We start from the raw sequence: 56877 nt of genomic DNA, 5'->3' as shown, positions 1-56877 counted from the left end.
CCCCGCCCCCGGGGCCGTTCCCGTAGCCGCGTCGGGCGCGGGCCATGCGCCCGGGCCTGGGCCCACCACCGCTTCCGTACCCCCACCCTCGCCGGACGCCCAGGCGGCGGCGCAGCCGTACGCGTTGCTCGGGGTGGCGCTCGGGTACTTCATGGTGCTGCTCGACATGACCGTGCTGTCCGTCGCCGAGCCGGACCTCGCGGGGGCGCTCGGGGGGTCGGTCGCCGGGCTGCAGTGGGCCGTGACGGGGTACACCGTCGCGTTCGGGGCGCTGCTGCTGTCCGCCGGTGCGGTCAGCGACCGCTTCGGGGCGCACCGGCTCTTCCGCGGCGGGGTCGCCGTCTTCGGGGTCGGCTCGGCAATGTGCGCAGCCGCGCCCAATGTGTGGACGCTCGTCATATTGCGGGCGGTCCTCGGGGTCGCCGCGGCGGCCTGCGTGCCCAGCTCCATGGCGCTGATCACCCGGCTGTATCCCGAGCCGGCCCGCCGGGCGCGGGCCATCGCGGTGTGGGCGGCGGTCAGCGGCGCCGCGCTCGCCGCCGGGCCGATCGCCGGCGGCCTGCTCGTCGGGCTCGCGGGCTGGCGCGCGGTGTTCCTCGTCAACGTGCCGATCGCCGCACTCACCCTCGCCCTGGTCGCCGGACGCGCAGTCCATTGCGCCGCCGACCCCGCCCGCCGTATCGACCGTACGGGTCAGGTACTGGCCTGTGCCGCGCTCGCCCTGGGCACGGACGCGCTCATCGCGCTGGGCGGCCGGCACTGGGCCCACACCGCGTGGTCCTGCGGCGCGGCCCTGGCCGCCGGGTGGGCCTTCGCGGTGCGCGAGCGGCGCAGCCCCGCACCCGTCCTGGCCCGCGCGGTGCTGCGGGCGCCCGGCATGGCCGTGATGCTGCTGGCCGGCGCGGCAGTCGGCTTCGCCCTGACCGGTGTGCTTTTCGTCCTGCCCCTGCTGCTCCAGCAGCGGCTCGGCTACAGCGCCATCGGCACCGGCCTGGCCTTCCTGCCGATGACGCTGCCCACCGCCTTCAACCCCCTGCTCACTGGCCGGATCGTCGTCCGCACCGGGCCGCGCGGACCGGTCCTGGCGGGGCTGTGCCTGCTGGCGGCGGGCGGCGCGCTCATGGCCGCCGCCGTGGGGACGGGCGCCCCGTACGCCCTGCTCGCCGCGGGCCTGGCCGGCTGCGGCTTCGGCGTCTCGTGCGCGCTGCCCGCCCTGACCACCGCGGTCGTCGGCCTCGCCCCGCAGGGCACCGCGGGAGCGGCCGGCGGGCTCTTCAACGCCGTGCGGCAGCTCGGCGCGACGGCCGGCGTCGCCGTCCTCGGCGCCTTCGCGACGGTGGCCCCGCACCACGGGGCGGGCCGCGCCGACCACCGGGTCGCGCTCGCCCTGCTGCTGGCGGGCGCGGTGTGCGCCGCGGCGGCCCTCCTCGCGGCGGCCTCCCGCCCGGACCGGCGCCCACAGGACCGTACGACCGTCGGACCGTAGAACCGTCGGACCGCGCGGGAACGTAAGACCGTACGACCGTGAGACGGTCAGACCGCCGGAAGAACGTACAACCCTCGAACCCGACCTCAGCGCCGCCCCGCGAAACCCGCCAGCGCCTCCCGTACGCCTCTGCTCATTGCCGCGCTCCCCTTGTGCCCCGCGTCCCCGACCACCGTCAGCTCCGCGTCCGCCCAGCCCTTTACCAAGTGGTACGCCGTGTCCAGCGGCGAGCTCAGGTCGAGCCGGCCGTGGAAAAGGGCGCCGGGAATGCCGGCCAGCCGCGGGGCGCCGGCGATCAGCGCGCCCTCGGGGAGCCATGCGCCCTGGGAGAAGTAATGGGTGCACAGCCGCACCATGGCCAGCTTCGCCGCGCCCGGCCGGTCGCTGTACGGGCGCGGCCCCCCGTGCGGCTCCAGCGACAGCACCGCGTCCTCCCACGCGCACCATTCCGCCGTCGCCCGCTCCCGCACGGCCGCCTCCGGATGCCCGGTCAGCGCCGCGTACGCCGCCACGACACCGCCCGGCGCGACGCCGGGACCCGCACCGGCGCGGAAGCGCTCGTACTCCTCGGGGAAGAACCGGCTGACCCCGCCGTAGAGCCAGTCCGTCTCGGCCCGCCGGGTCGTCGTCACGCCGTTGATCACGATCTCGGAGACCCGCTCGGGGTGCGCCTGCGCGTACGCGAGGATCAGCGTGGAGCCCCACGAACCGCCGATCAGCAGCCAGCGGTCGACCCCCAGGTGCTCGCGCAGCCGCTCCATGTCGGCGACCAGGTGCGCGGTGGTGTTGTGCGCCAGGTCGGTCGCCGGGTCGGCGGCGTGCGGGCGGCTCCGGCCGCAGCCGCGCTGGTCGAAGAGGACCGCCCGGTAGGCGTGCGGGTCGGCGGCGAAGATCTGCCGGTGGCCGGGCGTGCACCCGGAGCCCGGCCCGCCGTGCACCACCAGCGCGGGCTTGCCCTCGGGATTCCCGCAGGTCTCCCAGTACACGTGGTTGCCGTCCCCGACGGCGAGCATCCCCGTCTCGTACGGCTCGATGGTCATGTGCGGCTCGGTCGTCATGGCGCCCCACCCTGCCGTGCGCGCCCGGGCCCGGCGACGTATTTCCGCTCGGCGGGCCCGTAAAACTCGCTGCGCCCGCGGGGGCGGGGCACCCTTGGTAGGCAGAGGACTCCAGGCGCGGAGGGAGGGGGTGGCGGCGATGCCGGACGCGGGTCCGGGCGCGGGCCCGGGCAGTGCCGGCGCGGCTCTGGGCGCGTACGGCGACCCCTGGGTGTGGGGCGCGCTGCTGCACGGGACGTCGGCGGGCGTCGCCGTCCTGGACACCGACCTGCGCTACGTCTACGTCAACCCCGCGCTCGCCCTCATCAACGGCGTGGACGCCGACGCGCACATCGGCCGCACCATTGGCGACGTCGTACCCGGCGTGGACGCCGGGCTGGACACATTGCACCAGGTACTGGCCGACGGCGAGCCCCGCGAGATGATCTCCAGCGGGCAGACCCGCGCCGACTCCCCGCACCGGCTGCGCGTATGGCGCGGCAGTTACCACCGGCTGGAGGACACCCACGGCCGGGTGCGCGGCCTGGGCGCGGTCATCATGGAGGTCAGCGCCGACCGCGAGGCGCAGGCCGAGCTGGAGCGCACCCGCGAGCGGCTGGAGCTGCTGGACACCGCGGCGGTGCGCATCGGCCGCACCCTGGAGGTCGACCGCACCTGCCAGGAGCTGTGCGACCTGCTCGTCGAGGTCATCGCCGACGCCGCCGGCGTGGAACTGCTGGCCATGAGCGGCTCCGAGGGCCGCCGCCCGCCGCAGGACGGGGTGCTGCGGCTGCGCAGGGTCTCGCTCGCCTCCGTGTCCTCGCTGCGCGAGGCGGTGCCGCAGTTCGGGGTGCCCGGCGAGTTCGTCGACTACCAGCCGGGCTCCGCGATCCCCAGCTGCCTGGAGACCGGCAGGCCCGTCACGTACAACGTCCCCGACGACGCCGAGATGGGCCGCTCCGCGCCGAACACCGAACGCGTGGCCGCCTACCGCGCCGCCGGCATCCACTCGGCGCTCATCGTGCCGCTCGCCGCGCGCGGCGCCCGCCTGGGCACGGTCACGCTGATCAGGGCCGGCTCCTCGCCGGCGTTCGGCGACGACGACGTGGACGTGGCCGTCGCGCTCGCCGACCGGGCCGCCATCAGCATGGACAACGCCCGCCGCTACAGCCGCGAGCACGGCATCGCGGTGGAGCTCCAGCGCGCCCTGCTCGCCGCGCCCGGCATCCCGCACCCCCAGGTCGACGTCGCGACCCGCTACCTGCCCTCGGGCGCGACGGACCTGGTCGGCGGCGACTGGTTCGACACGCTCGCGCTGCCCGGCGGCGTCACGCTGCTGGCAATGGGCGACGTCATGGGCCACGGCGTCGAGGCGGCGGTGGAGATGAGCCACTACCGCTCGATGCTGCGGGTCGTCGCGGGCGACGGCGACGCCCCGGACGCCGTCCTGCGCCGCATGGACGGCCTGCTGGCCGCGGCCCGGACCGAGCGCCCGGGAACGTGCCTGCTGGCCCTCGCAGACCCCGTACGCGGCGGCTGCTGGTTCGCCAACGCCGGCCACCTGCCGCCCGCCGTCGTCGCCCCGGACGGCGTCATCACCCTGCTGGACGTCCCGCCCGGGCCGCCGCTGGGCGCGGAACTGGGCGGGCAGTACGAGGCGGTCTACGCCGACTGGCCCGCCGACCACACGCTGCTGCTCTACACCGACGGCCTGGTGGAGCGGCGGGGCGAGGACATCGACACCTCGCTGGCCCGGCTCGGCGGCCTCACGCTGCCGAACGCGCAGGGCCCGCTGGACGGGCTGCTGGCCCGCGTCGTGCACCGGCTCGCCCCGACCGCCGCCGAGGACGACGTGGCGCTGCTGGCGGCCCGCGCCCGGCCGCCGCGCGGGGCCGGGTCGTAGCCTGGGGGGTGCGCGCCGGCCTCTCGCGGGGTGCGTGCGCGTACGTACCCGGCCGGTGCGGGAGGAGCGCCGTATGACCGAACGCAAACCGCCCGGGGTCTCGTTCGAGACCTGGGCCGACAAGCAGATCCGCGAGGCCGAGCGGCGCGGGGACTTCACGTCGCTGCCGGGCGCGGGCAAGCCGCTGCCGGGGATGGACGAGCCCTACGACGAGCTGTGGTGGGTGCGGCGCAAGATGCAGCGCGAGGGCCTGTCGGGGCTGCCCGCGTCGCTGGTGCTGCGCAGGCAGGCCGAGGACGCGATGGCGGAGGTCGGCGCGGCGCGGACCGAGGCGCAGGTGCGGCGGATCGTGGAGATCGTCAACGACAAGCTGCGCGAGGCGATGCGGCGCCCGTTGGAGGGGCCGCCGCTGGGGCGCGGGCTGTACGACGTGGAGCAGGTCGTGGCGGAGTGGCGGGCGGCGCGGGCGGAGGCGGGGGCTTTGGCCGCGGCTTCGGCGGAAGAGGCGGGGTCCTCGGCGGAGGCCTCGGCGGAGGCCGGGGCTGGTGCCGGTACCCCGGAGCGCGGCGCGGAAACGGGCCGGAAGAGCGGTTTCGTACGGCTGTTCCGCCGGTCGCGGTCGGGCTGATAAGGATGGGCGGTGCGCTTCGAATCCGTCCCCATGCCGCCGTCCGTCGAGGCCAGGCCGCGTGACGCCCGCGGCTATCCCGTACCGGCGATCACGCCGTGGGAGGACGAGCAGCCGCAGTTCGCGCTGACCGACTACGAGCGCAGCGCCCATTGCGCACGCGGGCGGCTGTGCTCGGTGTGCGGCCGGCTGATGCCGCGCGGCCCGGTGTGGCGGGTGGTGGGCGCGGCGGAAAGCTCGGCAATAGGCGAAGCCGTCGCGGCGGGGCGCCCGTACCGCAACATGGCGCCGACACTGGAGGGCCCGGGGCACCGGGCGTGCATGTTGTACGCGTCCATGGTGTGCCCCTACCTCGCCCGGCCCAACGCGCGGCGCGGCACGAGCGCGTACGCCCCCGACGACATGACGGCGCATGTGGTCAGGGGCGCGGTGCGCGGGTCGATGGGCGCGGTGGTCGGCTTCGCGGACTACGAGTTCGCGATCACGCCGGACAACGTCCTCTTCCGGTTCCTCGACGTCGTGGAGTTCCTGCCGCACGACGTGTCGGACGCGCATCTGGACGAGCTGCGGGCGGAGTTGGCGGCCCGGGAGGCCGCCGGGGACTGACGGCCGGGGACTGACGGCCGGGGACCGACGGCCGGTGTGCCGCCCGGGGCCGTCAGCCGCGGAAGGCGGGCAGGCCCGTGTAGTCGGAGACCTTGACCGGCGCCGCGGAGCCGTCGGCCGGGAGCGTCACGATGCCGGCGGGGGTGCGGGCGGCGAGGGTCTTGCCGTCGGGCGAGAAGGCCGGCTCGGTGTAGTCGGTGCCGGCGTTCGGGGTCAGGTCCTTGAAGACCGGGCCGCCGTCGCCGGGCGTCTCGCGGAAGAGGTGGTCGTGGCCGCCGACGGAGCGGACGAAGACGAAACCGTCGTCCTGGCGCGGGGAGAGCGCCGGCTCGGAGCCCTTGGTGATCGGGGCGCCCTGCTGCCGCAGGTAGTCGTCGCGGATGTAGACCTGCCCGTCGCCGGTGTTGGCGTAGACGGCGTCGCCATAGGTGCCGGCGGAGTCGGGCCAGGTGTTGCCCGTCTGCGGCAGCGGCTTGGCGTTCTCGCCGGACTCGTGGTTGAGGGGCAGCACGGCGGGCGTGGCATTGTGCGCGGTCGCGGGGACACCGTACAGGCGCGTGACGCCGTCCTTGCGGGCCGCGAAGAGCAGGTTGTTCACCCCGGGCACGCCGTTCTGCGTGTCGGCGGCGCGGGTCTGCCAGGTGGGGTGCGACCAGTTCTGGCCGCCCGGGTTCTTCGCCACGACGGTACGGCCGCTGCCGTCGGGGTTGCTGACGACGAGGTCGCCGTCGCCGTCCACGAAGGCCGCCTTGCCGCCGTCGGGCGACCAGGCCAGGTCGCGGACCTCGGTGCCGAAGTCGACGCGGGTGCCGTTCATGACGACGTAGCGGGTGCCGTCGCTGATGGTGAGGCCGTTGTGGGCGGTGCCGTTGACCTTGGGCGCGGGCTTGTCCGAGGTGGAGGCCGCGGGCTGCCCGTCGGCGCCCGACCCCTGGTCCGCGCCGCCGGTGGGGGTGCTCGTGGCCGAGGTGCCGGAGCCGTCCGCGCCGGTGGCGTCCTCGGGGCCGCAGCCGGTGAGGACGAGGCCGATTCCCGCGGTGACGCTCGCGACGAGGGCGACGGTGGCGGAGCGGCGGTATCTGGCGCGAGCGGACATGACGGTTTCCCCCTGGCGGATTGCGGTGTGTGAGCCCTCTGGCGCCGGCAGCAGCGGCGTCGAGAAAAAGACTGGCGGGGCAACGTCCGTCTGGTGTCCGTCCGTTGTCACATGCCTGCAACAGCGGGCGGGGCGGTGGGACGGCGTAGTGCCGAGGACCTGACGGCGTGTCGGACGGGCCCGCTTCGACCTGCGGTTTTCGCCGCGTGGCTCGGCAATATGCGCAGCTGTGCGCAATACGCTGGGCGCTCGCGCACGAGAGGGGACGCCGCGGATGCGGTTGCCGCAGGGCAGGTCCGGCCCGATGCACGGCCAGTGGCCGGTGGTCGCCGTGGTCGCGGCCGGCGGCGCCGCGGGCGCGAGCGGGCGGTACGGCGCGCTGCTGCTGTGGCCCCAGTCGTCCGGCGCCTTCCCGTGGACGACCTTCTGGGTGAACGTCACCGGTTGCGCGGTCATCGGCGCCTTCATGGTGGTGATCACCGAGGTCTGGGCGGCGCACCGGCTGGTCAGGCCGTTCTTCGGCACCGGTGTGCTGGGCGGTTACACCACCTTCTCGACGTACGCGGTCGAGACCCGCCGGCTGATCGACGCGCACCAGGGCGGCACCGCCGCCGCGTACGCCGTCGGGACCGCCCTGGCGGCGATGGCGGCGGTGTGGGCGGCGGCGTGGGGGGTGCGGGGGTTCCTGGCGTGGCGGGAGCGGTGAGGGGGCGCACGGGCCCGTCCGCGGGTTCCGGACGGGCTCGTGGGGGTGAGCCGGCGTGCCCTGAGGGGCCGTCACTCGTTGTAAGGATCATGAACGTACGCCGAATCATCAGCAAGGCGGCGGCAGGCTCGGTCCTGCTCGCCGCAGCCAGCTCCGCGACGGCGGCGGCCCAGGCCGCCGACCTCGGCTCGACCCTCAGCGGCACCGCCGTCACCGCGCAGACGGTGGGCCAGCAGGCCACGCAGGGGATCGTCGCGCAGTCCGGCGTGGCCAAGAAGGTCACCGCCGTGAAGAAGGCCGTGCAGGCCGGCACCGACGCCGTCAACGCGGGGAACGAACTGGTCAACCAGTAGCCGCGGGCGGTCGGCGGCAATCAGGAGCGGTCAGGAGATGAGGCTGCCGACCGGGATCCGGCAGTGCGCGGCCGTGGTCAGCACTGCCGGATCGGCGGCGAAGGCCTGGAGGTCCCGCTCGGTGATCGGGCGGCGGGGCGCGGCCTGGGGCCATGGCCGGCTGGCGAGGATGACGTAGACCGTGCCGCGGGAGCGGGCGGCGGCCGTCCACTCGTCCGGCACGGGGCAGACGGCGTGCAGGTACGGCATCGTCAGGATCGCCTTGCCGCCCTCGACGAGGACCTTCACGGGGGCCTTCTGCCCCCGGCCGACGTCGAGGACCTCCCCGCCGACCGGCAGTCCCGCCTGCCTGGCGACGGCGAGCACGGCGGCCTGCGAGTCCGCGGGGCCCCCGACGCCGTCGCCGAGGGTGTAGGCCATCAGGAAGGCGGTGTCCCGGCCGTCCTCCTGGTTCTCGCCGGACCACGGGATGACCACGAGGGTCCCCAGCCGGCTCAGCATCGACGCGTCGGACGCGGTATTTGTCTGGCTCATGCGCCGGACACTAACCGCCGCGGGGGCCGGTTCCGGAATGCTTGTCACTCCAACGGCGTAATCCGATACCGAATCACCAGAACAGCGCAACTTGCGTGACCATCCGTGATCCGGATCCGTTGCCCAGTGCGCCAAAGCCGCACCATATTGCGGCGGGTTTTTCCTCTCAGTCCTCTCAGACCTCTCAGGGAGATTTCGATGTCGCGTATCGCAAAGGTTGCGGCCGTCACCGCCGCCGCCGGCGCCGTCATTGCCGGCGGTGCCGGGATGGCGGTGGCCGACGCAGGCGCCCAGGCCGCCGCGGTCGGTTCCCCTGGCGTGCTGTCCGGCAACCTGATCCAGGTTCCGGTCCACGTCCCGGTCAACCTCTGCGGCAACACCGTCGACGTGATCGGCCTGCTGAACCCGACGTTCGGCAACCAGTGCGAGAACTCCTCGCAGACCACCGTCCAGGCGCCCGTCGACAACGGCGACGACTGGTAGTCCGTCCGCGGACGCGTCACGGCCTCCCGCACCACGAGGTGCGGGAGGCCGTTTTCGCATGGACGGGCCCTGTCGCGGCGTCACGCCTCTTCGTAGGTGTAGTACCGCCGGTGGTCCAGCACCTGCGACGGCCGCACCCCGAACGGCGGCATCGGCTCGTCGAGGCTGATCGCCCGGCCGTGCTCGGGGTCGCCCTGGGCGAGCGGCTTGGCGGGCAGGTAGCCGGACGTGGGATGCAGGCGCTGCCAGCGCACCCAGATCAGGTCGATGAAGGCGTGGTGCAGCCAGAAGACCGGGTCGTTGGGCGAGGCCGCGCCCACCATGTGCCCGCCCACCCACTGGTGCACGCGGTTGTGCAGATAGCCGCCCTTGGTCTCGCTGACCGTCCACCCCTCGATCTTGTTGCGGAAGCCCTGCGTGCTGGCCGCGGAGTTCCACGGCGCGGTGTCGTACGTGGCGATGGACAGCGCGCCGTCCAGTTCCGCCTTGGTCGGCAGCGCGATGGGCCGGTCCGGCCGCCCCATGTTGCGCGTGAGGTACTTCTCGTTCGTGACGCCGTAGGTGATGGGCCAGTTGCCCGTGCTGTACGCGAACGGGCCGGTCGTCACCTGCCCGTCGCTGTCCCGCCCGTCACCGCCCATGAAGTCCGCCCCCCACAGTGCGGACGTGGTCTTGTTGTCGGCCGTCCAGTCCCAGTACGGAATGGTGACGCCGGGGTCGAGCTCGCGCAGTTCGCCCTCGAACACCAGCAGGAACTGCCGGTGCCAGGGGAAGAACGTCGGTGCCATGTGCGCCACCCGGAGCCCGGTCTCGCCGTCCGAGGCGAAGTATTCGGCGTGCAGGCGGACGTACTTGTCGTAGCGGCCGGCGCGCTTGAGCTCGATGACCGCCTCGACGAAGCGGCTGCGCTGGCTGCTGGTCAGATTCCGCTGGTTCTTGCGGGTGTACACCGGTGACGCCCCGATCGGTGGAGGTGAGCGGGTCAGTGGCGGGTCGCGTGTGGCGGGCCGGCCGGGCCGGCCGGGCGCGGGTCAGGCGTGGTGGTGTGCGAGGTCCCGGGACAGTTGCGCCTGCCCGATGACGTCGACCGCGCCGCGGGCGGTGGCCAGTGGCGTCGTGTAGGGCTGGTAGTGGTTGGCGGTGCTGATCCAGCTGCCGTCCACCCGGCGCATGACCGGCAGCGGCGTCCCGTCCACGGTGATGGCCACGCCGTCCTCGCCCGGGTCGCTGAAGCCCTGGATGCGGCGGCCCCGGTAGACCTCGTCGAAGAGCGGCTCCACGGCCGTCGTGACGGCCCCCCGGCCGTCCTGTGGGTCGCCGGGACCCACGGCGACCGCCGCGGCCCCACCGCTCTCCTGAGGGGCCGTCAGCAGCGGATAGAGGGCCGCCGCGGTCCCCGACACCGCGGCGACGGCCGTCACGCCCGACTGGAACACACGTCTGCGGGTCACGGCGCGGCGCGCGGCCGGCCGGTGGTCGTTGTCCGTGATGCCGGTTTCGCTCACGACCGACTCCTCTCGTCCGTTATGTCACCCGTCGACTGCCGGGCAATCATGTAGCTGCGGGGGGTGGGAAACGGCGGATTATCGGCAACCCCAGGCCGAAAATTCATCCGCCCGAGTGAGGGTGGGTGGGCCTTCCGTGCCTGTGCCGTGAACGCATTTGACGTCACGTCAGTGTTTTTCCGGCCCGAGCGCCGCAGGCGGGCGGCCCGGAAGGCGCCCGCGCGGCGTCTAGGCCACCGCGCGCATTTATTAATTCATACGTTATGACTTGCCATGGGCGAGGCACGTTCTTCCCGTCGTTGCAACCGACGCGCAAGGAGTGACCATGGTCGACCGACGCCGGGTGGTGGCGGGCACGGGTGTCGGCGTCGCCACGGCGGCCCTGCTCATGACCGGCCTGACGGCCACCGCCCTCGGCTCCGTCTTCGGCGGAGCGCCCGCTCCGGCCGGCTCCGCCTCTCCCGCCGGGCGCTCCGTCCCGCTGGACCTGCCGTACCTGGGCGCCTTCACCGACTCCGGCGAGCAGGGCGTGCAGGCCCTCTCGGGGCTGTCGCAGTGGCTCGGCGGCACCCCGGTGCGGGTCGGGCACACCTACCTGCCCGGCGACGACTGGGACGGTATCGAGGGCCCGCAGGACCTGCTCCAGCCGTGGGCCGACTGGCGGCGCGCCGAGCAGGACCGGCTCTTCGTGCTCAATGTGCCGATGCAGGCCCGCAACGAGGACCACCTCCCCGACCGCGAGGTCCGCGACCTCATCCGGCAGGGCGCGTCCGGCGCGTTCGACGAGCACTTCACCCGGCTCGCCGAGCACCTGGTCGAACTCGGCGTGCCGGACACGGTCGTCGTGCTCGGCTGGGAGATGAACGGCACGACCTACAGCCACCGCTGCGGGCCCGACCCCGAGGACTGGAAGGCGTACTGGAACCGCATCGTCGCCGCCATGCGCGCGGTTCCGGGCCAGCGGTTCCGCTTCGACTTCGCGCCGAGCCGCGGCACGGACGACATCCCGTGGACCGAGTGCTACCCGGGGGACGGCACCGTCGACATCATCGGCATGGACTCCTACGACCAGCCGCCCGGCGAGTCCTTCGCCCGCCAGGTCACCGAGCCCTACGGCCTCCAGGCCCAGGTCGACTTCGCCGCCCGGCACGGCAAGGCGGTGTCCTACCCGGAGTGGGGCCTGTTCCGCAACGGCGACAACCCCGACTACGTGGCGCTCATGCTGCGCTGGATGAGCGACCACGACGCGATGTACCAGACCATCACCGACTACTGCCCGCACGGCGTGTGGCAGTGCGCGGACAACCCGCGGTCGTCGAAGGTCTTCCGCACGCTGCTGTCCGGGCTCGGCGCCGCGCTGGTGACGCCGTCCGCCACGCCCACGCCCACGCTCACTGCCGAGCCGACGCCTACTGCGGAGCCGACACCTTCGGTGACGCCGACGGCGTCCGGGTCGCCGAGCCCGTCGGTGTCACCTTCGCCGACCGCGACGCCGACCGCGACCGCGACGGTCACGGCGACGTCGACGCCGAGCGCGTCGCCCAGCGGTGAACCGGCACCTCTTGCCACGCCGTCGCCCAGTGCCACGCCGAGCGGCACCACGACCGCCGCACCCACGGTGCGGCCCACCCCGAAGCTCACTCCCCAGCCCACCCCGAAGCCCGCGGTGAAGCCCAGTGCCACGCCCGCCGCCGTGCCGACCGTCCTCGCGCCGACGAAGGGCCCGGGCAGGACCGCCGCGCCGGCGCCGGGAGCCGCGCCCGTACCGCAGCCGTCGCGCAAGGCTAGGTAGCGCGCCGGGCCCGCAGTTCCCGCAGCCGGCCGCGCCAGGACCGCAGCGCGGGGAGCCGGGCCGCCGCCGTACGGGCCAGGCGGGTGCGGGCGGCGGCGAGGGCGTACCGCGCGTACAGCACAGGGGCGAGCGGGCGGCCGGCGAGCAGCAGCCGCTCGTTGACGACGTGTTCGGGCCGCCAGTGGAATTTGTGCGGCTCCGCACCCCGCAGCAGGCTCAGCACCGGCCGCCCGGCGCCCGCCGCGTGCCGTACGCCGTGCCGCATCAGCAGCGTCGTGACGTCGACCTTGGCATCGCGCAACGCCGGGTCGGCGCCGTACAGATACCCGCCGGCCAGAGCGGGCGACAGGACGGTGAAGTTCACGGCGACGACGCTGCCGTCGAGGCGGAATTCGGTGACGACCGCGTCGCCGTCCCCGACCATGGCGGTCGCCGCCCGCACCAGGTGCTCGGCGAACCGTGCCCGTACGTGCTCGGGCGTCACCCCACGGCCGCGCCATTGCATATGGTGCAGCCGCAGCATGGTCGCGACGGCGTCCGGCACCTCGTGCGGGGCCGCGTCCCGCTCCGTCACGCCGGCGGCGTCCAGCTTGCGCAGGTCGGCCCGGATGCGCTGCCCGCGCGAACTGCCCACCCGGCCGATCAGCCCGTCCATGGCCAGTCCGGGCAGCTCCAGGCACACCGAGCCGACGCCGCGCCGCTTGGGCCCGCGCCAGGCGTCGTACAGCCCCAGGACCGCCGCCCCCGGCCGCACCTCCCCCCACGTCACGACCGCCCCGCGCCCCGCCCTGCGCACTCCGCGGGCCAGCGCCTCGACGACCCCGTCAGGGGCGCGGGCGTCGACGAGGACGTCGGCGTAGTCCGTGATGCCGCCGCCGAGCGGCACGACGACCGGCCAGGGCCGGTAGGACCGCATGAGGGGCGCGGCCCCCACGAGGATCCCGTCGCGGCGGACAAGGACGACCCGGAGCCGGTCGCGGGACGTGCGGTAGGAGAGCCACCAGGAGTGCAGCCAGGCGTGCGTCTGGAAGCCGGTCGCCTGCGGGCACCTGCGGTGCAGCGCGCGCCATTCGTCGCCGAGCGCGGCGAAGGCGCCGGGGTCGCGGCAAATGGTGACGTCGAAGGCACCTGCCGGTACATGGGCGGCGTCTTCGACCCCGCCGCCCCGGCGCGGGACGGTCCCGGCAGGCGCTGTCACACCGTCTCCCGCGCCGGCAGGGACTTCGCCGGCGGCGGGACGGCCGCCGCGGACTCCTCGCGCCGCGCCGCCGGGCGGACCAGCAGCACCAGCGCGCCCAGCAGGCCGCCCGCGCTGGCGCCCACGGCCGTCGCGAGGGGCACCGAGGGGGAAGAGGGCGCGTCCGGCGCGGAGGCGGTGGAGAAGACCAGCAGGCGGACGCCCGTCGTCGCGGCGGTGCGGTTGGCGGTCGCGGTGAGGGACTGGGCCACGGCGTTGGCGTAACGGGCCGCGGCGGCACCGCCGGACGCCGTGCCGGTCACCGAGATCATCGGAGCGTCCGGCGAGGTCTGCGACTGCACATGGCCGCGCAGCCGGTCCACCGGCGCACCGGCGGCGGCCCGCGCCCCGGCCAGGACGGCGTCGCCGGTGACGACGCGCCCGTACGCCTGCGCGAAGCCCAGTGCGGTGGGGGAGTCCGCGTGCTGCGGTACGACCATCACGTAACTCGTCGCGGCATATTGCGGGGTCGCCGCGAGTCCGTAACCGAGGCCGCCGAGCAGGCCGACGCCGATGCCCAAGGGCAGCGGGAGCCAGCGGGGTGCCTTCATGGGGGTGCTCATTTCTTCCGGGCGGACGCGAGGGCCGTGGCGTACAGGTCCATGACCCGGTCCGCGGTGTGGGCGATGTGGTAGTGCCCGACCGCCGCGGGCACCGCGAGCCGTACCGGGCCCGCCGCGCGCTGCCGCCCGATCGCGGCGGCGATCTCCTCGGCGGAGCCGCCCGTACGGCACGCGCCGGGCGCGTCCTGCGGCGGCAGGTCCTCGATCGCCGGGCAGGCCGCGTAGAGGACGGGCAGCCCCGCGGCCAGGGCCTCCACCACGGCGAGCCCGAACGCCTCCTCGGCGCTCGGCGAGACGAACAGGTCGGCGGCGGCCAGCACCGCCGGCACCCCCGGCCCGCCGTCCGCGTCCCCGACGATCCGCACCCGGTCGGCCGCACCCGACTGCGCGGCGATCCGCAGCACATTGCCGCGCTCCGGGCCCGCACCGGCGAGCAGCAGATACGTGCCAGGGTTCGCGGCGACCGCCCGCACGAGCCGGTCGAACCGCTTGCCGGGCACGAGGCGGCCGACGCCGGCGACGACGTAGTCCGCCCTCCCCAGCCCCAGCCGGCGCCGGGCGGCGGCACGTACTGCCGGGTCGAAGCGGAAAGGGGCGGGGTCGATGCCGTTGGGCACCAGGTGGATGCGGTCTGCGGGCACGCCCCAGTCCCGCAGCCGCTCCGCCACGGTCGTGGACACCGCGGCGGTGCCCGCCCCCAACCGCTCCGTCGCCCGGTAGAGCGCCCGCGTCCCCGCCCCGAGGGGCCGCCCCTCGATCTGCGAGTCCCCGAGCGAATGCTCGGTGGCCACGACCGCCCGCACCCCCGCCAGCCGCGCGGCGACCCTGCCATAGACGCAGGCGCGGTAAAGGTGCGTATGCACCACGTCGAACCGCCCCGCCCGGATGAACCGCACGAGCCGCGGCACCACCCCCAGGTCCCGATTCCCCCGCATCCCCAGATCCGTGACCCCAACCCCGTCCGCCCGAATCCCCTCCGCCACTTCCCCCGCATTCGTCAACGCCACAACCTCGCACCTGACCCCCACCAACTCCCGCAACAACAACCTGAGCTGCACCTCCGCCCCGCCAACCCCCAACCCCGTAATGACATGCGCCACCTTCACCCCAACCACCCACCGCAACGGCCAAACCGCCCCCCGCCCCTCCCCGCGCGGCGAGCAGCCCCACCCACCCCGGCCCGCCCCTCCAGGGGCGCGAGGAACCGCGCGCCCAGCCGCAACGCACCGGCAGGGACGCACGCGCCGCAAGTGGCAAAACGGATTCCGCCGGGTAGGAGGTGGCGACCAGGCCCATGCGCGAGGGGCCGCCCTTCCAGGGGCGCGGGGAACTGCGCGCCCAGCCACAAGGCACCGATAGGGATGCACGCGCCGCAAGTGGCAGGGCGGATTCCGCCGGGTAGGGCGTGGCGACCAGGCCCATGCGCGAGGGGCCGCCCTTCCAGGGGCGCGGGGAACTGCGCGCCCAGCCGCAACGCACCGGCAGGGATGCACCCACCGCAAGGGGCTGGGCCGGGGGCGTAGCCCCCGGATGCTCCCCCCGCCGGGTGCGGCGCCCGAGCAGGCTCATGCGAGAGGGGCCGCCCCTTCAGGGGCGCGGGGAACTGCGCGCCCAGCCGCAACGCACCGGCAGGGATGCACTCACCGCAAGGGGCAGGGCGGATTCCGCCGGGTAGGGCGTGGCGAGCAGCCCCATGCGCGGGTGGCGGCCCCTCCAGGGGCGCGGGGAACTGCGCGCCCAGCCGCAACGCACCCGCAGGGATGCACCCACCGCAAGGGGCTGGGCCGGGGGCGTAGCCCCCGGATGCTCCCCCCGCCGGGTGCGGCGCCCGACCAGGCGCATGCGCGGGTGGCGGCCCCTCCAGGGGCGCGGGGAACTGCGCGCCCAGCCACAAGGCACCGATAGGGATGCACCCACCGCAAGGGGCAGGGCGGATTCCGCCGGGTAGGGCGTGGCGACCAGGCCCATACGCGGGGGGCCGCCCTTCCAGGGGCGCGGGGAACTGCGCGCCCAGCCACAAGACACCCGCAGGAACGCACCCACCGCAAGGGGCTGGGCCGGGGGCGTAGCCCCCGGATGCTCCCCCCGCCGGGTGCGGCGCCAAGAGCAAGCGCATGCGCCACCCGCCAACCTCCCAGGGGCGCGAGGAACCGCGCGCCCAGCCACAGCGCACCCCCAGCCCCCGCCACACCGCAAGTCGCACCCTCGCGCGCCCACCCCCACCGCACACCGCCCAAGAGCTACCCACGCAGCACCCCCAAAGACATGAGCGGCCCCCGCGCCCCGGGAAACCGATGCAGAAGCCCCTTCGCCAAGAGCCGCCCCGCATGGTCACGCGAGCCCACATACGCGCGGGGAATGGCGAAGTCCCCCTCAAGCCCCGCCGGCGAGGCGACCGCGCAGGCGTGCGCGTAACCCGCGGAGCGCACCGCCGCCACGGCCCGCGCGTCCACCGCCCCGTACGGGTAGCAGAAGCCGTCCACCGGCCGCCCGGTCAACGCGCCGAGCAGCTCCCTGCTCTCACAGACTTCCGCGGCGAGCGTCGTCGCATCGCACCGCGTGAGGTCGACGTGCCGCAGCCCGTGCGACCCGACCTCCATCCCGAACGCGGCCACCGCCCGGATCCCCTCCTGCGTCAGCAGCCCCTTGCGGGGCCCTTCCGCGTCCCACGCGTTCTCGCCGCCGAGCCGCCCCGGCAGGACGTACACGGTCGCCCTGTGCCCGTAGGCCCGCAGCAGCGGCACCGCGGCCGTCAGGAAGTCCTCGTAGCCGTCGTCGAAGGTGAGCCCCACCAGGCCGCGCCCGCGGCCCTCCGCGCGGGCCTCCAGCAGCTCGGTGACGCCGACCCCCGTGAGCCCGGCCCGCCGCAGCCAGCCGAGCTGCGCGGCGAGCCGCCGCGGGCTGACGGTGACCCGGTACGGATCCTGCGCGCACCGCGCCACGGAGTGGTACATCAGCACCCACGGCGCCGACCCGGCGTCATACGGCATGGCGCAAGCTCCTGACGGGTGCGCCGGCGGCCCCTGCCGCGGCGGCGAAGGCGAGCGGGACGGAAAGGCAGCACATGGCCGCACCGAGCACCGCGGGCCCGGGCAGCGCCCGCACCGTGCACCATCCGGCGCCACCGGCCACCACCGCGGCGGCCACGTATCGGGCCACGACCGCGCTCAGCCCCCGCACCCGCACCGGCACCGCCCGTGCGGGCAGCCCGCGCAGCAGGACCGCCGCCGTGAGGCTGATGCCCGCCGCGTTCCCCGCGGCGATGCCGTACGCCCCCCACGGCCCCACCAGGGCCGCGTCGACCGCCATGGTGAGCCCGAGGCCCGCGGCCATCGCCGCGACGGGGTACCAGGTCGGCCGGGCGGCGGAGAAGTACGGCCGGATCAGCGCGCCGACGAGGCTCTGCCCGAGCAGCCCCAGCGCGTACACCCGCATGACGGCGGCGGTCGCCGCGGTGTCGACGGCGTCGAACGCCCCGCGCTGGAAGAGCGTCTGCACGATCTGCGGCGCGCACGCGACGACGTACGCGGTGCCGACGAGCACGACGACGCACGCGAGCGTGAGGTCGCGCTCCACGCGCCGCCGGGCGCCCTCCCGGTCGCCGGTGGCGAGCGCCCGGGCCACCGCGGGGAAGGTGACGGTGCACGCCATGAGCGACAGCACCATCGGCAATTGGGCCACCTTCTGCGCGTAGTTCAGGTGCGAGATCGCCCCGGCGGGAAGCCCCGCGCCGAAGTACCGCTCGACGAGCACCTGCGCCTGCCGGCTGACGGCGAAGAGCACGACCGGCACGACGAGTGCGACGCCCAGCCGCTCCCGCGCAGCCCTTTGCCGCGGCACCCGCGCGTGCCGCCGCCGCGTCAGGCGGCCTCCGCCCGCACACATGTCGGCCGCGGCGCCGGGCAGTTCCTCCGCGCCGGAAGGCCCCACCGGGTGGCGTACCGCCCGTACGAAGGCCGGCAGCTGCACCAAGACCATCAGCGCGCCGCCCACCGCCACGCCGGCCGCCGCCGACTGGACGCCCCACCGGCGGTGGAAGGCCAGCAGCGTGGTGACGATCCCGGCGTTGTAGGCCACGTAGATCGCCGCCGGCGGCAGGAAGCGCTGGTGGGCCCGCAGCGCGGCGCTGAGGTAGCCGGTCAGGCCGAAGGTCAGCAGCGTGACGGCGGTCAGCCGGGTGCAGCTGACGGCCAGCTGCGGATCGGCGAGCCCCGGCGCGAGCAGTCGGACGACGGAAGGCGCCGCCACGTACAGAGCCGCGGTCGCACCGGCCAGCAATACGGCAAGGCGCGGCAATGTACCGCGCACCAGCCCCAGCGCCCCGCCCCTGGCGACAGCCGCGCTGAAGGCGGGGACGAGCAGCAGCGCCATCGCGTCCTCGATGAGCACGGTCGCCGCCAGCTCCGGCACGGTCCAGGCGACGAGGAAGGCGTCGCTGCCGGCTCCGGCGCCGAAGAGCCGCGCGATGACCTGGTCGCGGACCAGCCCGAGCCCCGACCCGGCGATGCTGAGCCCCGCGGTCACCGCGGCGGCGCGGGCGACGAAGCCCCGCGCCGGGCCCGCCACGAGGTCGCGCCGGCCCTCTGGCGGGGCCGGCGCCCGTACCTGCCCGCCGGGGACCCGCGGCCCGGCGTCGGCGCCCTGCGCCCCGTCCCGCAGCCACTGGCTCATCGCGCGGCCCCCTCGGGGGCGTGCAGGGCCCACCACGCCGCCAGGCCCAGGAGCAGGGCCGTCAGGACGGTGGAGGGGCCGCCGATGTCCGCGTAGGCGAAGTCGACGCACTGCCACAGCAGCAGTCCCACCGCGCACAGCCCCGCGGCCCGCGCGCCCGGCGGGCAGCCGCGCAGGCGGCGCAGGCCGAGCGCAAGCACCGCCGCCCAGCCGCCGGCGAGCAGGGAGCAGCCCAGCAGCCCCTGCTCGCTCAGCGCCAGCAGGTACATGTTGTGCGGCGACAGCAGCGGTTCGCGCGTGAAGCCCTGGCCCGCGCCCGCGGTGTCGCTCGCCGAGGACAGGCTCAGCGGTGCGTGGCCGTCGCGTTCGGCGGGGAAGCGCTTGAGGCCCACGCCTGCCGCCGGGTGCTCGCGCCACATGGACAAGGCCGCGGACCAGAGGGTGAAGCGGTCGTTCACGGACGGGTCGGGTACGGCCGTGACCTGGGTGATGCTCGCCGCCCGCGCCCCGATCGCCTGGGAGCCGACGCCGAGCCCGCCCACCAGGACGACGCCCGCCGCGGCCAGCCCGGCGAAGACGCCGACCGCCCGCCGGGGCCCGGCGAGCAGGATCATCGCGCCGCACGCCACCGCCGTCGCGATCCACGTGCCCCGGCTGAAGGACACCGCCAGCGGTACGACGAGCAGCCCGGCGCAGCACGCCGCCGCCATGCGCAGCCGGCGCGGCCGGCCGGGGGAGGGCGGCGCGAGCGCGTAGCCCATTGCCACGACGAGGCCATAGGCCACGACCGTCGCCATGCCCATCACGTCCGAAGGCCCGAACGTGCCGACGGCCCGGACGTCCTGGCCCATGTACGACGCGCCGCTCGCCGTGGCGTACTGCCACGTCCCGACCGCGCCCTGCACCAGGGCCAGCAGCACGATCGCCCCCGCGAGCACCGCGAAGTCCCGTCGGTCGCGCAGCAGCAGCACCACCGCGGCCGGCACCGCCACGAACACCTGCACATAGCGCAGGAATCCGGTGGCGCCCGCGCCCGGATCGAGGGACGTCACCGCGGCGACGGCGAAGCCCACCGCGGGCGCGCCCAGCACCACCGCGGCCACCGCGGTCAGCGGCCGGCGGCGGGCCCGCGCGCAGCGCACCGCGGCGGTCAGCACCAGCACCGCGGAGGCCCCGTCGGCCGGCGTGACCTTCCCCGAGGCGCTGACGTTCCCCGCGGCCACGGGCACGGCCAGCAGCAGCACGGTGGCCAGCGCGGGCAGCAGCGGCGCGTACCGGGACACCCGCCGGGCGAGCAGCGCCGGAAGGAGCGGGCGCTCGGCAATATGCGGGCGGGACGCGGCGGGGGCGAGGGACACGGGCGGCTCAGCTCCCGCCGTGCCGGAAGACCGTGACGGTCGTGCGCAGCAGGATCGTGACGTCCTGCCACAGCGTCCAGCTGTCGATGTAGTGGTTGTCGAAGCGGGCACGGTCCGCGATCGAGGTGTCGCCGCGCAGCCCGTGCACCTGCGCGAGCCCGGTCAGGCCCGCGGGCATCCGGTGCCGGTCGGCGTAACCGGGCAGCGTCTGGCTGAAGTGCGCGACGTAATGCGGGCGTTCCGGGCGCGGCCCGACCAGGCTCATGTCGCCGCGCAGCACATTCCACAGCTGCGGCAGCTCGTCGAGGGAGGTGCGGCGCAGCAGCCGTCCGGTGCGGCTCATCCGGTGGTCCCCGGCGACGCTCCACAAGGTCGCCGACTCGCGTTCGTCGGCGGGGCGCAGAGTGCGGAACTTCAGCAGCGTGAAGGGCCGCCCGTGCAGCCCGACGCGCTCCTGGCGGAAGACGACGCCGGGCCCGTCCGCGAGCCGTACGGCCAGCGCGCAGGCGGCGAGCAGCGGCGCAAGGCACAGCAGCGCGAAGGCGGCGACGGCGGCGTCCAGCGCCCGCTTGCCGCCGCGGGCCACCCGGCTCCCGGCGGGCGGGTACGGGTCGAGCCGGCGGCACGCGTAGCCCCACAGATGGCCGGCTGCGGCCCTGCCGCGCCGCTCGCCCCCCGCCGTGTCGACCTGCCACAGCACGCAGCCCTGGGCGGCCAGCAGCCGCACGGTCGCGGTGGTGCGGGCGTCCAGCGCGCCGGGGCCGGTGACCACGGCGTGCCGCACGGCGTTCTGGATCACCGCGCGCGTGACGTCGCCCGGCGAGGACAGCACGGGCAGCACCGGCGGCGGAAGGTGCTCGGCGGCGCCCTGCGGAGTGCCGCGGCCCGCCGGCTCGGGCGGCGCGGGGCGTACCGGAGCGGGCGCGGCGAGGCCCACCGGGCGCATCCCGTACTCGGGCCTGGCGTGCAGAACCGCGGCAATACGCGCGGCTGCGGCGGCGTCGGAGGCGACGACCAGTGTCGAGGCGGGCCGTTTGCGGGCCAGGTGCCGCCGTGTGCCGTAGACGCCGCCGCGCAGCCCGCCCGCGACGGCGACGGTCACGCCGACGGCCGTCAGCAGCGCCGCCCAGCCGGGCGCGCCGGGCGCGGCCACGACCGCCAGGAGCCCCCAGGCCAGCGCCGTACGCCCGGCCAGGCCCGGCAGCTCGGCGAAGGCGGCGGGCGCGAAACCGGGCCGGTAGAGCCCAGCCCTTTGCTGTGTGACGAGCAGGCACCCGGCGACGAGTCCGCAGGCCGCCACCGCGTGCGGCACCGTGACCGCCGCCGCGGCGGCCACCCCGGCGCAGTCCGCCGCGCCCAGCACCATCCCCACCCGCTCCCGCGCCGCCCGGTGCCGCGGCTGCCCCGCCGCACGCCGCTCGCCCGCCAAGTGCTCACCGCCGCGGCCATAGGCGCGGGACGTGGCCCTTTGCGCCGCCGTTCCGCCGTGCGGCTCGGACGCGGCGGCACCCTGGGCGCCGTGCGGGCGCGGGGGGTTCACCCGGTCGGCGTCCACCTGGTCGCGGGTGCCGAGGGTGGGGTCGGGGGTCACCGGGGGAGCCGCCGGGGGCGTACGGGGTGGGTCAGGGCGAGCGCGTCGCGGTAGAGGGCGGCGACGCCGGACGCGGTACGGGCCACGTCGTGCCGGGCGCGGGCATGGGCCAGGGCGCGCGAGGCCGTGCCGATACGCAGCGGGATGTTGCCCAGGAGGCGCAGCAGCGCCGCGGCGAGGGCGGCGGGGTCGCCGGGCGGGACCAGGCACGTATCGGCGTCGGCGGGGTGGAGGGCCTCGCGGGCGCCGCTGACGTCGCTGGCCACCACCGGGCGCCCGCAGGCCATCGCCTCCAGCGGTGCCAGGGCCATCCCCTCCCAGCGGGAGGGCAGGACGACCACGTCCGCGGCCTGGTACCAGGGCACGGTGTCGCGTGCCGCGCCCGCGAGCAGCACGCCGGGCGGGGCGCCCGCCATGAGCCGCGTGCGGTCGGGGCCGTCGCCGACCAGGACGAGCCGGGCGGCGGGCAGCGCGGCGGCCACCGCTGGCCAGGCCCGCAGCAATACGTCCTGGCCTTTCTGCGGGCACAGCCGTCCGACGCACACCACCAGCGGGGTGCCGGGCCCGGCGTCGGACAGCGCGGGCAGTGCCGCCCGTACGGCGGCGCGGTCGGCGGCCGGGGTGAAGCGCGCGAGGTCGACGCCGTTGCGGACGACCGCCCAGTGGGTGCGCACGCCTGCCTCATGGCCTGCGCGGCGCTCGGCGTCGCTGACGCACAGCACCCGGTCGGCCCAGCGCGCCGCGTACCGCTCCCACGCCCGCGCGGCCCGGGCGGTGGCGGCGCCGGCGGCGTCGAAGGACCAGGCGTGCGGCTGGAAGACGGTCGGCAGCGTCCCGCGCAGGGCGAGCCGGCCGGCGAGCCCGGCCTTCGAGCTGTGCAGGTGCACCAGGTCGGGCCGCACCTGCCGGACGGCCGCGGTCGCCGCCGCGACCTCGCCGGCCAGCCACGGCCCCGGGGCGCGCCGGGCCTGCCACCGTACGACCCGCGCCCCGGCAGCGGCGGCGGCGGGGCCGAGTGCGTCGGGCGCCAGGGCGGCGGCGCCGGACCCGCGGAACTCGCCGCGCCCGTCGCCGGCCGGCCGCGGAACCGGCCCGGGGCAGCAGACGACCACGTCGGCGCCGTCCCGTACCTGCGCGCGGACCAGGTCCACGACGACACGGGCCACGCCGCCCTCGACCGGCTGTGCCATGTGCAGCACCGTCAGGCCGGTCAGCAGCCCGGCGACTGAGTCCCTGTGTTGCGGCATCGCGCGCCGTTCTCCCTCTACGAGCCCCGTCAAACCCCGCCACTCGGTCCCGCGGCCGGCCGAATGCCCGTACACGCTCACGGGCCGTTCCGGCCGTCCCCGGGAAACAGGAATGCACGGTCGCAGAGAAGGGGTAGAAAATCACGCAAGCCGCGCGAACGCGCGCATTATCGAGGCTTCTTACGACGATCACACCGGACGGATTGACGCGCGTGTCAATACGCGTCCGCGGGCTCATCCCCGGACGCCAGTACGGCCGGCTCGCACGGCCGGTCCGGCATCCGGCGTTATCCATTCGGGTGAAAAGTCATTACTCTTCGCGGGCGCGGGGGTTGGGCAGTGCGACCCGTCTTCCGGGGCAATCCCACTCCCGTTCACAAAGGACCCACCGTGATCAAGAAGTTCCTCGCCACGGCCGCCGTGGCCGCCTCCGTCGCGGGCGTCTCGGCGTCGGTCGCCCCGCAGGCGATGGCCATCGGCAACGACGGCGGGACCACCACCGTCAACGGCAACGGTGCCGAGCAGAACTACGGCAACACCTACACCAGCGGCTACATGAGCCCGTCGTTCGCCCTGATCCAGGGCTCGCTCAACAAGCCGTGCCTCGGCCTGCCGGTGAAGGGCAACATCGGCTCGCTCATCGGCCTGATCCCGGTCTCCGTCCAGGACATCAACGTCCTGACCTCGCCGCAGAACCAGCAGTGCGTGGAGAACTCGACCCAGACGCAGGGCGACGAGCCGCTGTCGCACCTCCTGGACAACATCCCGGTCCTGTCCGGGAACGGCCTGGCCAACCACTGACGACGCCCGGCCCGCACCGGCACCGGTCTTTTCATATCGGCGCCTGTATGCCTTATTGCACCGCCCATTCGAGTGGATGATGCCGCTCGGACCGGTGCGGCCAGTCACCTCCGGGCATCACCGCTCGTTGACTTGTCGGCGCGGTGCGCACGGACCCGTCCCAAGGGACCGGCCGGCACGAAATCCGTGACGGCGTTTCAACCGCAGGCGCTGAAAAAAGGAGTAGAAAAGTGAAGAAGCTCACCAAGGCCGCGGCTTTCGCCGCCGGCACCGTCATGGCGATGGGTATCGCCAGCCCGGCGTTCGCCAGCTCCGGCGCCATCGGTGGCGCCGCCCACTCCCCGGGCGTGCTGTCCGGCAACCTCATCCAGGTGCCGGTCCACGTGCCGGTGAACGTCTGCGGCAACACCATCGACGTGATCGGCCTGCTGAACCCCGCGTTCGGCAACGTCTGCGAGAACAACGGCTGACGCCGACCGCACGTCGAAGGACACCGAAGGTCGGGCCGTACGCCCCGATCAGGTACCGCCCCGGCCGAGCGCCCAGCGCACCGGGGCGGTCCGCCATCCGCACCACCTTTGCACCACCCTTTTGCACGAGCGGAGAAATGAGCCGATGCGACGACAGATTCTGAACCGGAGTCTGCTCACCGTTGCTGCCGCGAGCAGCATCCTCGCGGTGACGGGAGGTTATGCGAACGCGGACTCGGACGCGGACGGCGGAGCCCACGACTCCCCGGGCGTGCTGTCCGGAAACAGCGTGAGCGTCCCCGTCGAGGTGCCGCTCAACGCGTGCGGGAATTCCGTCGACGCGGTCGGGCTGCTGAACCCGGCCTTCGGCAACGCCTGCGCCAACAACGCGGCGGCCCCGCACGTCGTGCCGCCCCCGCGGCAGGCCCAGCCGCCCGCGCCCCCGGCGAGCACCCCGCAGCCCCCGGCCTCGACGCCCGAGGTGCACACGCAGCTCGCCGAGACCGGCACCCCCGCCGGCATGGTGGCCGCGGCGACCGGCGCCGGCGCCGCGCTGCTGCTCGGCGGCACGGTGCTCTACCGGCGCTCCACCCGCGCCGCGCGCATCCGCCGCACGTACTCCTGACCCGGCTCCGCGCACCGTTTCCGTTGCGCTGCGTAGTCGTTGACCAACCGACAGACATCCCCGCGTTACCGAAAGGGTGGCACGTGAAGTACTCGAAGGTCGCAGCCGTCGTGGCCGGCTCCGTGATGGCGGTCGGCGTGGGCGCGCCCGCGTTCGCCGACAGCAACACCGTCGACGCCCACAACATGAGCACGATGCCCACCAGCGTGAACACCGGCATGGACCAGGCGCTCAACGAGCAGCCGCTGCAGAAGGTCGCCGGCACCGTGCCGGTGGACTCCACGATGCACACCCTCGGTGACGCGACCGATGACATCAAGGGCGGCGCCCCCGCGCAGGATCTCGCCGGGGACGCCCTCGGTGCCACTCAGAACGTCACGTCGTCCGGCCTGGCCGACGCCGTGCCGGGCGCGTCGCTGCTCGGCGGGCTGCCGGTGTCCGGGCTGCTGGGCGGGCTTCCCGTCGGCGGCCTGCTCGGCGGCCTTGGCGGCTGACGCCCCGTCAGGCCCCCGGTGGGCCTGCTCCGCCATCGGAGTGAATCGCCGGAACCAAACCCTCGGTGAGCGGTTGATCAGATCGCTCAGCCTTCCTTCCACAACCGTGCATACGAGCACCGCAAAGGGAAACACAATGATCAAGAAGATGCTCGCCGGAGCCGCCCTCGCCGCCTCCGTCGTCGCCGTCGGCGCCACCGCCGCCCCGGCCATGGCTCTCGGCGACGACCAGGGCACCACCACGGTCAACGGCAACGGCGCCGAGCAGAACTACGGCAACACCGTCACCAGCGGCACCGAGAGCCCGCAGCTCGGCCTGGTCCAGGGCTCGCTGAACAAGCCGTGCCTGGGCATCCCGGTCAAGGCCAACGTCGGCTCGCTGGTCGGCCTCATCCCGGTCACCGTCCAGGACGTCAACGTCCTGACGTCGCCGCAGAACCAGCAGTGCGCCGAGAACTCGACGCAGGCCCAGGGCGACGAGCCGCTGTCGCACATCGTCGACGACATCCCGGTCCTGTCCGGCAACGGCACCGCGAACGGCTGAGCTTCCGCCGTATCCGCACCATCTGCGTGACCCTCGGGCCGCCGGCGCTCTTCCCGCCGGCGGCCCTTCCGCATGCCCGCCACCGCCCTCGCGGCACCCCCGCGGCCCACCACCCGCGCTGCCCCGCCGTAGCGCCCGGCCCCTGACCTGGGCCCTCGGCTCATGGCAGGAAAGGTGGGGAATCCGTCATTGCCGCCATCGCGCCGCCACTGCCACGCTGGACGCCGTGACCGGACGCGACCCCACCCACGACGTGCTCATCGTCCTCTTCGACGGCGTCCAGAGCCTCGACGTGACGGGCCCGCTGGAGGTCTTCACCGCGGCCGTACAGGCCGCCGCGGCCACCCCGCGGGCCCCCGCCTCGGAAGCCGCCCGCCCGGCCCCGTACCGCGTCCGTACCGCCTCCCCGGGCGGCCGGCCGGTGCGGACCTCCGCCGGGCTGCGGATCGTGCCCGACACGGGCCTGGAGACCGCCGCCACGCCCGGCACGCTGCTCGTGCCCGGCGGGCAGGGCACGCACCGGCCCGAACCGGAGGTCGTCGCCCGTGTCGCGGCCCTCGCGCCCGGCGCCCGCCGGGTGGTGTCGGTCTGCACCGGCGCGTTCCTGCTCGCGGAAGCCGGCCTGCTCGACGGCCGCCGCGCCACCACCCACTGGGCCTATTGCGCGACCCTCGCCCGCCGCTTCCCCGCCACCGAAGTCGACCCCGAGCCGATCTTCGTCCGCGACGGCAAATACGCCACGTCCGCCGGCGTCACCGCCGGTATCGACCTGGCCCTTGCGCTGGTGGAGGAGGACCTCGGGCGGGACGCCGCGCTCGCCGTGGCCCGCGGGCTCGTGGTCTTCCTGCGCCGGCCCGGCGGACAGGCGCAGTTCAGCGCGCAACTGGCCGCGCAAATTGCCGAGCGGGAGCCGTTGCGCGACGTCCAGCGCTGGATCACCGAGCACCCCGAGGCGGACCTGAGCGTGGACGCGCTCGCCGCCCGGGCCGCACTGTCCCCCCGGCAGTTCGCCCGCGCCTTCCGAGCGGAGGTCGGCGTCACACCCGGCCAGTACGTCGACCGGGCCCGCCTGGAGGCCGCCCGCAGGCTGCTGGAGGACACCGCCTTCGGTGTCGCCGAGATCGCCCGCGCGGCCGGCTACGGCACCCCCGAGGCCATGCGCCGCGCCTTCCTGCGCAGCCTCGCCGTCCCGCCCGCGGAATACCGCCGGCGTTTCCACACCGTCAGGAGCTGAGCCCCGCCATGCAGACAGCCGCCCTGCTCTACCCGGGCTTCACCGCGCTCGACGTCGTCGGCCCGTACGAGATCCTGTCCCGGATACCGGGCGCCGAGGTGGTCTTCACCGCCGTCGAGGCCGGCCCGGTGCGTACCGACATGGCGAGCCTCGCGCTCACCGCGGACCGGCCGCTGGCCGAGGTCACCGCGCCCGACCTGGTGCTCGTCCCCGGCGGCCCGGGGACGCAGGCCGCACTCGCCGACCCGGCGGTCCTGGAGTGGCTGCGGGCCGTCGACCCGGGCACGACATGGACCACGTCGGTCTGCTCGGGGTCCTTGATCCTCGCGGCGGCCGGCCTGCTGAACGGCCGCCGCGCCACGTCCCACTGGATCGCCCTCGACACCCTGCCGCTCCTCGGGGCGGTGCCCACTGCCGAGCGGGTCGTTTTCGACGGCAAATATGCGACGGCGGCGGGTGTCTCCGCGGGCATCGACCTCGCCCTGCACCTGGCCGGCCGGCTCGCCGGCGACGCGGTCGCCGAGGCGATCCAACTCGTCGTCGAATACGCCCCCGAGCCGCCCTACGCCGCGGGCTCCGCCGCGACCGCCCCGCCCGCCCTCGTCGAGACGCTGCGCTCCACCTCCCTCGCCGTCCCGGCCCTCTGAGGCCCGAGGCCCCTCACCGCGCCACCGGCCGGCCTGTAAGGCCCGCGTAACCCCGCGCTGACCGCGGGTTTGACGTCGGCGTAATCGCGGGGCCCTAGCGTCGGACGCGTGCGCGGCCGAGTGGCCGCGGGTGGGAGGCCCGCAGGGTGAGCACGACGGTGCGGACGGTCTGCTCGTACTGCGGGGTCGGCTGCGGCCTGCTCCTGGACGTGGGAGCGGGCCCCGACGGGCGGCGTACCGTCCTCAAGGCCCGCGGGGACACCGCGCACCCGGCCAACCACGGCAAACTGTGCACCAAGGGCGCCACCACCGCCGACATGCTCGCCGCGCCCGGCCGCCTGACCACCGCACTGGTCAGAGCCGACCGCGGCGCCGAACCCGTGCCGGCGCCCATGGCGCAGGCGATCGCCGAGACCGGCGCGCGGCTGCGGGCCGTCGTCGACGCCCACGGCCCGGACGCCTTCGCCCTCTACGTCTCGGGGCAGCTCAGCCTGGAAGCGCAGTACCTGGCGAACAAGCTCGCCAAGGGCTTCGTCCGCACCAACCAGATCGAGTCCAACTCCCGCCTGTGCATGGCCAGCGCCGGCAGCGGCTACAAGCTGTCGCTCGGCGCGGACGGCCCGCCCGGCTCGTACGAGGACCTGGACCGCGCCGACCTCTTCCTCGTCATCGGCTCCAACATGGCCGACTGCCACCCCGTCCTCTTCCTGCGGATGATGAACCGCGTCAAGCAGGGCGCCAAGCTCGTCGTCGTCGACCCGCGGCGCACCGCGACCGCCGTGAAGGCGGACCTCCACCTCCAACTGCGCCCCGGCACCGACCTCGCCCTGCTCAACGGCCTGCTCCATCTGCTGCACGCCGACGGCCGCACGGACACCGACTTCATCGCCCGCTGGACCGAGGGCTGGGAGGCGATGCCGGAATTCCTCGCCGACTACCCGCCCGCCACCGTCGCCGGGACCACCGGCGTCCCCGAAGCCGACCTCCGCCGCGCCGCCGACCTCATCGGCGAGGCCGCCGCATGGGTGAGCTGCTGGACGATGGGCCTCAACCAGTCCACGCACGGCACCTGGAACACCAACGCCCTGATCAACCTGCACCTGGCCACCGGCGCCATATGCCGGCCCGGCAGCGGCCCCTTCTCCCTCACCGGCCAGCCCAACGCCATGGGCGGCCGGGAAATGGGCTACATGGGCCCAGGCCTGCCCGGCCAGCGCTCCGTGCTCGTCGCGGAGGACCGGGCCTTCGCCGAGGACATGTGGGGCCTGCCGCCCGGCACATTGCGGGCGGACGGCGTCGGGCGCGGCACCATCGACATGTTCCGGCGGATGGCGGACGGCGACATCAAGGCGTGCTGGATCATCTGCACCAACCCGGTCGCCTCGGTGGGCAACCGCCGCACCGTCATCGAGGGCCTGGAGGCGGCCGAGTTCGTCGTCACCCAGGACGTTTTCGCCGACACCGAGACCAACGCGTACGCCGACGTCGTCCTGCCCGGCGCCATGTGGACGGAGTCCGAGGGCGTCCTGGTCAACAGCGAGCGCAACCTCACCCTCGCCGGCCGGGCCGTCGACCCGCCCGGCGAGGCGCTGCCGGACTGGCGCATCATCGCCGAGGTCGCCAAGGCCATGGGCTACGGCGACGCCTTCGACTACGCCGGGCCCGAGGAGGTCTTCGACGAGATACGCCGCGCCCACAACCCGCACACCGGCTACGACCTGCGGGGCGTGACGTACGAGCGGCTGCGCGCGACCCCCGTGCAGTGGCCCGCCCCGACGCCCGACGGCCCGGACCGCAACCCCATCCGCTACGTCGAGGACGACGGCCGGCTGCGCTTTCCCACCGCCAGTGGCAGAGCCGTCTTCCACGCCCGCCCTCATGTGCCGCCGGCCGAGATGCCCGACGACGACTTCCCCTTCGTGCTCAACACCGGCCGCGTGCAGCACCAATGGCACACGCTGACGAAGACCGGCAAGGTCGCCAAGCTCAACCGCCTCAACCCCGGGCCCTTTGTGGAGCTGAACCCGCGCGACGCCGCGGAACTCGGCATAGCGGAGGGCGACAAGGTCGAGGTCGCCTCGCGGCGCGGGCGCGCCGTCCTGCCCGCGGTGCTCACCGACCGCGTCCTGCCCGGCTGCTGCTTCGCGCCCTTCCACTGGAACGACCTCTTCGGCGAGTACCTGAGCGTCAACGCGGTGACCAGCGACGCGGTCGACCCGGTGTCCTTCCAGCCGGAGCTGAAGGTATGCGCGGTGGCGCTGAGCAAGGTCGCGTCGGGCACGGGGGGCGCCGCACAGGGTGCCGGGACCGCGGACGGGGCGGCCGGCTCGGCAATGGGCCACGCCGGCGCCCTTCCCGCAGCGCTTGCCGGAGCCGCCGCGCAGTCCGGGGCCGCCGTAATGGGTGGGGCCGCGGCAATGGGTGGGGCCGGCACGCCGCCCGGCGCCGGCCGCGCCCTGCCCGCCGCTGCCGTGCCCGAGGGCGCCGCGGGCGTCTTCGGGATACGGGACACCGCCCCGCCCGTCCTCGCCGAGCACGAACGCCGCTACCTCGTCGGCTTCCTCGCCGGCCTCGGCTCGGGCCTCGCGGGCGTGCCCGTGCTGCCGCCGGACGCGCCCTTCACGCCCGAGCACGCGCAATGGGTCAACGGGGCGCTCGCCGGGATGTACTCGCGCAGCCCGGAGCCTGCGCCCATTGCGGAGCCGCCGGCGGCCGAGGCCCGGCGGGAGGTGCTGGTCCTGTGGGCCTCGCAGACCGGCAACGCCGAGGACTTCGCCGCCACCGCCGCCGCCCGGCTGACCGGCACCGGGCACCGGGCGACCCTGCTCGGCATGGCCGACGCCTCCCCCGCCGCGCTGCCCGCCGCGGCCGACCTGCTGCTCATCACCAGCACCTTCGGCGACGGCGACGCCCCCGACAACGGCACCGGCTTCTGGGACGCCCTCACCGCCCCCGACAGCCCGCGCCTGGACGGCCGCCGCTTCGCCGTGCTGGCCTTCGGCGACTCCTCCTACGCCGACTTCTGCGGCCACGGCCGCCGCCTCGACGAGCGCCTCGGCGAACTCGGCGGCATCCGCCTCGCCCCGCGCACCGACTGCGAACCGGACTACGAGCCGTCGGCCGGCGCATGGCTGGACCAGGTCCTGGCCGCGCTCTCCGCCCCGGGAACCGCCCCCGCCGCCCCGGAGAGCGCCCCTGCCGCCCCCGCGGCTGCCCCGAGCGCCCCCGCCGCCCTCGCGCCGGACGCCGCACCGCCGCAAGCCACCCGCCCGCAAGCCGCCCGCTCCCAGGCCCTCCGCCCCGCCGCCGGCACCGCCCGCCTCACCGGCAACCGCCTGCTGAGCCTGCCCGGCGCCGCCAAGGAGGTACGCCGGTTCACCCTCGACACCCGCGACAGCCCCGTCCCCCTCCCGTACGAGGCCGGCGACGCCCTCGCCGTCACCCCGGTCAACGCCGCCCCCCTCGTCGCCGAATGGCTCGACGCCACCGGGCTGGACCCGGACGCCACCGTCACGCTCCCCGGCGTCGGCGACACCACGCTGCACGACGCCCTGCGCCACCACCTCGACATCATCCGCATCACACCCGACCTGCTGCGGTTCGTCTACGACCGCACCCATGACCGGCACCTGCACAAATTGCTGCGCCCCGACAACAAGGACGAGCTGGCCAAGTGGTCCTGGGGCCGGCAGGCCGTCGACGTCGTCGCCGAACACGCTGTCGGCGCCTCCGCGCAGGAGTGGGCCGAGGCGCTGAAGAAGCTCCAGGCCCGGCAGTATTCGATCTCCTCCAGCCCGCTCACGGACCCGTACACGATCGCCCTGACCGTCTCCGTCGTGCGGTACGAGAGCCCCGCCGGGAGGCCGCGCGGCGGCGTCTGCTCGCCCTTCCTGGCCGACGCCGAACCCGGTACCGAAGTGCCCGTGCAGGTGCGGCGGGCCCCGCACTTCCGGCCGCCGGCCGACCCGGCCACGCCGATGGTCATGGTGGGCCCCGGCACCGGCATCGCGCCCTTCCTGGGCTTCCTCGACGAGCGCCGCGCCCGCGGCCACCGCGCCCCGAACTGGCTGTTCTTCGGCGAGCAGCACCGCGCCACCGACTTCTACTACCGCGACGACCTCGCCGCCCGCCTCGCCGACGGCTCCCTCGCCCGCCTGGACACCGCCTTCTCCCGCGACCAGCGCGCCAAGGTCTACGTCCAGGACCGGATGCGCGCGCACGGCCCGCTGCTGTGGTCCTGGCTCCAGGACGGCGCCCACCTGTACGTGTGCGGCGACGCGGCCCGTATGGCCAAGGACGTCGACCGCGCCCTGCACGAGGTCGCCGCCACCCACGGCGGCCTGTCGCCGGAGGCGGCGACGGCGTACGTCAAGCAGCTCGCCGCCGACAAGCGATACGTGCGCGACGTCTACTGAGCACGACCTCGCCCATTGCGTCGGCTTCGCCTATTGCGTCGAGTCCGCCCATTGCCGAGCCGGCTTCGCCTCTTGCGCCGGCCCGGCACATCGCACCCGGCAACCGCCGGGCGTTCGGGCGTCCTCAGCTGAGGATCTTCTGCTTGGCCCGCTGGAACTCCTCCTCCGTCAGGTGCCCGGAGTTCTTCATGTCGGCGAGCTTGGCCAGCTCGTCGGCCGCGCCGCCCGAGGTCCCGGAGCCGCCGCCCGCCGCGGTCTTGCGGACGTAGTCGTCGAACTCCGCGCGCTGCGCCTTTGCGTGCGTCGCCTCGCGCCGCCCCATGCCGGCGCCGCGCACGCACACGTACACGAACACGCCGAGGAAGGGCAGGACCAGCACGAAGACCAGCCACGCGGTCTTGACCCAGCCGTTCATGGTGTCGTCGCGGAAGATGTCCACGACGATCCGGAAGAGCAGGAAGACCCACAGCACCCACAGGAAGACCCACAACGCGGTCAGGAAGGCGCCGAGCACGGGGTAGTCGTAGGCGAGATAGACGGTGTCGGTGTTGCTCATGGTCGTGGCCTCCGGTTTCTTCCGTTCAGGCGAGGGGAGTCAGGCCGGGGCTCAGCCTGGTGAGGTCTCGGCGGCGCTCACCCGGCCGTCCGACACGGCGGCGGCCAGGGCACGGTGGTCGGCTTCGTTGCGGTCGGCGTACGCCTCGGCGAATTCGGCCAGGGCGCGGTCCAGGGAGTCGCCACCGCCCGCGTAGGCCGCCAGCGCGACCGGATCCCCGGAGCGGGCGTGCGCGCGGGCCAGGGACGCCCCGCAGACCCGCGCGAACAGCCGCAGCATCGTCGGCGACATGGACTCCGGCCGCGCGATGCCCTTCCAGTCGCGCAGCTGCCGTACGTAGAAGTCGCGGCGCTTCCCGTCGAAGCCGGTCACCCGCACCCAGCCGAGCAGGATGTCGCCCGCGGACTGCATGAGCCGCTGCCCGTACACCACGCGGCGCCCCTGGTTGCCGTGCGTGCCGCCCGCCGGGACGTACGGGGCGAGCACCGAGCGGCCGGCCTCCTTGGCCTGGAGGACCAGCGGGTCCTCGTCGTCGCGCCCGATCCCGAGGACGACCCAGCAGCGTGTGCCGACACTGCCGACGCCGACGACCTTGCGGGCCATGTCCACCACCTGGAAGCGGCGCAGCAGCAGCTGCCGCTCGGCCGGCAGGCTCTCGGCATAGCGGTGCAGCAATCCGTGCAGCAGGTCTTCGAGGTCGGCGCGCGGGCCGTCCGGCAGCAGGTCGCGCAACGGCGTGATCAGCGGCGGGTCGGGCACGAAGGCCCGCCGGCCGTCCGCCACACGGGTGAGTTTCCCGACCGCCTGCGCGGTGTCCCGGGTGCGCGCCTTGGCCAGCGCCTTGCCCGTGCGTTTGCGGATGTCCTTGTCGGGCCGGTCCTTGGGCAGCAGCTGCTCCAGTTGCGCGGTGTCGTCCTGCGCGTACCAGATGTCGAGCGTGCCCATGCCGGCCAGCAGCTGCATCCGCTCGCGGTACGCCTCGACCGCGCCGCGGACGATCGCGGCGCGCCGGGCGGCCTCGAAGCCGCGGGCGCGGGCGGCGATCTCCAGGCTGGTGGCGAGGCGTTTGAGGTCCCACTCGAAGGGGCCGGGCAGCGTCTCGTCGAAATCGTTGATGTCGAAGACCAGATGCCGCTCCGGCGAGGCCAGGAGCCGGAAGTTCAGCAGGTGCGCGTCGCCGCAAAGCTGCGCAATGAGCCCCGTGTCCGGCGCCGGGCCGAGATCGGCGGCCATGATCCCCGCCGCGCCGCGGTAGAAACGGAACGGCGACTCCAGCATGCGCCTGTAGCGGATCGGCACGAGCTCGGGCACCCGGTCGGCGGACTGCCGCTCCAGCAGCGCCACCGGGTCGAAACGGCCGGCCGGCGGGGCGAAGCGCGCCTGCGCCGAGCGCGGTATGCGCCGCCGTGCCGCCTTCCCGTGCGCCGCCCGCTCGGCGGGGCTGCGCCGCTCGACGGCAAGTGCCTCCGCGAGTACGGGGTCCTGGCTGTCGTGCCGCATGAGCCCACCGCCCTCCGGTGCCTCCATCCTGAACCCGCCGCGCCGGGGCCGCCACGCGAGAGCGGTGACGTACGGTGACGGGCGCCCGTGTCCACCGTTCGGTGGACCCGGATGTGGCCGTACGGGCGTTCCCGGCGTGCGGGAGCCGCGGGATCGTGGACCCATGACGGACGACGTGGTAAATGTCCGCGGGCTTCGCAAGAGGTACGGCGACGTGGACGCGGTGAACGGGGTGGATCTCGACATCCGGCGCGGTGAGGTGTTCGGGATCCTCGGGCCCAACGGGGCCGGCAAGAGCACGACGGTGGAGATCCTCCAGGGCCACCGCCGGCGGGACGGCGGCGACGTCACCGTCCTCGGGCAGGACCCGGGGCGGGCGAGCCGGGCCTGGCAGGCGCGGGTGGGGATCGTCTGGCAGGACGAGTCGGCCCCCGCGGAGCTGACGGTCGCCGAGACCGTACGGCATTTCGCCCGCTATTACCCCGCGCCGCGTGACCCGGACGAGGTCGTCGAACTGGTGGGCCTGACCGCGAAGGCGGACGCCCGCACCAAGGAGCTGTCCGGCGGGCAGCGGCGCCGCCTCGACGTGGCGCTCGGCGTCATCGGCGGGCCCGAACTGCTGCTGCTGGACGAGCCGACCACCGGCTTCGACCCGGCGGCCAGGCGGCAGTTCTGGTCGCTGATCCGGAGCCTGGCCGCCGAGGGCACGACGATCATCCTCACCACGCACTACCTGGAGGAGGCCGAAGCCCTCGCCGACCGCCTCGCGGTGATCGCCGCGGGCCGGGTCGTCGCCGAGGGCGCCCCGGCCTCGCTCGCCGGCCGCGCCCAGGCACGCGCGACCGTGCACTGGGCGGAGCCGGACGGCACCGCGCGCAGCGAGGAGACCGACACCCCGACCCGTACCGTCGCGGCGCTCGCCGCCCGTTTCGACGGCGAGATACCGGAGCTGCGGGTCACCCGCCCCACGCTGGAGGACGTCTACCTGCGGCTCATCGGACCGACACAGCTCACCGGACCGGAGGACAAGCGATGAGCGGGAGCACGGCCGCCGCGGCGGCGCAAAGAGCGGCCGGGGAGCGCAGCCCCGCGTCTGCCGCCCTGCCCGGGGCGTGGCGGCTGGGGCTGGCGCGCGGCGCGATGGAGATCAAGCTGTTCTTCCGGCAGCGCGAACAGGTGATCTTCACCTTCGCCTTCCCGATCGTCTTCCTGTTCCTCTTCGCCTCGATCTTCCACGACGACATGGCGCAGACCGGCTCCACGGCGTCGCAGTATTACGTGGCCTCGATGACCGCCGCCGGCATCATGTCCACGAGCTTCCAGTCGCTCGGCATATCGATCGCCATCGAGCGCGACGAGAAGGCGCTGCGCCGGCTGCGCGGCACACCGATGCCGCCGTCCGCGTACTTCCTCGGCAAGATATGGCTGGTGCTCGTCACCGGAGTGCTGGAGACGGCCGCGCTGCTCATCTTCGGTGCGACCGTCTACGACGTGGACCTACCCTCGGACGTCACCGGATGGCTGACCTTCGGGTGGATCTTCGTTCTGGGCATCACCGGGTGCGCACTGCTGGGCATCGCCATCAGCAGCGTCCCGAAGTCGGGCCGCAGCGCCACGTCGGTGGTCGTGCTGCCGTTCCTGGTGCTCCAGTTCATCTCGGGCGTGTACATCCTCGTCGACACCGTCCCGAACTGGATGCTGACGATCGGGTCGTTCTTCCCCCTGAAGTGGCTGTGCCAGGGCCTGCGCGGTGTCTTCCTCCCGGACGCGGCGGCGGCCCTGGAACCGGCGGGCAGCTGGGAGTACGGCCGTATCGCGCTGGTGCTCGGCGCGTGGTGCATCGGAGGATTGGTCCTGTGCCTGCTGACCTTCCGCTGGAAGAGCCGCAACGACGGCTGAGAGCGCCTGCGGGGGCCCGCGTGGACGAGGGGGCCACGCAGCCGCCCGCAGGGCGTCCTGCGGGCGCTGACGGGCTGTCAGGGGGCGCCTCCGAGGGCGGCGCCCCCGGCCGGCCCGCCCCCGCGCTCGCCGCCGGGAACGCCCGCGACGGGCACGTGTGGGAGCGCAGCTTCCTGCCCTGGGACGCCTACTTCGCGGTGGTGTGGCTCGGCACGGTCCTCTTCGCGCTCGCCGCCGAGAGTCCCGACCTGCGGGTACGGCTCGTCGCCGCGTGCCTGTTCTGCCTGCCCGTGCCGTGGTACGTGTGGGCCGGCCGCCCGCTGCTGGTCGACCCGGACCTCGCGGCGGGCGGCGACCGGGCCGCGGTGCGCTACCTCGCGGGCCAGATCCTGCTCTTCCTGCCGCCCGCCGCACTCGTCGGCGAGACGCGGCTGGCGACCTTCGCGCTCGTCCCGCAGTGCTTCATGCTGCTGCGGGTCCCGGGCGCGCTCGCCGCGGTGGCCGTCGTCAACATCACGCCGGTCGCCGCGTGGGCGGTGGTCTGGCGGCCCGCCGCGCACGACCTGTACTACAACTCCGTCTTCGGTGTCGTGTCGCTCGCCTTCTCCGCGGTCGTCGGCAGCTGGATCATCCGCGTCATCGAGCAGAGTTCGGAGCGGGCCGCGCTGGTCGCCGAACTGGAAGCCAGCCGCGGCGAAGTGGCCCGGCTGTCGGCCGAGCGCGGCGCGCTCGCCGAACGCGAACGGCTCTCCCGGGAGATCCACGACACCCTCGCGCAGGGCTTCACCAGCCTGGTGATGCTCGTCCAGGCGGTGGAGGGCGAGCTCGACGAGAACCCGGACCGGGCCCGCCGCCACCTGCAACTGATGGCCCGCACCGCCCGCGAGAACCTGGCCGAGGCCCGCGCCCTCGTCGCCGGCACCGCCCCCGCGGGCCTCGACGGCGCGACCCTTCCCGACGCCGTACGCCGCCTCGCCGCCCGGCACACCGAGCAGACCGGCGCCCCCGCGACCGTCGACGTCACCGGATCCGTCCGCGCCCTGCCCGCCGCCGTCGAGGTCGTCGCCCTGCGCACCTGCCAGGAGGCGCTGGCCAACGCCCGCCGCCACGCGGGCCACGGCGTCCCGGTGTCCCTCGGCCTGGCGTACGCGCCCGGCACCCTCGGCGTCACCGTCCACGACTCCGGGCGCGGCTTCGACCCCGCGGCGGCGCCGGGGACCGGCTACGGCCTGCCGGGCCTGCGCGCCCGGGCCGCGGAGCTGGGCGGCACGGCCAGGGTGGGCAGCGCGCGGGGGAAGGGCACGACGGTGCGGGTGACCCTGCCTCTTGCCGCGGCTGCGCCGGAGGGGCCGTCCGACGTGGCACAGGGCGCCGCCCGCGCCCGGCCTCTCGCTCCCGCCGAGGACGCCGACCCGAACGCCGATCCGAGGAGTGGCCCGTGATCCGCATCCTGCTCGCCGACGACCACCCCGTCGTCCGCGAGGGCCTGCGCGCGATGCTGGAGGCCGAGGCGGACCTGGAGGTCGTCGGCGAGGCGTCCAGCGGGCCGCAGGCCGAGGCGCAGGCGGCGGCCCTGACGCCCGACATCGTGCTGATGGACCTGCGCATGCCCGGGGGCGGCGGCGTCGACTCCATCGTGCGGATGACCGCGGCGGGGCTGCCCTGCCGGGTCATCGTCCTGACCACGTACGAGACGGACGGCGACATCCTGCGGGCGGTCGAGGCCGGGGCCGCGGGCTACCTGCTCAAGGACCTCGCCCGCGGCGAACTCGCCGACGCCGTCCGCGCCGCCGCCCGCGGCGAGACGGTGCTGGCCCCCACCGTCGCCGCCCGCCTCGTGGACCACCTGCGCGCCCGCCCCGAGCGCCCGCACCTGTCCGACCGCGAGACCGCCGTCCTCCGGCTGGTCGCCGAGGGCTGCACCAACGCCGAGATCGGCCGCCGCCTGTTCATCGGCGAGTCCACTGTCAAGACGCACCTGCTGCGCGCCTTCAGCAAACTCGGCGTCACCGACCGCACCGCCGCGGTCACCTCCGCCATGCGCCACGACCTCCTGTGACGCATAGGCCCTCAGTCCCCGGGCCGGGTGCCCCGTCAGGCCCGCCACGGTGGACGTGACCTCCGTGGCGCCGGCCGCGTCCAGCAGCCGGAAGAGGGCGAGCTGCCCAGGGCCCAAGGCGGGTGGCGAAAGCCCGCGAGCCGCCTCGTGGCGTCGGGCGACGAGGCGGCTCGCGGGAAGGGCGCGGCGGCTTACAGGCCGGTGTACAGCAGGTTGTCGGGGGAGCCCGGGGTCACGGAGAGCACGCCTGCCGTGGAGTTGTCCGCGACCCAGTCGCCGACCTCCTGCGTGCCGGCGTCCGGATGCGTCGCCTTGTACAGCAGCGCCACACCGGCCACGTGCGGACTGGCCATCGAGGTGCCGGACTCCGCGATGCTGCCGCCGCCGAGCTTGGCGGAGACGATGTCCTGACCGGGCGCGTAGATCGCCAGGCAGCGGCCGTAGTTGCTGAAGCTCGCCTGGACGTCGGAAGGCATCGTGGCACCGACGGTGAAGGCACCGTCCGCACCGGCCGGCGAGACGTCGCAGGCGTCCTCGGCGCTGTTGCCCGCGGCCACCACCGGCAGTACGCCCGCGTCGGCGACCGCCGTCACCGCGTCGTTGACGGCGGGGGAATATGCGCCGCCGAGCGAGGCGTTCATCACCGCCGGCTGCTGCGCGTTCTTCGCCACCCAGTCGAAGCCGGCGATCACCCCGGCCCAGCTGCCCGTGCCGTCGCAGTCCAGCACCCGCACACTGACCAGCTTCGCCTGCGGAGCGACGCCGAAGGTCGCGCCGCCCACCGTGCCGGCCACATGCGTGCCGTGGCCGTTGCAGTCCTGCCCGTCGCCGCCGTCGCCGATGGCGTCGAAGCCCGGCACCGCCCGCCCGCCGAACTCGCTGTGGCCGTAGTCGATGCCGGTGTCCACGATGTACGCGGTCGCGCCCGCGCCCTGGGAGGTCGTGTCGAACTGCCCGTCCAACGGCAGCTGCCGCTGGTCGATGCGGTCCAGGCCCCACGAGTTCGCCTTGACCCGGGCGCCGCCTGCTTCGACGCCGGGCGCGGCGGTGTCCGTGGTGTGGCCGACCAGGTCGAAGGCCGTCACCGGCGCGTTCTGCTCGACCGACTCCACGCCGGGCATCTTCCGGACCGCGTCCAATTGCGACGCCGTCAGCGAAATGGCGAAGCCGCGCAACGCGCTGTCGTAGGTGAAGAACGGTGCGACGCCGATCTGCTGGGCCGTCGACGCCGGGTCGAGCGACTTGTCCAGCGTGACGATGTACTGCCCGGCGATGGCGTCGCCATGGGTGTGCAGCGGGGCGAGCGTCGTCTGCGGCGTGGGAAGGGGGACGACGGCCACGGCAGGCGTGCCTGACGCGGCCAGCGGTGCGAGGACCAGGGCGGCGGCACAAAGGCCGCGCGCGAACAGGCGCATACGGGACTCCGGTGGGGGCGGTGACATTGCGTAGGGTCCCTACGATCGGACGGCCCCTCACCGGCCCCTCTCCGACACACGTACCGGCCCGGCCCGGACCAGCCGAATGGCCTGCGCATCCGGCGTATATTGCCCAGCCGCGCGGCCCGGGGGCTTATCGTTCCCGGTTTGGCCATGCCGCCGCGGCCAGCAGCAGATCCGTGCCGAGCGCGGTCAGGCTGTGATGGCTCGACCTGCCTGCGCGGCGGGTGGCCACCAGCCCCGCCCTGCGCAATACGCTCGCGTGCTCGCTCGCCGACGCGGGCGACAGGCCGACCCGGCGGGCGAGCTGCCCGGTCGTCACGCCGTCCGCGATGACTTCCAGCACCGCCGCCCTGCTGTGCCCGAGCAGTGCCGCGAGCCCGTCGTACGGCCCTGCGGCTGCGCCGTTCGGCGTGGCAATAAGTGGGGCCCCGGCGCTGTCCGGCGGGACTTCGTAATAGAGCGTCGGCTGCTCCTCGTCCGGGTCGCACGGCACGTATCCGCTGAACGCGCCCGGGGCGAGGACGAGCCCTCGGCCGCCGAGGTGGTAGTCGTACTCGCTCCGCGCCGTCGTCCGCACCTCCAGCACCGGGGGCCGCCAGCGAAAGCGCGGGCCGAGGCCGTCCAGTACGCGCTCGATGCCGCCGTCGCCCAACTGCTTGGTCCGGGCCGCCCGGTCGGCGGCCAGCAGCGCGGTGAGACCGCGCCAGTACGGGGCCACGGCGACGCGGTGGTAGTCGCGTACGGCCGAGGCCAGCCGCGCGGCGGTCGCCGGGTCGCCGGCGGCGAGGTCGCGGGCCCAGCCGGGCAGCGGGCGGTGCCGGCCCACGTACTCCAGGTCGGCGCGCAGCTCCCCTGGCGGGGTGCCCATCAGCCGCTCCAGCTCGTCCTCCAGCGTCTCCAGGCCGACGTGCGGGCGCAGGAAGCGCGGCACGGGGTGCGCGGGGTCGGAGGGCGCGAGCTGCGCGAAATACCCCGGCCGCGGCGGCTTCCCGCCCGGCCCCGGGGCTGCCGCGGCGCCGGCCCGCGGCGCGGTGAGGCCGGCCCGCACGAGCCGGCGCCAGCCGTCGAGTCCGGGCGGGGGGACGCGCTGGGCCAGCCTGAAGGCGCTGAAAGTGGTGACCGCCAGCGGGCTGGGCCGGCCGGCGAGCCGCGTACGGGCCAGGTCGGTCAGGGTGAAGTGGATACGCACGGACTTCCCCCTTTTGCTTCGGTCAGGGCCGAAACGTGTCGCCGTCGCCCTCGGCACCCGGCACCGTGGGTGCGGTGTGCGGGGCGCCTTTCCGAGCGTACGGGGAGCGCGCGGGCGCCGCGCACACCGGACGACGGGTCAGGCGGGCGGCACGGAACGGGAGGACGGGACATGAACGCACGGCGTCAGGCCACGGCGTGGCACATGGCGACGGCTCGGCACATGGCGGCGGTTCGGCACATGGCGGCGGATCGGCGAACGGGCGTGGACGGCTCGGCACATGGTGCCGCCGGACGTCCCGCCCGCCCGATCCGCGGCCGGGCGGCGGGCGCGGCGCTCGCGGCGGGAACGCTGGCCGCCGCGGTCCTCGCGGTGCCGGCCCAGGCCCAGGCCGCACCCGCCGCCCCGGAGACGCCGGCCCAGGTGCCAGCCCACGCGCGGGGCCTGCGGGGCCCGGTCGTCGAGCACCCGGTGCAGCAGCCCTTCGACTACCCCGCGGGAGAGGTCTGCGCCTTCCCCGCCCACGCCGAATTCCCGGTCAGCGACCTTACGACGCGCACCTGGACGGACGCGGCGGCCACACCGGTCTTCGCGATCGAGAGCGGCCCGCTGGTCATGAAGGTCACCAACCTGGCCAACGGCAAGACTGTCGTCCGCGACATCTCCGGCACCGGCGTGATCACCTATCCCGACCCGGACTCGTACATCCTCAGCGGCAACGACTGGTCCGCCGGCTTCCACACCACCGACCGGCCCGTCCACAACCGGTGGATCGTGGCGAGCACGTTCATGTCCGTCGAGATCACCACGGTGGACGGCACGACCAGCCGCAAGCTGCTGGCGCTGGACGGGCCGTACGAGGACATCTGCGCGACGCTGTCCTGACGCGGCCGTATGCCGCGGGGCGGCCCTTCCGCGGGGGAGCGGGGCCGCCCCGCGGTGGGGCGCTGCTACCCCTTCGTACGGGCCTCGATCGCGTGCAGGACGGAGACCATGTCGCCGTCGCCGTGGCCCATTGCCACGGTTTCGGTGAAGAGCGCGTGGCAGACGTCCAGCAGCGGCGAGGCGAGGCCCGCCTCGCGGGCGGCGGCGGCGATGAGCCGGTTGTTCTTCAGCACGTCCACCGCGCCGGCCTGGACGGCGAAGTCGCGGTCGCGCAGCTTGGGCGCCTTCATGCGGGAGACCGCGCTGGCCATGGGCCCCGCGTCGAGGACGGCGAGGAAGCGGTCGCGGTCCAGGCCGTGCCGGTCAGCGAAGTGGTACGCCTCGGTGAGCCCGGTGACCATGGTGATGAGGAAGAGGTTCACCGCCAGCTTGGTCAGCAGGGCGTTCGGCACCGGGCCGCAGTCGAAGGCCTCGTGGCACATGGGTGCCAGCAGCGGCCGGACGCCGTCCACCGCCGGCTGCTCACCGGCGAGCATCGCCACCAGCCGCCCGGCCTGCGCGGGCGCCCGCGACCCGGACACCGGCGCCTCCACGTAGCGCCCGCCCGCCGCCAGGACGTCCGCCTCCAGGCTGCGCGAATAGCCGGGTGACGTGGTGCCCATGTGCACGACCGTCCGCCCCCGTATGTGTGCGGCAAAGCCGGCGGTGCCGCGTCCGAGCGTGGCGTCGACCGCCGCGCCGTCCGCGAGCATCAGGAAGACGGTCCCGCAGGTACGCAGCACCTCGGCGGGCGTCTCCGCGACGACTGCGCCGGCCTTCCGCAGCGGCACGCACTTGTCCGCGGACCTGTTCCACACCACGAGCGGCGTGCCCTCCGCCGGGCTCTTCTGCCGCTCCCGCAGCAGATTGAGCGCCATGGGCTGCCCCATGACGCCGAGCCCGAGGAAGCCAACTCCTTGTCCCTGCATGGTCGGCGGGTCCTTTCCGGCGCGACGCCAGGTTTCCGGGCAGGCCGCGCGATCGGCTTGCGGCCTATGACGGCCGTCATAATACTGGGGGTTATGACGACTGTCATAGGGCCCTCCGCTGAGGCCGTCCCGCCCGCCCCGCGGCCCGGCACCACGGGGCCGGCAGCGCGCTGGGACGTCGCCGCCGTCCGCCCCGGTGACGGCCCGGCCCTGCGCGCCCTGTTCGCCGCCTGCTCACCCGAGACGGTCCGGCTGCGCTTCTTCGGCCGGGTCCGCGCCCTGCCCGCGGAATACCTGGCGGACGTCCTCGCCGCCTGCCCCGCCCGGCACGACGCCGTGGTCGCGTACGCGCGCGGCACCCCGCGGGAGCGGCTCGCCGGGCTCGCCAGCCTCGGCCAGGTCACGGACGACAGCCCGGCCGAACTGGGCGTCCTGGTCGCCGACGCCTGGCAGCGGCAGGGCGCCGGGCGGGCGATGCTCGACCTGCTGCTCACCCGGGCCCACGCCCGCGGCGTCCGGCGCGTCACCGCCTGCGTACTGCCCGGCCGCTCCACGCTGCTCGGCGCCCTCGGACGGCACCTGGAACCGGAGCACCTGGCGCACACCTCCGACGGGCCGCGCGGCGTCTATAAGCTGGACCGACCCTGAGGAGGCCGGTGATGACCGCACCCCGCGCACCCCGCACCCACGGCCCGCGGGAGCGTATGGTCTTCGCCGCGGCCCAGCTCATCCGGCGCGACGGCGTCGGCGCCACCGGCATGCGCGAGATCGCCGCCCGCGCCGAGGCCCCCCGCGGCTCCCTCCAGCACTACTTCCCCGGCGGCAAAGAGCAGGTCGTCAACGAGGCCGTGGCATGGGCCGGCCGCTACGCCGGCAGGCGCGTCGACCGCTACCTGGCCGAGCTGACGGAGTCCGCCGCGCGGGCGGAAGGCGGCCGACCCACCCCCGGCGCCCTTTTCGCCGCGATGGCCCAGCAGTGGATCGACGAGTTCGAGGCCGCCGGCTTCACCACCGGATGCCCGGTCGCCGCCGCCACCGTCGACTCCACCGCCTCCACCCCCTCCGCGCGCGAAGCCACCGCCGCCGCCTTCACCGCCTGGACGACCCCGCTGACCGCGGCCCTGACCTCCCTGCGCGTCCCGGCCACCCGCGCGCCCGCCCTGGCCACCTTGATGATCTCGGCCCTGGAGGGCGCGATCCTGATGTGCCGGGCCCACCAGTCGACCGCCCCGCTGACCACGGTCACGACGGAACTGGCCCCGCTGCTGGACGCCGCCGCCGTGTCCTGACGGCCGGCGTCGCCGGGGCGTACGCACGGGGCTGCCGCCCCCCGCGCTCCCCGCTCGCGCCCGCCCGCGGACCTGCTTAGGCTCCGATTGGGCGGGCACCCGCCACGGCACACGCTCCTGCGCCCGTCGCGAGCGAGATTGCGAGGCCCGACCAGATGTCGAACACCATCGTCGTCGGAGTCGACGGCTCGACGCCCTCCCTGCAAGCCCTGCGCTGGGCCGGCCGGCAGGCCGAGCTGACCGGGGCCCGGATCGTGGCGGTCATCGCCTGGGAGCTGCCCGGCGGCTTCGGCTGGGCGGGCATCCCGGGCCTCCCGCAGGACCTGGACCTGGAGGAGCCGGCCGCCGAGGCGCTCGCGGAGGCCGTCAAGGAGGCGCTGCCGCCGGCGCAGGCCGAGAACACCGAGCAGGTCGTCGTCCTGGGCAACCCGGCCGAGGCACTCCTTGAGCGCGCGGACGAGGAGGAGGCGGAGCTGATCGTGGTCGGCGTGCGCGGCTACGGCACGTTCCGCCGCACGCTGCTGGGGTCGGTGAGCCACACCGTGACCGTCCAGGCGACATGCCCGGTGGTCGTGGTGCGCGGGATCACCGACGTCCCCGGGGCGGGCGCGGGCGAGGCCGGCGACGACTCCCAGTGATCGTCACATGATCCTTTGATCGGCGCAGCTCAACGGCCCGGTGGGGTCTTGGCGGGGTCATGGCGGGAGTTATCCACAGGCTGTGACGACAGCCGCCCGCGGGGCGTGCTCGGCGGAGCATGATGGGGGCATGAACGAGACGACCGGATCCGCCAGCGGGTCCGCACCCGCATCCGACCCGGCCCCCGCCGTGTCCGCGCCGCCCGCCGCGGCGGCCCCGCCTTCCCCTCACGCGCGCCGGGAGCCCCCCGGCCCGCTTCCGGACTGGGAGAAGCGGTATCGCGCGCCGCGCGTGGGCCTGCCGGAGTGGGCGGAGGACGCCCCGGACCGAAATCTGTACGTCTCGGACGCGACCGGCACGTTCGAGCTGTACGCATGGGATCGCGCGACGGGCGAGCGCCGCCAGGTCACCGACCGGCCCAACGGGACGACGGAGGGCACGCTCAGCCGGGACGGCGAGTGGGTGTGGTGGTTCTCCGACACCGACGGGGACGAGTTCGGCGTGTGGATGCGCCAGCCGTTCGGCGGCGGCGAGGACGTACCGGCCGCCCCGGGCCTGGCCCCCTCCTATCCCGCGGGCATCGCGCTCGGCGTCGGCGGCTTCGCGGTCGTCGGCCGCTCGACGGACGACGAGGGCACGACCGTCCACGTCGTGCCGCCGGACGGCACGCAGCCCTACGAGATCTACCGGCACGAGGAGTCCGCCGGCGTCGGCGACCTCTCCGAGGACGGCACGCTCGTGGTGATCGAGCACACCGAGCACGGCGACGCGATGCACAGCGCCCTGCGGGTGCTGCGGGTCGCGGACGGCTCGCTGGTCGCCGAGCTCGACGACACCCACGGCGGACGCCGCGAGCTGGGCCTGGACAGCTGGGGCTTCGCCCCCCTGCCGGGCGACCCGCGGCTGCTGGTCGGCCACCAGCGCTCCGACCGCTGGCTGCCGCTGATCTGGGACGTCATGAGCGGCGAGCAGATCCTGCCGGAGATAGACCTGCCCGGTGACGTGCAGGCCGAGTGGTATCCGGACGGCAGCGCGCTGCTCCTGGTGCACGACTTCCACGCTCGTAGCGAACTGTTCCGCTACGACCTGGCGGAGGGCACGCTGACCGCGCTGGAGACCCCGCGCGGCTCGGTCGGCGGCGCCACCTCCCGGCCGGACGGCACGGTGGAGTATCTGTGGTCCTCGGCCGAGCGGCCCCCGGCGGTGCGTTCCACCACCGGCGCGGTCGTGCTGGAGGCCCCCGGCCTGCGGGCGCCGGACTCGGTGCCGGTGGAGGACGTGTGGGTGGAGGGCCCCGGCGGAAAGATCCACGCCCTGGTCCAGCGGCCCCCCACCGCCGGCCCGGACGCGGGACCGCTGCCCACGGTCTTCGAGCTGCACGGCGGCCCGACGTGGCACGAGTCGGACTCCTTCGCGGCCGGCCCCGCCGCCTGGCTGGACCACGGCTTCGCGGTGGTCCGGGTCAACTACCGCGGCTCGACGGGGTACGGCCGGGAGTGGACGGACGCGCTCAAGCACCGGGTCGGCCTGATCGAGCTGGAGGACATAGCCGCGGTCCGCGCATGGGCGGTCGCGTCGGGCCTGGCCGACCCGGCGCGGCTGGTGCTCACCGGCGGTTCATGGGGCGGCTATCTGACGCTGCTGGGCCTCGGCACCCAGCCCGGCGACTGGGCGGTCGGCATCGCGGCGGTGCCGGTCGCCGACTACCCGACGGCGTACGCCGACGAGATGGAGGCACTGAAGTCCCTGGACCGCACGCTCTTCGGCGGCTCCCCCGAGGAGGTGCCCGAGCGCTACCGGGCGTCGTCGCCGCTGACGTACGTGGCGGAGGTCACCGCCCCGGTCTACATCAGCGCGGGGACGAACGACCCGCGCTGCCCGATACGCCAGATCGACAACTACGTGGAGCGGCTGCGGGAGTTGGACAAGCCGCATGAGGTGTACCGCTACGACGCGGGCCACGGCTCGCTCGTCGTGGAGGAGCGCATCAAGCAGGTCCGGCTGGAGCTGGCCTTCGCGCTACGCCACGTGGGCGGCTGACCCGGCGGCCGACTCGGACTCCGGCTCCGGCCCGGTGGCGGGGCCCGCGGTCGCGCCGGCAGCGGCGTCGGCTGCCGCGTCACCGGGTCCCTGCGGGGGCAGCAGGCCGAGCGCGGCGTCGGACCGCGCCTCGGCCTCCCGGCGGGCCAGCCGGAAGTACATGAAGACGACGAAGCCGGCGAAGACGAACCACTGCCCGGTGTAGCCGAGGTTCTGGAAGGCCTTCAGGTCCAGACCGCTGTTCGGCGGCGCCACCGGGGGGACCGGCTTCATGGGCGCGACGGCCTCGGTCGTGGTGATCCAGCCGTTGTAGACCGGATAGGGAAGGAGGTTGACCAGGGAGGCGGCACTGATGATCCCGAGCTGCCCGGTGGGCAGCGCCCCGGGCGCGGTGGGCACGCCGTTGTCGCCCGCGGACTCCTCGTACTGCAGCGCACCGGTGACGGTGACCTCGCCGGCCGGCGCGGGTGGTACCGCGGCGGCGCGGGCGGCGGCACCCGCCGGCACCGTACCCGGCAGCCAGCCGCGTACGACCGGCAGCGCGGCACCGTCGGCGAGTCGCAGCGGGGTGAGGACGTAGTAGCCGTCGTGGCCGTCGAGACGGCGGTCGGGGACGAGCAGTTGGCGGGCGGAGTCGTAGTGCCCGGTCGCGGTGACCCGGCGCCCCGAGCCGTCGGAGGGGACCTGTGCCTTGCTGTCGGGCAGGAATCCGGCCAGCGGCACCGGTGCCTGCTCGGCGGCGGTGGCCTCGGTGTGCTTGGCGGCCTTGTGCTCGTCCACCCGGCTCTCGAACCGGCTCAGCTGCCACGTGCCCATGAAGACGCAGACGCCGACCGCGAGCAGCACGAACACGCCGACCAGCAGCCAGCGCGGGGTGAGCAGAAACCGGTACACACCCCCACGGTACGGGGCCGCCGCGGGGGCCCGGCCTCCGGGGGCCCGCTCGCGGGCGCGCTGCCGGTGCACTGCCGGTGCGCTCGGGGCGGGTTCCCGGTGGACTAGGAGGTCGAGCCCGCGGTCATCGGGTCCGCGGGGATCGGGGAGGTGGTGTAGACGGTGCCGGCGCAGGCGCCCTGGAGGGTCGGGCCGACGATCAGCGGGGCGCCGGCGGCCGGGGTGTGGGTGAGCGAGATGGCCGCGGGCTGCACCGTGCCGGAGGACGGACCGCCGGGCGGGCCGCCCGGGGGGCTGTCCGGCGCCATCGGGTTCTCGGCGGCGGAGGTGCCGCCGGGGGCGGGTACGCCGGTGTCGGTCGGGGTGGGCGTCGCGCTCGGGGTGGTCGGCGGGGTGGTGGGCGGCGGACAGCCCCCCGGCCCGGTGGCGGCGGGCACCCAGGCGAAGGCGACCTCGTAGGTCTGCCCCGGGGCGAGGATCAGCGGCTCGTCGTCCGGCGGGGTGGGCAGCCCGGAGGCCGGATCGCCGGCGGTGTGGTTGACGACGCTGATCTGCGAGGGGTCGGCCGGGCCCTCCGCGATGACGTCCACCGTGCCCGGGCCCGGCGGCACGGCGCAGGGGGAGGCCGAGACGTTGGCGACGCGGAACCAGCCGTAGACGCGGCCCGCGCCGTCCGGCACCCCGGCGTTGCTGCTGCCCCTGCCGAGCTGGGAGCTGGAGCACGCCGGAGCGGCCTGCGGCGGGAGGACGCCGGGGCTGGTGGGCAGGGCGGACGGGTCGTCGCCGCCCTGGGCGGCGCTGTGCTGGCCGGAGCCGTCGTCGTCCTGGCCGTCACGGTCCTGGCCGGGGTCGCCGGTGGCGCCCCAGGAGTCCATCCGGCCGTCCTCGTCCGGGTGGGCGGCATGGGTGCCGGCCATGCCCGCGGGTGCGGCGGCGGCGCTGCCGCGGGTGTTCGCGGCGTGCACGAGGGCGGGTACCGCGGCGCCGAAGAGCAGCAGCGCGGCGACGCTGCCGGCCAGCGCCTGCCGCCGGTGCTGGCGCCGGGCCGGCACGGCGCGCCGCAGCTGGTCCAGGGCTTCCGGGGCGGGGCTCAGGCCGCTGACGGCCGCGTGGAAGAGGTCGCGCAGCGCCTCCTCCTGGGCGGACTCGTCGAGTTCGGCGTACGCCGCCGGCCCGGCGGTCCGGGCCGTCCCGGTGCGGTCGGCCGGCGTCGGGGCTTCGCCGCTGCCGGCCGTGCCTGCGTGCCCGGCCGGCAGCGAGGGCTCGGCGGGCTGGGCGGGCTCGGCGGGGTCGCCGGTTCCGGCGCCGGTGGCCGGCTGCGCGGCTTCGGCGCCGTCCGCCGGGCTCGGGGCCCCGGTGCGGTCGGCCGGCTCGGTGGCGGCGGGGGAGGAGTGCGGGTTCATGGGCGTGGGTGTGGGCGAAGGGGCGGGGGTGGAGCCGGGGTGCGGGGTGTGCGGGGAGTTGTCGCGGGCGTCGGGCGAGGTCATGCCGGGGCCTCCATCGCGACCCGCAGCGCGGCGATGCCCCGCGAGCCGTAGGCCTTCACCGAGCCGAGCGAGATGCCGAGCGTCTCGGCGACCTGCGCCTCGGTCATGTCGGCGAAGTAGCGCAGCACCAGCACCTCGCGCTGCCGGCGCTGGAGTGTGCGCAGCGCGGCCTTGAGCTGGTCGCGCTCCAGCAGCTCGTACGCGCCCTCCTCCGCGCTCGCCATGTCGGGCATGGGCTTGGAGAGGAGTTTCAGGCCGAGGATGCGGCGGCGCAGGGCGGATCGGGAGAGGTTGACCACCGTCTGCCGGAGGTAGGCCAGCGTCTTCTCCGGGTCACGGACCCGGCTGCGGGCGGAGTGCACCCGTATGAAGGCCTCCTGCACGACGTCCTCGCACGAGGCGGTGTCGTCGAGCAGCAGGGCGGCCAGCCCCAGCAGGGCGCGGTAGTGCGCCCGGTAGGTCTCGGTGAGCAGGTCGACCGTGGTGCCGACGGCCATCGCGGGATCAGTTTCCTCGCGTCCGGCGCCGGTGGAGGCGGAGGTGGCGGAGGTTGCGGCGGTGTCCGACGCGGGCTTGACCCGGGCCACCGGCCAGGGCGCGATCACCGGCAGCCCGCCGTAGGGCGCACGAGCCGGGCGGCTCGGCGCGGCCGGGCGTGCCGGACGTACGGGTACGGGTGCGATCGCCGCGCCCCGCCCGAGTGCCGTATCGATAGCCAGTGCCTCCGCCACGCCAGTTGGACACGCATCCCCCCGTCAGGGTTGTACGCGCAAGGCACCGCGCCCGACGGAGCGTCATATATCTCCATGCGCACCAACTCTTCCCTCAGTGCCCGAATTGCACCGACAGCCCCCGTTCGCATTCGGTGTGTGCAGCACCCCGGACAGCACCCGGCGGCGCGCTGACACAAAGACGCTCCCCCGTGGCAGGCGGTTGCGGCCACGGGGGAGCAAATTCTTCAGGCTTGCGTCGGCGGTTTCAAGTGGTCCAGACCAAAAAGCGACCGGATTCGGTCACATTCGCCCCTGTTCGCCGGAAATCCGCCCCTAGCCGGTCGCCATCTGGTCGCCATCCGGCCGCCATCCGGTCACCGGCCGGTCGGCCACCGGTCGGCCACCGGCCGTCGAACCGTCAGCGCCCGGTGCCGCCGTAGACGACGGCCTCGTCGCTGTCGCTGTCCAGGCCGAACGCCGAGTGCACCGCCTGCACCGCCGAGTTCACGTCGTCGGCCCGGGTGACGACCGAGATGCGGATCTCGGAGGTCGAGATGAGCTCGATGTTGACCCCGGCGTTCGACAGCGCCTCGAAGAATGTCGCCGTGACGCCCGGGTTGGTCTTCATCCCGGCCCCGACCAGCGAGATCTTGCCGATCTGGTCGTCGTAACGCAGCGAGTCGAAGCCGATCACGGTCTGCGCCCGCGACAGCGCCTCCATCGCCTTGTGCCCCTCGGACTTCGGCAGCGTGAAGGAGATGTCGGTCAGCGCGGTGGCCGCGGCCGACACGTTCTGCACGATCATGTCGATGTTGATCTCGGCGTCCGCGACGGCCCGGAAGATCGTCGCCGCCTCGCCCGGCTTGTCCGGCACGCCGACGACGGTGATCTTCGCCTCCGACGTGTCGTGCGAGACACCGGAGATGATCGCCTGCTCCACGGGACTGCCTCCTTGCGAACCTTGCGATACGTGGTCCCGCGACGCCAGGCTCGCGGGCCGTTCACTGCTGACCCAGGTGCCCGGGAGCCCGGAGAACGACGAGCGCACATGGATCGGGATGTTGTAGCGCCGCGCGTACTCCACACAGCGGTGCAGCAGCACCTTCGAGCCGGAGCTGGCCAGCTCCAGCATGTCCTCAAAGGCGATCCAGTCCATCTTGCGGGCCTTCTTCACCACCCGCGGGTCCGCGGTGAAGACGCCGTCGACGTCGGTGTAGATCTCGCACACCTCGGCGTCCAGCGCCGCCGCGAGCGCGACCGCCGTGGTGTCCGAACCGCCGCGGCCCAGCGTGGTGATGTCCTTCTTGTCCTGCGAGACACCCTGGAAGCCGGCGACGATCGCGATGTTGCCCTCGTCGAGCGCGGTACGGATCCGGCCCGGCGTGACGTCGATGATGCGCGCCTTGTTGTGCACCGAGTCGGTGATCACACCCGCCTGGCTGCCGGTGAACGACTGCGCTTCGTGGCCGAGGTTTTTGATCGCCATCGCCAGCAGCGCCATGGAGATCCGCTCTCCTGCGGTCAGCAGCATGTCGAACTCGCGGCCCGCCGGGATGGGCGAGACCTGCTCCGCGAGATCGATGAGCTCGTCCGTCGTGTCGCCCATCGCGGACACCACGACGACGACCTGATGGCCGCGCTTCTTGGTGTCCACGATCCGCCGGGCGACCCGCTTGATGCCTTCGGCATCGGCGACGGAGGAGCCGCCGTACTTCTGCACGACAAGGCCCACGTGCGCTCCTCGCTCAGGGGTGAATCGGTCGGCCCAGTCTAACGAGCAGGCCCGATTCGCCCGGAACGTATCGCATGGTGAGATGTGCCGCTCAGAGAATGATCACGCCCCGGGTCCCGTCCGTATGCCCGGACGTTGACCGTACGCCGCCGTACGACCCGGCGCGCCCGCCCGTCACTGGGCCGGGCGCAGCCCCATCGTGCCGAGTTCGGCCTCCATGACCCGGCCGGCCTCCTCCGCGAGCTCGTCCTCGTCGTCCGCCTGGCCGTCGGTGTCCAGGCCGTCCAGCTCGTCGAGCGGGCTGTCCAGCCGTACGTGCGCCACCAGCGACTGCAGCGCCCGCAGGCTCGCGCTCGCCGTCGAGCCCCAGTTGGACAGGTACGAGAACTGCCACCACCACAGCGCCTCCGACACCCGCCCGGCGCGGAAGTGCGTCAGCCCGTGCGTGAGGTCGGCCACCACGTCGGCCATGTCGTCCGAGATCCGGCACGCCACCGGCGTCGACCGGGGCACGTACGGGTCGAAGACCTCGGAGTAGACGTCGATCGGCTCCAGCAGCGTCGCGAGCCGCTGCCGCAGGTCGTCCTCGTCGGGCTCGGGGCCGGCGTCGGGCTCGTAGCGCTCGTCCGGTACGAAGTCCTCGTGCGCCCCGAGCCGCCCGCCGGCCAGCAGCAGCTGCGAGACCTCCAGCAGCAGGTACGGCACCGCGCTGTCCGGGTCGTCGCCCTTGGCCACCTCGCGGACCGAGAGGATGAAGCTCTCGATCTGGTCGGCGACCTGGACGGCGAAGGCGTCCGGCTCCGGCTCGCGCGCCACCGGCTGCACCACGGGCCCGCCGGGTCCGCCGGCACCGCCTTGCCCGCCGGTATTGCCGCCGGCGGGCGCCGCAGGCCCGTCCTCGCCCTTGTTCACCACGGTCTCAGACATCGAGCAACCGCCTCCCTTCGAAGGCCCGCCCCAGCGTGACCTCGTCCGCGTACTCCAAGTCGCCGCCCACCGGCAGCCCGCTGGCCAGCCGAGTCACCCGCAGGCCCATCGGCTTGACCGTCCGGGCGAGATACGTCGCCGTCGCCTCGCCCTCCAGATTCGGGTCGGTGGCGATGATCAGCTCGGTGACGGTGTCGTCGGCGAGCCTGCGCAGCAGTTCCGCTATCCGCAGATCGTCCGGGCCGACTCCGTCGATCGGGCTGATCGCCCCTCCCAGCACGTGGTACTTCCCGCGAAACTCGCGGGTACGCTCGATCGCGACCACGTCCTTGGGCTCCTCGACCACGCAGATCACCGCCGGGTCGCGGCGCGGATCGCGGCACACCCGGCACAGCTCGTCCTGCGCGACGTTCCCGCACAGCTGGCAGAAGCGCACCTTCGCCTTGACCTCGGCCAGCGCGTGCGCGAGGCGCCGCACGTCGGCGGGGTCGGCCTGCAGGATGTGGAAGGCGATGCGCTGCGCGCTCTTGGGACCCACGCCGGGCAGCCTGCCCAGTTCGTCGATCAGGTCCTGAACCACGCCTTCGTACACGCCGGCTCGCCTTCCAGGGGGTTAGGGGGTGGGGGTCTTGGGTCTTGGGTGGAGCTCGCTCGGGGCTCTTCTTGTCTTGGACTCCGGGCCCGCGCCTCGGGTTCCGGGCCTGAGCCTGGGGCCTGGGGCCTGGTGCTCGGGCCTGGGCTTCGGCCTCGGGGCCGGTGCTTTGGCCAGGGCTTCGGCTAGGACTCCGGTCCCGGCTTCGGGTCCGAGGTTCACGGACCCCGCAGGCAGCCCCGGGACCCGGGCCGTCGGCTCAGAAGAGGCCCGGGAGCCCGCCGCCCAGCCCCTGCGCGAGCGGGCCGAGCTTGCGCTGCTGGACCTCCTGCGCGGCGTCCGTCGCGTTGTGCACGGCGGCGACGACCAGGTCGGCCAGCGTCTCGGTGTCCTCCGGGTCGACCGCCTTGGGGTCGATCACCAGCGCCTTGAGCTCGCCGGCGCCCGACACCGTCGCCGTCACCAGCCCGCCGCCCGCGGAGCCCTCGACCATCGTCTGGGCGAGCTCCTGCTGGGCCGCGGCCAGGTCCTCCTGCATCTTCTGCGCCTGCTGGAGCAGCGCCTGCATATTCGGCTGACCACCGCCGGGAATCATGGTTCGCTCCTGCCTCGCGTCTACCGCGTGCCTCACGCCGCCGGACGTGCTCCGGCCGCCGCGCCGTCGTCGCCACCACCGCCGTCGGCTTCGACGCCGGCGCTGACTTCGTACCGATTCGATCGTCTCGCACCATGCCGTCCGTGACACGCCGAGCCTACGTGCTCGCCCGGCGCCGCGCCCTACGCCGTACGGAGGATCACGCGGCGGTGGTATCCGCCGGGAGTAGCCCCTGCCTGTGCCGTACGGAGTACGGGGCCGCGGCTGCCCGCAACGCCGCAGGTCACGCGGGTCAGGACGGAGGCAGCCGGGACCGGCCGGGCGCAGCCGGGGTCACTCGTGCGGGATCTCCTCGATCACGGTGGCGCCGAGCTCGCGGATGAACAGGTCGTGACCACTGAGTGCGGAGTCGACGAGGTCGGGGTCGTCGTCCTCGGGGATGTCCTCCTCAAGCGGCGGCGGCTCGTCCATGGCGACGCGCTGGCGGGGCGGCATCGCGTCCCCGCCGGGTCCTGCGGAGGGACCGCCGTAACCGCCGGGTCCGGGGTTGCCGGGTCCGCCGGGTCCGCCGGGTGCGCCAGGGGCGCCGGGTCCGCCGCCGTAGCCGGGGCTCGCGGGCGCGCCGGGCCCGCCGGGGGTGGGCCCGGACGTGGCGCCGCCGCCGAGGCCGCCGGGCCTGCCGGGTCCGCCCGCGCCGCCGGGCCCGCCGCCCCCGCCGGGCGTACCGCCCTGGGCCCCGCCGTAGCCGCCGGCTCCGCCACCGCCGGGGCCACCCGCACCCGCGGGGACGCCACCGGGTGCACCGCCGGGCCCGTCGCCGCTGCTCCCGCCGGGCACGGCCGTACGGGCGGCCGTCTGCACGGAGCCGTACGCGTCCGGCCCGCCGCCCTGCCCGTACGCCTGCGCGCCGCCGGCCCCCTGCGCTCCCGTGCCCGGCCGGGGCGCCCCGCCCCCGCCGAAGCCGCCGTTCCCGCCGCCGCCGGAGGCACCACCGCCGTACCCCCCGGCGCTGCCGCCCCCGCCCCCGCCTCCACCCGACGGGTCGACGATGGCCTCGATGCGCCACTGCACGCCCAGCGCGTCATTGAGCGCCTGCTTCAGTACGTCCTCGCTGCCGTTGTTGGCGAAGCTGTTACGGGCGCCGGGGTTGTCGAAGCCGATCTGCAAGGTGTCCCCGTCGAAGCCGGAGACCTGGGCGTTGTTGAACAGCAGCATCCACGTCAGCCGCCGCCGGCTCTTGACGGCGTCCAGGATCCGCGGCCACATCTGCCGTACCCACGAGGCGTCCGCCCCGCCGCCCTGCCCCCCCGCCTGCGACGGAGCACCCCCCGAGGGGGCAGGCGCCGGAGCGGCGGGAGCAGCCGGCGCGGCAGTGGGCCAGGCGCCCGGCTTGCCGCCTGCCGCCGGGGCGGCGGGAGGAGCGGCCGGCGGAGTGGGGGCGGCGGGGGGAACGGGGGCAGGAGGCCGACCGACCGGAGCGGCCCCCACGGGCGGCCCGGACGCGACCGGCGGAACGGAGGGGCCAGCCCCCCCGGAGTGAACGGGCCCCACGGAAGGACCAGCCCCGCCCGCAGGAACCGAGGAAACCGAGGGACCGGGCCCCGAAGCGACAGGCCCCATCCGCTCCAGCCGGTCGAGCCGCGCCTGCAACGAGCGCTCGTCCCCGTAAGCGGCGGGAAGCAGCACCCGGGCGCAGATCAGCTCCAGCTGCAGACGGGGCGACGTCGCCCCCCGCATCTCCGTCAACCCGGCATTGACGATGTCGGCGGCGCGGCTCAGCTCCGCGGCCCCGAAGACCGACGCCTGCGCCTGCATGCGCTCCAGGACGTCCCGGGGAGCGTCGATGAGCCCCTTCTCGGCGGCGTCCGGCACGGCCGCGAGGATGACCAGGTCACGCAGCCGCTCCAGCAGGTCGGCGACGAACCGCCGCGGGTCGTGCCCGCCCTCGACGACCCGGTCGACCATCTGGAAGACCGCGGCCCCGTCCCCCGCGGCGAACCCGTCGACGACGTCGTCGAGCAGCGTCGCGTCCGTGTACCCGAGCAGCGCGGTGGCCATGGCATACGTCACACCGTCCGCGCCGGCCCCGGCGAGGAGCTGGTCCATGACGGACATCGAGTCCCGCACCGACCCGGCCCCGGCCCGTACGACCAGCGGGTAGACCCCGTCCTCGACGGCGATGTCCTCCCGCGCGCACACCTCGGCGAGGTGGTCGCGCAGGGTGCCGGGCGGCACGAGCCGGAACGGGTAGTGGTGCGTACGGGACCGGATCGTCCCGATGACCTTCTCCGGCTCGGTGGTCGCGAAGATGAACTTCAGGTGCTCCGGGGGCTCCTCGACGACCTTGAGCAGCGCGTTGAAGCCGGCCGAGGTGACCATGTGGGCTTCGTCGATGATGTAGATCTTGTACCGGCTGCCGGCCGGCCCGAAGAACGCCTTTTCCCGCAGGTCACGGGCATCATCGACACCACCGTGCGAGGCGGCGTCGATCTCGATGACGTCGATCGACCCCGGCCCGTTCCTGGCGAGGTCCCGGCACGACTGGCACACCCCGCACGGAGTGGGCGTCGGCCCCTGCTCGCAGTTCAGGCAGCGGGCGAGAATCCGCGCACTGGTGGTCTTCCCGCACCCCCGCGGCCCGCTGAACAGGTACGCATGGTTGACCCGGTTGTTCCGCAGCGCCTGCTGCAAGGGGTCAGTGACATGCTCCTGCCCGATGACCTCGGCGAAGGTCTCGGGACGATAGCGGCGATACAGAGCAAGCGACACACCACGAGCCTATCCGGGCCCACCGACACCCGACCCCCACCCAACGCAAAGACCCCCCACGCACCCGCCAGAGCCCACCTACCCTTGCTGCCTTCCGGCCCTGGGGGAGTTCAGCGAGATAGCGCCACGTGAGGGGCTACGCCCACCCTACCCGATCCCCCACCCCCGAACGAGTTCGCTCCCACCCCCCTCCGTCTTGTACAGTCCCCCACGGAGGATTCGCCTAGAGGCCTAGGGCGCACGCTTGGAAAGCGTGTTGGGGGCAACCCCTCACGAGTTCGAATCTCGTATCCTCCGCACCCGCCCACCAGGGCAGACGAAGGCCCCGACCGCTCAGCGGTCGGGGCCCTCGCCGTTGCATGCTTGCAGTTTTGGTTGCGTTTGGTGCCGGAGCCAGCTGGCCTGGCCTGCGCATCTGTCGCCGTAGCGTCGCTGCGACTCGCAGGAAGGGCATCACGCACCGAACTGTGTAGCTGCGGGAATAGGCACCCGCTGCCGTGCGTGTCAATCTTCTGACTACCTCGCCCAGGGCATGCCTCACATGGAGCTGCATGCGCCGCGCTGCACTCCCGTTTCGGGGCGTAACGTCCTCTCTGGGTATCCGGAGTAGAAGCGGGCGGGCAGCATGAGCGGGACAGGCGGTGGACAGAGCGGCGGGAGGATCCCGCCCAGCGTCCGC

50 protein-coding genes, 1 tRNA gene, 1 other RNA gene and 1 pseudogene are annotated in these 56877 nt (G+C 74.5%); 26 read left to right on the top strand and 27 right to left on the bottom strand.

Annotation, left to right across the window (positions count from 1 at the left end; all coding sequences use genetic code 11):
- Nucleotides 1-133: 133 nt before the first annotated feature.
- On the top strand, nt 134-1486 hold the full coding sequence (locus HCN08_RS05410) for an MFS transporter (RefSeq protein ID WP_322974247.1): 1353 nt from the start codon (nt 134-136) through the stop codon (nt 1484-1486).
- 86 nt (nt 1487-1572) lie between these two features.
- Here the strand turns inward: HCN08_RS05410 and pip are convergent, their stop codons facing one another.
- Complete coding sequence (gene pip / locus HCN08_RS05405) at nt 1573-2544, bottom strand: prolyl aminopeptidase (protein WP_167981727.1); 972 nt, start codon at nt 2542-2544, stop codon at nt 1573-1575.
- A 139-nt stretch (nt 2545-2683) separates the two neighbouring features.
- Between pip and HCN08_RS05400 the strand changes: the two genes are divergently transcribed.
- From HCN08_RS05400 to HCN08_RS05390, 3 genes and pseudogenes are all read left to right on the top strand, one after another.
- A complete protein-coding gene (locus HCN08_RS05400) occupies nt 2684-4426 on the top strand; it encodes a SpoIIE family protein phosphatase (protein ID WP_167981726.1) in 1743 nt (580 codons plus the stop codon).
- Nucleotides 4427-4499: 73 nt separating this feature from the next.
- Nucleotides 4500-4898, top strand: a pseudogene (locus HCN08_RS05395) (DnaJ family domain-containing protein); the annotation flags it as partial.
- 168 nt (nt 4899-5066) lie between these two features.
- On the top strand, nt 5067-5660 hold the full coding sequence (locus HCN08_RS05390; RefSeq protein ID WP_322974246.1) for a hypothetical protein: 594 nt from the start codon (nt 5067-5069) through the stop codon (nt 5658-5660).
- A gap of 52 nt (nt 5661-5712) precedes the next feature.
- Here the strand turns inward: HCN08_RS05390 and HCN08_RS05385 are convergent, their stop codons facing one another.
- Complete coding sequence (locus HCN08_RS05385) at nt 5713-6756, bottom strand: TolB-like translocation protein (protein WP_167981724.1); 1044 nt, start codon at nt 6754-6756, stop codon at nt 5713-5715.
- A 274-nt stretch (nt 6757-7030) separates the two neighbouring features.
- On the opposite strand from HCN08_RS05385, the gene HCN08_RS05380 reads away from it, so the two are divergent.
- On the top strand, nt 7031-7462 hold the full coding sequence (locus tag HCN08_RS05380) for a FluC/FEX family fluoride channel (RefSeq protein ID WP_167981723.1): 432 nt from the start codon (nt 7031-7033) through the stop codon (nt 7460-7462).
- A gap of 89 nt (nt 7463-7551) precedes the next feature.
- Entirely contained in the window at nt 7552-7815 is a 264-nt protein-coding gene (locus HCN08_RS05375; RefSeq protein WP_167981722.1) for a hypothetical protein, read from the top strand.
- Nucleotides 7816-7845: 30 nt separating this feature from the next.
- On the opposite strand, the gene HCN08_RS05370 is transcribed toward HCN08_RS05375, so the two are convergent.
- Nucleotides 7846-8349 carry a DUF5949 family protein gene (locus tag HCN08_RS05370; RefSeq protein ID WP_167981721.1) on the bottom strand — a complete coding sequence of 168 codons (504 nt, stop codon included), beginning with the start codon at nt 8347-8349 and terminating at the stop codon, nt 7846-7848.
- 198 nt (nt 8350-8547) lie between these two features.
- On the opposite strand from HCN08_RS05370, the gene HCN08_RS05365 reads away from it, so the two are divergent.
- Nucleotides 8548-8832 (top strand): chaplin, encoded by a 285-nt coding sequence (locus tag HCN08_RS05365; RefSeq protein WP_167981720.1) that lies wholly within the window; start codon nt 8548-8550, stop codon nt 8830-8832.
- A gap of 80 nt (nt 8833-8912) precedes the next feature.
- On the opposite strand, the gene HCN08_RS05360 is transcribed toward HCN08_RS05365, so the two are convergent.
- Together HCN08_RS05360 and HCN08_RS05355 are read right to left on the bottom strand one after the other, a co-directional pair.
- Nucleotides 8913-9782 carry a tyrosinase family protein gene (locus tag HCN08_RS05360; RefSeq protein ID WP_167981719.1) on the bottom strand — a complete coding sequence of 290 codons (870 nt, stop codon included), beginning with the start codon at nt 9780-9782 and terminating at the stop codon, nt 8913-8915.
- Nucleotides 9783-9863: 81 nt separating this feature from the next.
- On the bottom strand, nt 9864-10337 hold the full coding sequence (locus HCN08_RS05355) for a tyrosinase family oxidase copper chaperone (RefSeq protein ID WP_167981718.1): 474 nt from the start codon (nt 10335-10337) through the stop codon (nt 9864-9866).
- A gap of 325 nt (nt 10338-10662) precedes the next feature.
- Here HCN08_RS05355 and HCN08_RS05350 point away from each other — a divergent pair, with 325 nt between their 5' ends.
- Nucleotides 10663-12129: a glycosyl hydrolase gene (locus HCN08_RS05350; RefSeq protein ID WP_167981717.1), complete on the top strand. Its 1467-nt coding sequence runs from the start codon at nt 10663-10665 to the stop codon at nt 12127-12129.
- On the opposite strand, the gene HCN08_RS05345 is transcribed toward HCN08_RS05350, so the two are convergent.
- From HCN08_RS05345 to HCN08_RS05310, 8 genes are all read right to left on the bottom strand, one after another.
- Entirely contained in the window at nt 12122-13240 is a 1119-nt protein-coding gene (locus HCN08_RS05345) for a GNAT family N-acetyltransferase (RefSeq protein ID WP_407648696.1), read from the bottom strand. The two genes, HCN08_RS05350 and HCN08_RS05345, sit on opposite strands and share 8 nt — an antisense overlap.
- A gap of 83 nt (nt 13241-13323) precedes the next feature.
- Nucleotides 13324-13917, bottom strand: coding sequence for a lipopolysaccharide biosynthesis protein (locus HCN08_RS05340; protein WP_240969823.1), 594 nt, complete (start codon nt 13915-13917; stop codon nt 13324-13326).
- 8 nt (nt 13918-13925) lie between these two features.
- Nucleotides 13926-15035 (bottom strand): glycosyltransferase, encoded by a 1110-nt coding sequence (locus HCN08_RS05335; RefSeq protein ID WP_167981714.1) that lies wholly within the window; start codon nt 15033-15035, stop codon nt 13926-13928.
- 1134 nt (nt 15036-16169) lie between these two features.
- Nucleotides 16170-16919 carry a polysaccharide deacetylase family protein gene (locus HCN08_RS05330; protein WP_240969796.1) on the bottom strand — a complete coding sequence of 250 codons (750 nt, stop codon included), beginning with the start codon at nt 16917-16919 and terminating at the stop codon, nt 16170-16172.
- Nucleotides 16909-18600 carry a lipid II flippase MurJ gene (locus HCN08_RS05325; protein ID WP_167981713.1) on the bottom strand — a complete coding sequence of 564 codons (1692 nt, stop codon included), beginning with the start codon at nt 18598-18600 and terminating at the stop codon, nt 16909-16911. Before HCN08_RS05325 ends, HCN08_RS05330 begins: the two co-directional genes overlap by 11 nt.
- Nucleotides 18597-19958: an O-antigen ligase family protein gene (locus tag HCN08_RS05320; protein WP_407648681.1), complete on the bottom strand. Its 1362-nt coding sequence runs from the start codon at nt 19956-19958 to the stop codon at nt 18597-18599. Before HCN08_RS05320 ends, HCN08_RS05325 begins: the two co-directional genes overlap by 4 nt.
- 7 nt (nt 19959-19965) lie before the next feature.
- Nucleotides 19966-21549 carry an exopolysaccharide biosynthesis polyprenyl glycosylphosphotransferase gene (locus HCN08_RS05315; protein ID WP_322974244.1) on the bottom strand — a complete coding sequence of 528 codons (1584 nt, stop codon included), beginning with the start codon at nt 21547-21549 and terminating at the stop codon, nt 19966-19968.
- On the bottom strand, nt 21546-22796 hold the full coding sequence (locus HCN08_RS05310; RefSeq protein ID WP_167981712.1) for a glycosyltransferase family 4 protein: 1251 nt from the start codon (nt 22794-22796) through the stop codon (nt 21546-21548). Before HCN08_RS05310 ends, HCN08_RS05315 begins: the two co-directional genes overlap by 4 nt.
- A 390-nt stretch (nt 22797-23186) precedes the next feature.
- Here HCN08_RS05310 and HCN08_RS05305 point away from each other — a divergent pair, with 390 nt between their 5' ends.
- The 8 genes from HCN08_RS05305 (at nt 23187) to HCN08_RS05270 (ending at nt 32026) form a co-directional block, all read left to right on the top strand.
- Nucleotides 23187-23597, top strand: coding sequence for a rodlin (locus tag HCN08_RS05305; RefSeq protein ID WP_167981711.1), 411 nt, complete (start codon nt 23187-23189; stop codon nt 23595-23597).
- Nucleotides 23598-23872: 275 nt separating this feature from the next.
- Nucleotides 23873-24067, top strand: a complete 195-nt coding sequence (locus tag HCN08_RS05300) for a chaplin (protein ID WP_167982027.1) — start codon at nt 23873-23875, stop codon at nt 24065-24067.
- A gap of 145 nt (nt 24068-24212) precedes the next feature.
- Nucleotides 24213-24692, top strand: coding sequence for a chaplin (locus tag HCN08_RS36415; RefSeq protein ID WP_167981710.1), 480 nt, complete (start codon nt 24213-24215; stop codon nt 24690-24692).
- 83 nt (nt 24693-24775) lie between these two features.
- Nucleotides 24776-25186 carry a hypothetical protein gene (locus HCN08_RS05290; protein WP_167981709.1) on the top strand — a complete coding sequence of 137 codons (411 nt, stop codon included), beginning with the start codon at nt 24776-24778 and terminating at the stop codon, nt 25184-25186.
- Between the two features lie 136 nt (nt 25187-25322).
- Nucleotides 25323-25730 carry a rodlin gene (locus HCN08_RS05285; RefSeq protein WP_167981708.1) on the top strand — a complete coding sequence of 136 codons (408 nt, stop codon included), beginning with the start codon at nt 25323-25325 and terminating at the stop codon, nt 25728-25730.
- 226 nt (nt 25731-25956) lie between these two features.
- Entirely contained in the window at nt 25957-26964 is a 1008-nt protein-coding gene (locus tag HCN08_RS05280; protein WP_322974243.1) for a GlxA family transcriptional regulator, read from the top strand.
- Nucleotides 26965-26972: 8 nt separating this feature from the next.
- Complete coding sequence (locus tag HCN08_RS05275; protein WP_167981707.1) at nt 26973-27611, top strand: DJ-1/PfpI family protein; 639 nt, start codon at nt 26973-26975, stop codon at nt 27609-27611.
- A 146-nt stretch (nt 27612-27757) separates the two neighbouring features.
- Entirely contained in the window at nt 27758-32026 is a 4269-nt protein-coding gene (locus tag HCN08_RS05270) for a molybdopterin-dependent oxidoreductase (RefSeq protein WP_167981706.1), read from the top strand.
- A gap of 124 nt (nt 32027-32150) precedes the next feature.
- Here HCN08_RS05270 and HCN08_RS05265 read toward each other — a convergent pair whose 3' ends face one another.
- Nucleotides 32151-32582: an SHOCT domain-containing protein gene (locus tag HCN08_RS05265; RefSeq protein ID WP_167981705.1), complete on the bottom strand. Its 432-nt coding sequence runs from the start codon at nt 32580-32582 to the stop codon at nt 32151-32153.
- A 51-nt stretch (nt 32583-32633) separates the two neighbouring features.
- Nucleotides 32634-34082 carry a DUF2252 domain-containing protein gene (locus tag HCN08_RS05260; protein WP_167981704.1) on the bottom strand — a complete coding sequence of 483 codons (1449 nt, stop codon included), beginning with the start codon at nt 34080-34082 and terminating at the stop codon, nt 32634-32636.
- Between the two features lie 163 nt (nt 34083-34245).
- Here HCN08_RS05260 and HCN08_RS05255 point away from each other — a divergent pair, with 163 nt between their 5' ends.
- The 4 genes from HCN08_RS05255 (at nt 34246) to HCN08_RS05240 (ending at nt 38040) form a co-directional block, all read left to right on the top strand.
- Entirely contained in the window at nt 34246-35118 is an 873-nt protein-coding gene (locus HCN08_RS05255; RefSeq protein ID WP_167981703.1) for an ABC transporter ATP-binding protein, read from the top strand.
- 104 nt (nt 35119-35222) lie between these two features.
- Nucleotides 35223-35981 (top strand): ABC transporter permease, encoded by a 759-nt coding sequence (locus HCN08_RS05250; protein WP_240969820.1) that lies wholly within the window; start codon nt 35223-35225, stop codon nt 35979-35981.
- Nucleotides 35982-36136: 155 nt separating this feature from the next.
- Nucleotides 36137-37423: a sensor histidine kinase gene (locus HCN08_RS05245; protein WP_322974276.1), complete on the top strand. Its 1287-nt coding sequence runs from the start codon at nt 36137-36139 to the stop codon at nt 37421-37423.
- The gene (locus HCN08_RS05240; protein WP_167981701.1) at nt 37420-38040 is read left to right on the top strand and encodes a response regulator; all 621 of its coding nucleotides are present in this window, start codon (nt 37420-37422) and stop codon (nt 38038-38040) included. Before HCN08_RS05245 ends, HCN08_RS05240 begins: the two co-directional genes overlap by 4 nt.
- A 191-nt stretch (nt 38041-38231) precedes the next feature.
- Here the strand turns inward: HCN08_RS05240 and HCN08_RS05235 are convergent, their stop codons facing one another.
- Both HCN08_RS05235 and HCN08_RS05230 read right to left on the bottom strand, forming a co-directional pair.
- Nucleotides 38232-39455, bottom strand: coding sequence for a S8 family peptidase (locus HCN08_RS05235; RefSeq protein WP_167981700.1), 1224 nt, complete (start codon nt 39453-39455; stop codon nt 38232-38234).
- Nucleotides 39456-39609: 154 nt separating this feature from the next.
- A complete protein-coding gene (locus HCN08_RS05230; RefSeq protein WP_167981699.1) occupies nt 39610-40668 on the bottom strand; it encodes an ArsR/SmtB family transcription factor in 1059 nt (352 codons plus the stop codon).
- A gap of 171 nt (nt 40669-40839) precedes the next feature.
- Here HCN08_RS05230 and HCN08_RS05225 point away from each other — a divergent pair, with 171 nt between their 5' ends.
- A complete protein-coding gene (locus HCN08_RS05225) occupies nt 40840-41553 on the top strand; it encodes a hypothetical protein (protein WP_167981698.1) in 714 nt (237 codons plus the stop codon).
- A 65-nt stretch (nt 41554-41618) separates the two neighbouring features.
- On the opposite strand, the gene HCN08_RS05220 is transcribed toward HCN08_RS05225, so the two are convergent.
- On the bottom strand, nt 41619-42521 hold the full coding sequence (locus HCN08_RS05220) for an NAD(P)-dependent oxidoreductase (RefSeq protein ID WP_167981697.1): 903 nt from the start codon (nt 42519-42521) through the stop codon (nt 41619-41621).
- Nucleotides 42522-42614: 93 nt separating this feature from the next.
- Between HCN08_RS05220 and HCN08_RS05215 the strand changes: the two genes are divergently transcribed.
- The 4 genes from HCN08_RS05215 to HCN08_RS05200 all read left to right on the top strand — a co-directional run bounded on the left by HCN08_RS05215 (nt 42615) and on the right by HCN08_RS05200 (nt 46489).
- A complete protein-coding gene (locus HCN08_RS05215) occupies nt 42615-43169 on the top strand; it encodes a GNAT family N-acetyltransferase (protein WP_167981696.1) in 555 nt (184 codons plus the stop codon).
- A gap of 11 nt (nt 43170-43180) precedes the next feature.
- Nucleotides 43181-43810, top strand: a complete 630-nt coding sequence (locus tag HCN08_RS05210; RefSeq protein WP_240969795.1) for a TetR/AcrR family transcriptional regulator — start codon at nt 43181-43183, stop codon at nt 43808-43810.
- 155 nt (nt 43811-43965) lie between these two features.
- Nucleotides 43966-44448: a universal stress protein gene (locus HCN08_RS05205; protein WP_167981695.1), complete on the top strand. Its 483-nt coding sequence runs from the start codon at nt 43966-43968 to the stop codon at nt 44446-44448.
- Nucleotides 44449-44578: 130 nt separating this feature from the next.
- Nucleotides 44579-46489, top strand: a complete 1911-nt coding sequence (locus HCN08_RS05200; RefSeq protein ID WP_167981694.1) for a S9 family peptidase — start codon at nt 44579-44581, stop codon at nt 46487-46489.
- Here the strand turns inward: HCN08_RS05200 and HCN08_RS05195 are convergent.
- From HCN08_RS05195 to ffs, 9 genes are all read right to left on the bottom strand, one after another.
- Nucleotides 46469-47383 carry an SURF1 family protein gene (locus tag HCN08_RS05195; RefSeq protein ID WP_167981693.1) on the bottom strand — a complete coding sequence of 305 codons (915 nt, stop codon included), beginning with the start codon at nt 47381-47383 and terminating at the stop codon, nt 46469-46471. The genes HCN08_RS05200 and HCN08_RS05195 overlap by 21 nt on opposite strands.
- A gap of 104 nt (nt 47384-47487) precedes the next feature.
- Nucleotides 47488-48870: a hypothetical protein gene (locus HCN08_RS05190; RefSeq protein WP_167981692.1), complete on the bottom strand. Its 1383-nt coding sequence runs from the start codon at nt 48868-48870 to the stop codon at nt 47488-47490.
- Nucleotides 48867-49601 carry a SigE family RNA polymerase sigma factor gene (locus HCN08_RS05185; protein WP_167981691.1) on the bottom strand — a complete coding sequence of 245 codons (735 nt, stop codon included), beginning with the start codon at nt 49599-49601 and terminating at the stop codon, nt 48867-48869. The genes HCN08_RS05190 and HCN08_RS05185 overlap by 4 nt, the downstream gene beginning before the upstream one ends.
- A 400-nt stretch (nt 49602-50001) precedes the next feature.
- Nucleotides 50002-51315 carry an aspartate kinase gene (locus HCN08_RS05180; RefSeq protein ID WP_167981690.1) on the bottom strand — a complete coding sequence of 438 codons (1314 nt, stop codon included), beginning with the start codon at nt 51313-51315 and terminating at the stop codon, nt 50002-50004.
- Between the two features lie 174 nt (nt 51316-51489).
- Nucleotides 51490-52242 carry a DUF5063 domain-containing protein gene (locus HCN08_RS05175; protein ID WP_167981689.1) on the bottom strand — a complete coding sequence of 251 codons (753 nt, stop codon included), beginning with the start codon at nt 52240-52242 and terminating at the stop codon, nt 51490-51492.
- Nucleotides 52235-52834: a recombination mediator RecR gene (gene recR, locus HCN08_RS05170; RefSeq protein WP_167981688.1), complete on the bottom strand. Its 600-nt coding sequence runs from the start codon at nt 52832-52834 to the stop codon at nt 52235-52237. The genes HCN08_RS05175 and recR overlap by 8 nt, the downstream gene beginning before the upstream one ends.
- Before the next feature lie 259 nt (nt 52835-53093).
- Entirely contained in the window at nt 53094-53429 is a 336-nt protein-coding gene (locus tag HCN08_RS05165; protein WP_167981687.1) for a YbaB/EbfC family nucleoid-associated protein, read from the bottom strand.
- Nucleotides 53430-53762: 333 nt separating this feature from the next.
- Nucleotides 53763-56198, bottom strand: coding sequence for a DNA polymerase III subunit gamma and tau (locus HCN08_RS05160; RefSeq protein WP_167981686.1), 2436 nt, complete (start codon nt 56196-56198; stop codon nt 53763-53765).
- 44 nt (nt 56199-56242) lie between these two features.
- Nucleotides 56243-56339: signal recognition particle sRNA small type (ffs, locus tag HCN08_RS05155), an RNA gene on the bottom strand.
- A gap of 71 nt (nt 56340-56410) precedes the next feature.
- Between ffs and HCN08_RS05150 the strand changes: the two genes are divergently transcribed.
- Nucleotides 56411-56495, top strand: a tRNA-Ser gene (locus tag HCN08_RS05150).
- The last annotated feature ends 382 nt before the right edge of the window (nt 56496-56877 follow it).

Source organism: Actinacidiphila epipremni (assembly GCF_012034175.1).
GTDB lineage: Bacteria > Actinomycetota > Actinomycetes > Streptomycetales > Streptomycetaceae > Actinacidiphila > Actinacidiphila epipremni.
Note: the sequence above shows the minus strand (reverse complement) of the source record. Positions and strands in the feature narration are given on the sequence as shown.

Bases quoted from the DNA above. Each gene is read 5' to 3' on its own strand.
- pip (WP_167981727.1), bottom strand. From the start codon at position 2,544: ATGACGACCGAGCCGCACATGACCATCGAGCCGTACGAGACGGGGATG.
- HCN08_RS05400 (WP_167981726.1), top strand. From the start codon at position 2,684: ATGCCGGACGCGGGTCCGGGCGCGGGCCCGGGCAGTGCCGGCGCGGCT.
- HCN08_RS05385 (WP_167981724.1), bottom strand. From the start codon at position 6,756: ATGTCCGCTCGCGCCAGATACCGCCGCTCCGCCACCGTCGCCCTCGTC.
- HCN08_RS05380 (WP_167981723.1), top strand. From the start codon at position 7,031: ATGCGGTTGCCGCAGGGCAGGTCCGGCCCGATGCACGGCCAGTGGCCG.
- HCN08_RS05375 (WP_167981722.1), top strand. From the start codon at position 7,552: ATGAACGTACGCCGAATCATCAGCAAGGCGGCGGCAGGCTCGGTCCTG.
- HCN08_RS05370 (WP_167981721.1), bottom strand. From the start codon at position 8,349: ATGAGCCAGACAAATACCGCGTCCGACGCGTCGATGCTGAGCCGGCTG.
- HCN08_RS05365 (WP_167981720.1), top strand. From the start codon at position 8,548: ATGTCGCGTATCGCAAAGGTTGCGGCCGTCACCGCCGCCGCCGGCGCC.
- HCN08_RS05350 (WP_167981717.1), top strand. From the start codon at position 10,663: ATGGTCGACCGACGCCGGGTGGTGGCGGGCACGGGTGTCGGCGTCGCC.
- HCN08_RS05340 (WP_240969823.1), bottom strand. From the start codon at position 13,917: ATGAAGGCACCCCGCTGGCTCCCGCTGCCCTTGGGCATCGGCGTCGGC.
- HCN08_RS05330 (WP_240969796.1), bottom strand. From the start codon at position 16,919: ATGCCGTATGACGCCGGGTCGGCGCCGTGGGTGCTGATGTACCACTCC.
- HCN08_RS05325 (WP_167981713.1), bottom strand. From the start codon at position 18,600: ATGAGCCAGTGGCTGCGGGACGGGGCGCAGGGCGCCGACGCCGGGCCG.
- HCN08_RS05310 (WP_167981712.1), bottom strand. From the start codon at position 22,796: ATGCCGCAACACAGGGACTCAGTCGCCGGGCTGCTGACCGGCCTGACG.
- HCN08_RS05300 (WP_167982027.1), top strand. From the start codon at position 23,873: ATGGCGATGGGTATCGCCAGCCCGGCGTTCGCCAGCTCCGGCGCCATC.
- HCN08_RS36415 (WP_167981710.1), top strand. From the start codon at position 24,213: ATGCGACGACAGATTCTGAACCGGAGTCTGCTCACCGTTGCTGCCGCG.
- HCN08_RS05285 (WP_167981708.1), top strand. From the start codon at position 25,323: ATGATCAAGAAGATGCTCGCCGGAGCCGCCCTCGCCGCCTCCGTCGTC.
- HCN08_RS05275 (WP_167981707.1), top strand. From the start codon at position 26,973: ATGCAGACAGCCGCCCTGCTCTACCCGGGCTTCACCGCGCTCGACGTC.
- HCN08_RS05265 (WP_167981705.1), bottom strand. From the start codon at position 32,582: ATGAGCAACACCGACACCGTCTATCTCGCCTACGACTACCCCGTGCTC.
- HCN08_RS05260 (WP_167981704.1), bottom strand. From the start codon at position 34,082: ATGCGGCACGACAGCCAGGACCCCGTACTCGCGGAGGCACTTGCCGTC.
- HCN08_RS05255 (WP_167981703.1), top strand. From the start codon at position 34,246: ATGACGGACGACGTGGTAAATGTCCGCGGGCTTCGCAAGAGGTACGGC.
- HCN08_RS05250 (WP_240969820.1), top strand. From the start codon at position 35,223: ATGGAGATCAAGCTGTTCTTCCGGCAGCGCGAACAGGTGATCTTCACC.
- HCN08_RS05235 (WP_167981700.1), bottom strand. From the start codon at position 39,455: ATGCGCCTGTTCGCGCGCGGCCTTTGTGCCGCCGCCCTGGTCCTCGCA.
- HCN08_RS05225 (WP_167981698.1), top strand. From the start codon at position 40,840: ATGAACGCACGGCGTCAGGCCACGGCGTGGCACATGGCGACGGCTCGG.
- HCN08_RS05220 (WP_167981697.1), bottom strand. From the start codon at position 42,521: ATGCAGGGACAAGGAGTTGGCTTCCTCGGGCTCGGCGTCATGGGGCAG.
- HCN08_RS05215 (WP_167981696.1), top strand. From the start codon at position 42,615: ATGACGACTGTCATAGGGCCCTCCGCTGAGGCCGTCCCGCCCGCCCCG.
- HCN08_RS05210 (WP_240969795.1), top strand. From the start codon at position 43,181: ATGACCGCACCCCGCGCACCCCGCACCCACGGCCCGCGGGAGCGTATG.
- HCN08_RS05205 (WP_167981695.1), top strand. From the start codon at position 43,966: ATGTCGAACACCATCGTCGTCGGAGTCGACGGCTCGACGCCCTCCCTG.
- HCN08_RS05200 (WP_167981694.1), top strand. From the start codon at position 44,579: ATGAACGAGACGACCGGATCCGCCAGCGGGTCCGCACCCGCATCCGAC.
- HCN08_RS05190 (WP_167981692.1), bottom strand. From the start codon at position 48,870: ATGACCTCGCCCGACGCCCGCGACAACTCCCCGCACACCCCGCACCCC.
- HCN08_RS05175 (WP_167981689.1), bottom strand. From the start codon at position 52,242: ATGTCTGAGACCGTGGTGAACAAGGGCGAGGACGGGCCTGCGGCGCCC.
- HCN08_RS05165 (WP_167981687.1), bottom strand. From the start codon at position 53,429: ATGATTCCCGGCGGTGGTCAGCCGAATATGCAGGCGCTGCTCCAGCAG.